At 73.0% G+C, this 57,671-nt stretch carries 50 protein-coding genes and 3 tRNA genes; 15 read left to right on the top strand and 38 right to left on the bottom strand.

The features are described 5' to 3' along the window. Positions 1-568: 568 nt before the first annotated feature. The 15 genes from LG943_RS15825 to LG943_RS15755 all read right to left on the bottom strand — a co-directional run bounded on the left by LG943_RS15825 (position 569) and on the right by LG943_RS15755 (position 15,401). A complete protein-coding gene (locus tag LG943_RS15825; protein ID WP_270073056.1) occupies positions 569-1,657 on the bottom strand; it encodes a UDP-N-acetylmuramate dehydrogenase in 1,089 nt (362 codons plus the stop codon). A 72-nt stretch (positions 1,658-1,729) separates the two neighbouring features. Beyond that, positions 1,730-2,158 carry a MaoC family dehydratase gene (locus LG943_RS15820; RefSeq protein WP_270073055.1) on the bottom strand — a complete coding sequence of 143 codons (429 nt, stop codon included), beginning with the start codon at positions 2,156-2,158 and terminating at the stop codon, positions 1,730-1,732. Then, entirely contained in the window at positions 2,155-2,652 is a 498-nt protein-coding gene (locus LG943_RS15815; protein ID WP_270073054.1) for a MaoC family dehydratase N-terminal domain-containing protein, read from the bottom strand. Before LG943_RS15815 ends, LG943_RS15820 begins: the two co-directional genes overlap by 4 nt. Before the next feature lie 158 nt (positions 2,653-2,810). Next, positions 2,811-2,975, bottom strand: a complete 165-nt coding sequence (gene rpmG / locus LG943_RS15810; protein WP_179767731.1) for a 50S ribosomal protein L33 — start codon at positions 2,973-2,975, stop codon at positions 2,811-2,813. 116 nt (positions 2,976-3,091) lie between these two features. Further along, positions 3,092-3,164, bottom strand: a tRNA-Met gene (locus LG943_RS15805). 114 nt (positions 3,165-3,278) lie between these two features. Beyond that, positions 3,279-3,354, bottom strand: a tRNA-Thr gene (locus LG943_RS15800). 110 nt (positions 3,355-3,464) lie between these two features. After that, a complete protein-coding gene (locus LG943_RS15795; RefSeq protein WP_408648598.1) occupies positions 3,465-5,672 on the bottom strand; it encodes an AAA family ATPase in 2,208 nt (735 codons plus the stop codon). Between the two features lie 90 nt (positions 5,673-5,762). Beyond that, a complete protein-coding gene (locus LG943_RS15790) occupies positions 5,763-10,418 on the bottom strand; it encodes a TIGR02680 family protein (protein ID WP_270073052.1) in 4,656 nt (1,551 codons plus the stop codon). 157 nt (positions 10,419-10,575) lie between these two features. Next, entirely contained in the window at positions 10,576-11,844 is a 1,269-nt protein-coding gene (locus LG943_RS15785) for a DUF2398 family protein (RefSeq protein WP_270073051.1), read from the bottom strand. Positions 11,845-11,925: 81 nt separating this feature from the next. Further along, positions 11,926-12,693 carry a DUF2397 family protein gene (locus tag LG943_RS15780; RefSeq protein WP_270073050.1) on the bottom strand — a complete coding sequence of 256 codons (768 nt, stop codon included), beginning with the start codon at positions 12,691-12,693 and terminating at the stop codon, positions 11,926-11,928. A 341-nt stretch (positions 12,694-13,034) separates the two neighbouring features. Next, the gene (locus LG943_RS15775; protein ID WP_270073049.1) at positions 13,035-13,325 is read right to left on the bottom strand and encodes a hypothetical protein; all 291 of its coding nucleotides are present in this window, start codon (positions 13,323-13,325) and stop codon (positions 13,035-13,037) included. Between the two features lie 8 nt (positions 13,326-13,333). Next, the gene (locus tag LG943_RS15770; RefSeq protein WP_270073048.1) at positions 13,334-13,579 is read right to left on the bottom strand and encodes a hypothetical protein; all 246 of its coding nucleotides are present in this window, start codon (positions 13,577-13,579) and stop codon (positions 13,334-13,336) included. Between the two features lie 17 nt (positions 13,580-13,596). After that, positions 13,597-13,854, bottom strand: a complete 258-nt coding sequence (locus LG943_RS15765; RefSeq protein WP_270073047.1) for a hypothetical protein — start codon at positions 13,852-13,854, stop codon at positions 13,597-13,599. A 100-nt stretch (positions 13,855-13,954) separates the two neighbouring features. Then, positions 13,955-14,200, bottom strand: a complete 246-nt coding sequence (locus tag LG943_RS15760; RefSeq protein ID WP_270073046.1) for a hypothetical protein — start codon at positions 14,198-14,200, stop codon at positions 13,955-13,957. A 1,119-nt stretch (positions 14,201-15,319) separates the two neighbouring features. After that, positions 15,320-15,401: transfer RNA gene (locus LG943_RS15755), tRNA-Tyr, on the bottom strand. Between the two features lie 257 nt (positions 15,402-15,658). Between LG943_RS15755 and LG943_RS15750 the strand changes: the two genes are divergently transcribed. Then, a complete protein-coding gene (locus tag LG943_RS15750; RefSeq protein WP_270073045.1) occupies positions 15,659-16,156 on the top strand; it encodes a YajQ family cyclic di-GMP-binding protein in 498 nt (165 codons plus the stop codon). Between the two features lie 53 nt (positions 16,157-16,209). On the opposite strand, the gene LG943_RS15745 is transcribed toward LG943_RS15750, so the two are convergent. Next, the gene (locus tag LG943_RS15745; RefSeq protein ID WP_270073044.1) at positions 16,210-17,259 is read right to left on the bottom strand and encodes an aldo/keto reductase; all 1,050 of its coding nucleotides are present in this window, start codon (positions 17,257-17,259) and stop codon (positions 16,210-16,212) included. Positions 17,260-17,457: 198 nt separating this feature from the next. Between LG943_RS15745 and LG943_RS15740 the strand changes: the two genes are divergently transcribed. Then, the gene (locus tag LG943_RS15740; RefSeq protein ID WP_270073043.1) at positions 17,458-18,528 is read left to right on the top strand and encodes a LysR family transcriptional regulator; all 1,071 of its coding nucleotides are present in this window, start codon (positions 17,458-17,460) and stop codon (positions 18,526-18,528) included. On the opposite strand, the gene LG943_RS15735 is transcribed toward LG943_RS15740, so the two are convergent. Next, positions 18,525-19,388: a M48 family metalloprotease gene (locus LG943_RS15735; protein WP_270073042.1), complete on the bottom strand. Its 864-nt coding sequence runs from the start codon at positions 19,386-19,388 to the stop codon at positions 18,525-18,527. The two genes, LG943_RS15740 and LG943_RS15735, sit on opposite strands and share 4 nt — an antisense overlap. Before the next feature lie 661 nt (positions 19,389-20,049). Here LG943_RS15735 and LG943_RS15730 point away from each other — a divergent pair. From LG943_RS15730 to LG943_RS15705, 6 genes are all read left to right on the top strand, one after another. Continuing rightward, a complete protein-coding gene (locus LG943_RS15730) occupies positions 20,050-21,900 on the top strand; it encodes a 2-oxoacid:acceptor oxidoreductase subunit alpha (RefSeq protein ID WP_270073041.1) in 1,851 nt (616 codons plus the stop codon). Positions 21,901-21,967: 67 nt separating this feature from the next. Beyond that, complete coding sequence (locus LG943_RS15725) at positions 21,968-22,954, top strand: 2-oxoacid:ferredoxin oxidoreductase subunit beta (protein ID WP_270073097.1); 987 nt, start codon at positions 21,968-21,970, stop codon at positions 22,952-22,954. Positions 22,955-23,258: 304 nt separating this feature from the next. Then, positions 23,259-24,797, top strand: a complete 1,539-nt coding sequence (locus LG943_RS15720) for a fatty acyl-CoA synthetase (protein ID WP_270073040.1) — start codon at positions 23,259-23,261, stop codon at positions 24,795-24,797. A gap of 215 nt (positions 24,798-25,012) precedes the next feature. Beyond that, on the top strand, positions 25,013-25,675 hold the full coding sequence (locus tag LG943_RS15715) for an SDR family oxidoreductase (RefSeq protein WP_270073039.1): 663 nt from the start codon (positions 25,013-25,015) through the stop codon (positions 25,673-25,675). Positions 25,676-25,829: 154 nt separating this feature from the next. Further along, on the top strand, positions 25,830-26,378 hold the full coding sequence (locus LG943_RS15710) for a hypothetical protein (protein ID WP_270073038.1): 549 nt from the start codon (positions 25,830-25,832) through the stop codon (positions 26,376-26,378). A gap of 345 nt (positions 26,379-26,723) precedes the next feature. Then, complete coding sequence (locus LG943_RS15705) at positions 26,724-26,942, top strand: hypothetical protein (protein ID WP_270073037.1); 219 nt, start codon at positions 26,724-26,726, stop codon at positions 26,940-26,942. 85 nt (positions 26,943-27,027) lie between these two features. On the opposite strand, the gene LG943_RS15700 is transcribed toward LG943_RS15705, so the two are convergent. Further along, positions 27,028-27,402 (bottom strand): VOC family protein, encoded by a 375-nt coding sequence (locus LG943_RS15700; protein ID WP_270073036.1) that lies wholly within the window; start codon positions 27,400-27,402, stop codon positions 27,028-27,030. A 92-nt stretch (positions 27,403-27,494) separates the two neighbouring features. Between LG943_RS15700 and LG943_RS15695 the strand changes: the two genes are divergently transcribed. The 4 genes from LG943_RS15695 to LG943_RS15680 all read left to right on the top strand — a co-directional run bounded on the left by LG943_RS15695 (position 27,495) and on the right by LG943_RS15680 (position 31,438). Then, positions 27,495-28,025 carry a pyridoxamine 5'-phosphate oxidase family protein gene (locus LG943_RS15695; protein ID WP_270073035.1) on the top strand — a complete coding sequence of 177 codons (531 nt, stop codon included), beginning with the start codon at positions 27,495-27,497 and terminating at the stop codon, positions 28,023-28,025. A 113-nt stretch (positions 28,026-28,138) separates the two neighbouring features. Then, on the top strand, positions 28,139-28,732 hold the full coding sequence (locus tag LG943_RS15690) for a Uma2 family endonuclease (protein ID WP_333486376.1): 594 nt from the start codon (positions 28,139-28,141) through the stop codon (positions 28,730-28,732). A 16-nt stretch (positions 28,733-28,748) separates the two neighbouring features. Next, on the top strand, positions 28,749-29,324 hold the full coding sequence (locus tag LG943_RS15685) for a Uma2 family endonuclease (protein WP_270073095.1): 576 nt from the start codon (positions 28,749-28,751) through the stop codon (positions 29,322-29,324). A 164-nt stretch (positions 29,325-29,488) separates the two neighbouring features. Then, on the top strand, positions 29,489-31,438 hold the full coding sequence (locus LG943_RS15680; RefSeq protein WP_270073034.1) for a serine hydrolase domain-containing protein: 1,950 nt from the start codon (positions 29,489-29,491) through the stop codon (positions 31,436-31,438). A gap of 69 nt (positions 31,439-31,507) precedes the next feature. On the opposite strand, the gene LG943_RS15675 is transcribed toward LG943_RS15680, so the two are convergent. Continuing rightward, positions 31,508-31,663: a hypothetical protein gene (locus tag LG943_RS15675; RefSeq protein WP_270073033.1), complete on the bottom strand. Its 156-nt coding sequence runs from the start codon at positions 31,661-31,663 to the stop codon at positions 31,508-31,510. A gap of 217 nt (positions 31,664-31,880) precedes the next feature. Between LG943_RS15675 and LG943_RS15670 the strand changes: the two genes are divergently transcribed. Continuing rightward, positions 31,881-32,477 (top strand): Uma2 family endonuclease, encoded by a 597-nt coding sequence (locus LG943_RS15670; RefSeq protein ID WP_270073032.1) that lies wholly within the window; start codon positions 31,881-31,883, stop codon positions 32,475-32,477. Between the two features lie 15 nt (positions 32,478-32,492). Here LG943_RS15670 and msrA read toward each other — a convergent pair whose 3' ends face one another. Then, entirely contained in the window at positions 32,493-33,158 is a 666-nt protein-coding gene (gene msrA / locus LG943_RS15665; protein WP_270073031.1) for a peptide-methionine (S)-S-oxide reductase MsrA, read from the bottom strand. Positions 33,159-33,355: 197 nt separating this feature from the next. On the opposite strand from msrA, the gene rarD reads away from it, so the two are divergent. Continuing rightward, entirely contained in the window at positions 33,356-34,294 is a 939-nt protein-coding gene (rarD, locus tag LG943_RS15660; protein WP_270073030.1) for an EamA family transporter RarD, read from the top strand. A 66-nt stretch (positions 34,295-34,360) separates the two neighbouring features. Here the strand turns inward: rarD and LG943_RS15655 are convergent, their stop codons facing one another. The 18 genes from LG943_RS15655 to LG943_RS15570 all read right to left on the bottom strand — a co-directional run bounded on the left by LG943_RS15655 (position 34,361) and on the right by LG943_RS15570 (position 55,610). Continuing rightward, on the bottom strand, positions 34,361-35,098 hold the full coding sequence (locus LG943_RS15655; protein ID WP_270073029.1) for a PRC-barrel domain-containing protein: 738 nt from the start codon (positions 35,096-35,098) through the stop codon (positions 34,361-34,363). A 241-nt stretch (positions 35,099-35,339) separates the two neighbouring features. Further along, positions 35,340-36,353: a polyprenyl synthetase family protein gene (locus tag LG943_RS15650; protein ID WP_270073028.1), complete on the bottom strand. Its 1,014-nt coding sequence runs from the start codon at positions 36,351-36,353 to the stop codon at positions 35,340-35,342. 135 nt (positions 36,354-36,488) lie between these two features. After that, positions 36,489-38,135: an NADH-quinone oxidoreductase subunit NuoN gene (gene nuoN / locus LG943_RS15645; RefSeq protein WP_270073027.1), complete on the bottom strand. Its 1,647-nt coding sequence runs from the start codon at positions 38,133-38,135 to the stop codon at positions 36,489-36,491. Continuing rightward, entirely contained in the window at positions 38,132-39,694 is a 1,563-nt protein-coding gene (locus LG943_RS15640; RefSeq protein WP_270073026.1) for an NADH-quinone oxidoreductase subunit M, read from the bottom strand. The genes nuoN and LG943_RS15640 overlap by 4 nt, the downstream gene beginning before the upstream one ends. Further along, positions 39,694-41,649, bottom strand: coding sequence for an NADH-quinone oxidoreductase subunit L (gene nuoL / locus LG943_RS15635; RefSeq protein WP_270073025.1), 1,956 nt, complete (start codon positions 41,647-41,649; stop codon positions 39,694-39,696). The genes LG943_RS15640 and nuoL overlap by 1 nt, the downstream gene beginning before the upstream one ends. A gap of 14 nt (positions 41,650-41,663) precedes the next feature. Next, positions 41,664-41,963, bottom strand: coding sequence for an NADH-quinone oxidoreductase subunit NuoK (gene nuoK / locus LG943_RS15630; RefSeq protein ID WP_179767756.1), 300 nt, complete (start codon positions 41,961-41,963; stop codon positions 41,664-41,666). Continuing rightward, on the bottom strand, positions 41,951-42,910 hold the full coding sequence (locus tag LG943_RS15625) for an NADH-quinone oxidoreductase subunit J (RefSeq protein WP_270073024.1): 960 nt from the start codon (positions 42,908-42,910) through the stop codon (positions 41,951-41,953). The genes nuoK and LG943_RS15625 overlap by 13 nt, the downstream gene beginning before the upstream one ends. Beyond that, on the bottom strand, positions 42,910-43,464 hold the full coding sequence (nuoI, locus tag LG943_RS15620) for an NADH-quinone oxidoreductase subunit NuoI (RefSeq protein ID WP_270073023.1): 555 nt from the start codon (positions 43,462-43,464) through the stop codon (positions 42,910-42,912). Before nuoI ends, LG943_RS15625 begins: the two co-directional genes overlap by 1 nt. After that, the gene (nuoH, locus tag LG943_RS15615; RefSeq protein ID WP_270073022.1) at positions 43,457-44,797 is read right to left on the bottom strand and encodes an NADH-quinone oxidoreductase subunit NuoH; all 1,341 of its coding nucleotides are present in this window, start codon (positions 44,795-44,797) and stop codon (positions 43,457-43,459) included. The genes nuoI and nuoH overlap by 8 nt, the downstream gene beginning before the upstream one ends. Further along, a complete protein-coding gene (locus LG943_RS15610) occupies positions 44,797-47,304 on the bottom strand; it encodes an NADH-quinone oxidoreductase subunit G (RefSeq protein WP_270073021.1) in 2,508 nt (835 codons plus the stop codon). The genes nuoH and LG943_RS15610 overlap by 1 nt, the downstream gene beginning before the upstream one ends. Then, complete coding sequence (gene nuoF, locus LG943_RS15605; protein ID WP_270073020.1) at positions 47,301-48,632, bottom strand: NADH-quinone oxidoreductase subunit NuoF; 1,332 nt, start codon at positions 48,630-48,632, stop codon at positions 47,301-47,303. The genes LG943_RS15610 and nuoF overlap by 4 nt, the downstream gene beginning before the upstream one ends. Then, positions 48,629-49,345, bottom strand: a complete 717-nt coding sequence (gene nuoE, locus LG943_RS15600) for an NADH-quinone oxidoreductase subunit NuoE (protein ID WP_270073019.1) — start codon at positions 49,343-49,345, stop codon at positions 48,629-48,631. The genes nuoF and nuoE overlap by 4 nt, the downstream gene beginning before the upstream one ends. Then, positions 49,342-50,640, bottom strand: coding sequence for an NADH-quinone oxidoreductase subunit D (locus LG943_RS15595; protein ID WP_270073018.1), 1,299 nt, complete (start codon positions 50,638-50,640; stop codon positions 49,342-49,344). The genes nuoE and LG943_RS15595 overlap by 4 nt, the downstream gene beginning before the upstream one ends. Next, positions 50,637-51,356 carry an NADH-quinone oxidoreductase subunit C gene (locus LG943_RS15590; RefSeq protein ID WP_270073094.1) on the bottom strand — a complete coding sequence of 240 codons (720 nt, stop codon included), beginning with the start codon at positions 51,354-51,356 and terminating at the stop codon, positions 50,637-50,639. The genes LG943_RS15595 and LG943_RS15590 overlap by 4 nt, the downstream gene beginning before the upstream one ends. Positions 51,357-51,409: 53 nt before the next feature. Beyond that, a complete protein-coding gene (locus tag LG943_RS15585) occupies positions 51,410-51,985 on the bottom strand; it encodes a NuoB/complex I 20 kDa subunit family protein (RefSeq protein ID WP_270073017.1) in 576 nt (191 codons plus the stop codon). 88 nt (positions 51,986-52,073) lie between these two features. Beyond that, positions 52,074-52,433: an NADH-quinone oxidoreductase subunit A gene (locus tag LG943_RS15580; RefSeq protein ID WP_179767766.1), complete on the bottom strand. Its 360-nt coding sequence runs from the start codon at positions 52,431-52,433 to the stop codon at positions 52,074-52,076. A 157-nt stretch (positions 52,434-52,590) separates the two neighbouring features. Further along, entirely contained in the window at positions 52,591-53,901 is a 1,311-nt protein-coding gene (locus LG943_RS15575) for a geranylgeranyl reductase family protein (RefSeq protein ID WP_270073016.1), read from the bottom strand. A 998-nt stretch (positions 53,902-54,899) separates the two neighbouring features. Beyond that, positions 54,900-55,610 carry a demethylmenaquinone methyltransferase gene (locus tag LG943_RS15570; protein ID WP_270073015.1) on the bottom strand — a complete coding sequence of 237 codons (711 nt, stop codon included), beginning with the start codon at positions 55,608-55,610 and terminating at the stop codon, positions 54,900-54,902. Between the two features lie 532 nt (positions 55,611-56,142). On the opposite strand from LG943_RS15570, the gene LG943_RS15565 reads away from it, so the two are divergent. Then, a complete protein-coding gene (locus LG943_RS15565) occupies positions 56,143-57,453 on the top strand; it encodes a delta-60 repeat domain-containing protein (RefSeq protein ID WP_270073014.1) in 1,311 nt (436 codons plus the stop codon). Positions 57,454-57,671: the final 218 nt, after the last annotated feature.

The raw sequence follows: 57,671 nt of genomic DNA, 5'->3' as shown, positions 1-57,671 counted from the left end.
CGTCTGCGTGAAACCAGGCGGATACGGCTCCGGCCCGGACGAATACGACTGCCAGGCCGAAGGTCTCGTCCGCCTCGCCCGGGGGCGTCGGCTCACGCGACCGGGCAGGTGGAGGGCACCGCCAGTGTGTCGACCGCGTGGATCGGGGACTACTCCCCCTCGACGAATTCGATATTAGCAGCGCAATTTCCAGACGCAATTCCTGGGCGATCCGATGTGTTTGCCGACGCGCGGCGAATAACGGAGTTCGGCGCGCCGAAGAAAAAAGGTCGGCATTCTCTGGGGGCGCGGCGCCCGGATTCGGGCGGGTTCGCCGGGCGCGGAGGAGCATCCGGGGCGGCGGTGGGGGCGGGCGCGCGCGGCGGCGCCGCCGGGCGGGCGACCGGACGCGAAACAGGCGGGCGCCGGGCCGGGCGGGGGCAGGTGGTCCCGCAAGCGCGGGAGCGCGGCACCGCCAGGGGACGAGCGCGAGACCCGGGAGCCCGCGCGCACCGGAGCAGGGCGCGGCCAGGCACCGGGCCGACCGCCGGAACCGGCTGCCTCAGTCGGCGCCGGCGCTGAAAGCGGCCTACAGCGACACGCCCACCATGACCGGCTCGTTGACCAGGGTCACCCCGAACGCCTTGGCCACCCCGGCGCGGACCTCGCGGGCCAGGCTGAGCAGGTCGGCGGTGGTGGCGCCGCCGGGGTTGGTGAGGGCCAGGGTGTGCTTGGTGGAGATGCGGGCGGGCGAGCCGTGGCCGCGGGCGAACCCGGCGCGGTCGATTAGCCAGGCCGCCGACAGCTTCACGCGGCCGTCGGGGCCGGGGTGCGCGGGCGGCTGGACGTCGGGGCCGAGCAGGTCGGCGGCGCGCCGGGTGAACTCGGCGTAGTCCTCGGGGTCCAGCACCGGGTTGGTGAAGAACGATCCCGCGCTGCGGGTGTCGGGGTCGTCGGGGTCGAGCACCATGCCCTTGCCCCGCCGCAGCTCCAGCACCGTCGCGCGCGCCTCGGCCAGCGGCACCCGGGCGCCCGCCTCGGTGCCGAGCGCGCGGGCGACCTCGGCGTAGCGGATGGGCCGGCTCAGCGGGGAGCGGGTCAGCTCGAACACGACCTCGCACACCACGTGGCGGTCGGCGCCCTTGAAGACGCTGTCGCGGTAGGCGAACCCGCACTCGGCGTTGGTCAGGGTGCGGCGCTCGCCGGTGCGGCGGTCATAGACCAGCACCTCGGCGATGGTCTGGCTGACCTCCTGGCCGTAGGCGCCCACGTTCTGGATGGGGGTGGCGCCCACCCGGCCGGGGATCCCCGACAGGAACTCCACGCCGCTCAGCCCTTCGGCGACGACCCGCTGGACCAGGGGGTCCCAGTGCACGCCGGCCGCCGCGCGCACGCGCACGCGGTCGCCGCCGGCCTCGGTGAACTCCACGGCCTGGGAGTCGGCGTGCACGACCGTGCCGGGGAAGCCGTCGTCGGAGACCACGAGGTTGCTGCCGCCGCCCAGCACGAGCAGGGGCTCGCCGGCGGACTCGGCCTCGGCGACCGCCGCGACCAGTTCGTCGGTGTCGCGCGCGACGCGCAGCCGCGCGGCCGGACCGCCCAGGCGCAGGGTGGTGTAGTCGGCCAGCGGGACGCCGGTCAGGACGGGCGCGGAGTCGGCGGGACCGGGACGGGACACGGGCAACCTCTGCGGTAGGGGCCGGGCCGGGGCCGCCGGGCGGCTGCTTGCGCCGCGCGGCGGCCCGCGCGGTCAGGCCAGGCGGACGACGGCGGTGGAGCGGGCCAGGACCTTGGCGCCGCCGGAGCGGGCGGTCAGGGCGACGCGCACCAGGTTGCCGTCGAGCTTCTCCTTGACGACGCCGCTGACGGTGATCTCGGCGCCGGTGTCGTCGTCGGGCACCACCACGGGCGCCGAGAAGCGCACCTTGTACTCGACCAGGGCGCCGGGGTCGCCGGCCCAGTCGGTGACCAGGCGACCGGCCTGGGCCATGGTGAACATGCCGTGGGCGATCACGTTGGGCAGGCCCACCGACTTGGCGGTGCGCTCGCTCCAGTGGATCGGGTTGAAGTCGCCGGAGGCGCCGGCGTAGCGGACGAGGTCGACCCGGCGCACCGGGAAGGCGCGCTCGGGGATCTCGGTGCCGACCTCGACGTCGCCGTAGGCGATGGCGGCGGTCATACGGCGCTCCCCTCCTGGGCGGCGGTGCTCGCGGCCGGCGCGGCCGCGGCGGCGCCCCCGCGCACGACCAGCATGTTGACGGCGGTCACCACGTGCTCGCCCTCGACGGTGCGCATCTCGCTTTCGAGGGTGATCAGCTCGTTGCCGCCCAGGGCCGAGACGGAGGCCACGCGGGTGAGGGTCTCGACGACGTCGCCGGCGCGCAGCGGGCGCCGGTAGGCGAAGCTCTGGTCGCCGTGGACCACCATCGAGAAGTCGATCCCGAGTTCGGGGTCGACCACCGCCTGCGACATGCCCTCCATGCCCATGATGACCGGGAAGGTCGGGGGCGCGATGACGTCGGGGTGTCCGTGGGCACGGGCGGCGTCGGCGTCGGTGTAGACCGGGCTGGTGTCGCCGATCGCCTCGGCGAACTCCCGGATCTTGCCCCGGGTCACCTCATAGGGCTGCGGGGACCGGTACTCCCGGCCCACCAGGTCGCGGTTGATCGCCATCGGCTCCCTCTCACCTGCGTTGTCCGGCCGCGTGCCGCGGGCGAGTCACACACTAGTGGCCCAGCGAGCCGGATCGCTCACTGGGCTGGGGACCACGCGCCGGTGCGGCCTCGCGCCCGGGCACCGGACCCGCGGGGCGCCGGGGACGGCGCGGCCTGCTAGCGGGTCTCGCGGTGCTCGCGGTGCTGACGGCAGTTCGGGCAGAACTTCTTCAGCGCCAGGCGGTCGGGGTTGTTCCGCCGGTTCTTGCGCGTGATGTAGTTACGGTGCTTGCACTCCTGGCAGGCCAGGGTGATCTTCGGCCTGACGTCGGTGGTAGCCACGTCGGAGTGCCTTTCTCACGGGAAACAACGGGACACAACTGCACGCCCACGCGCCCGCCCGGGGACCGGGCGGGGGGACGGTGCCCCGAGGACGGGACGACCGAAGGCGTGGGCAGTAGCGGAGGCCGGACTCGAACCGACGACACAACGATTATGAGCCGTTTGCTCTACCAACTGAGCTACTCCGCCGCGGACCGGGTTGGGGCGGCCCTGGAAGCCAGGGTACCGGAACCCGGACAGGCCGGAGAACAAGGTTTCTCCGGTCGTATACCACCTGAGTGGTCCGGAACCTCAATCAAGTGGTGGAGCCCCTTTACGGAATCGAACCGTAGACCTTCTCCTTACCATGGAGACGCTCTGCCGACTGAGCTAAAGGGGCGCGCATCTGCGGTTTCGGCCCCTGGGGGCTTTCCGCCGCTCGCGTTGATGTTGACTATACAGGGCTTCGGGGGTGCTCTGCCAAATCGGATACCGGGCGCCCGCGCCCGCTCATCCGGCGCCCCGCAGCGGGTCCGCCTGCGGCGCCCCCCACGGGCCGGGCGCGCCCGGCGGCGCGGCCGGTCCCCCCGACCCGGCGGCGCCCCCGCCGGTGCGGTCGGTGTCGGCCACCCACACGTTGGACATGGCGTCGCGCTGGATGCGCCGGATGTCGGCGGGCAGCCCGAGCCGGTGCAGGGCGTCGGGCAGCCGGGTGTCGTGGGTGAACACCACGAGCTGGCGGTGGCGCCCCACCTCGGCCAGCACCGCCGACAGCCCCTCGACCGTCTCGGTGTCCATGGCCTGCACCGGGTCGTCCAGCAGCAGGAACCCGAACGGGTTGTCGGGCACCAGCGTGCGCGGCAGGCAGATCGACAGCGCCAGCGCCTGGAACTCGCCCTGGCTGAGCAGGCCGGGCGAGGTGCCCTCGCCCTCCACGCCGTCCACGGCGACGTCCACGGCCACCCGGCGGCGGGCGCCCCGGCCCACCAGGCGCAGCGCCTCCAGGTCGATGCGGCGCTCCTGGCGCAGCCGCTGCCACACGTGCTCGGCCTGGGCCGCCAGCGGGCGCAGCCGCTCGGCGCGGATCTCGCGGGCGATCCCGGTGAACCACTCCAGCGCCTGCTCGGCCGGGCGCAGGGCCTCGCGCGCCGCCGTGGCCGCGCGGGCGTCCGCCACCCAGGCCGCCAGTTGGTCGGCGAGGTCGGACCAGCCGTCGGTGGGGTCGTCCAACTGCTCCCCGGCGGCCTTGCGGGCGGCCACGGCGGTGGCGCGCAGCCGCCGCCCCACGGTCTCGATGTGCTCGGCGAGCTGCGTGAGGTCGGTGATCTCCATGCCGGCCTCCCACTCGGCCCACACCCGGCCCAGCTCGGAGTCGGGCGGCAGCCAGGCCGGCATCGGGGCCATCAGGAATCGGGCCTGGTCGCGGGCGCTGTCGGCGCGCTCGTAGGCGGCGGCCGCGCCCGCCGCCGCCGGCTCCAGGCGGCGGATCTCGGCCTCGGCGCGGCGCACCCAGTCGCCACCCAGGGCGCCGCCGGCCCCGCAGGTGGGGCAGTCGGTCTCGGCGGGGTGGCGGCGGTGGTGCTCCAGCGCCCGGCGCAGCAGGTCGGCCACGCCGCGCGCGCGGTCGCCCTTGGTGCCGGCGGCCATGGCCAGCTCCATGGCGGCGCCGCGCAGCTCGTTGACGACGTCGGTGAGCAGGGCGCGCTCGGGCACCGACAGCCGGCGCAGGCGGCGCAGCACCAGGTGCTGTGCGGGGTCGGCCGGGCCGTCGTCGGCGGCGATCTGGGCCAGCCGGTCCAGGTCGATGGCGGGCGCGGTGAGGAGCTGGGCGGCCAGCGCGGCGCGGCGGTCGGTGGAGGCGCGCAGCCGCTCCAGCAGGTAGCCGTGCTCGCGGCCGGGCCGGTCGCGCCGCTTGGCGTAGCCGTCGCAGGCGCGGGCCAGGCGGCGCTCGGCCTCGGTGAGGTCGGTCAGGCCCAGCAGCGCGGTGAGGGTGTCGTACAGCTCGGCGGCGCGCCCGGTGACGGCGCGGCCGAGTTCGTCGTAGGACAGGAACGGCCGGTAGCGGGACAGCTCGGGGTCCCAGCCCATGCTGCGCAGCGGCACGGCGGCGCCGTCGGGGCCGACCACCTCGCCGCGGGCCGAGCGGACGCTGTCGCCGCCCCAGACCCGGGTGACGCGGGTGGGGCCGCGCTCGCCGGCGAGCTGGAGTTCGACGGTGATCTCGGTGCGCTCGTCGAAGTGCAGGTTGCGCCAGCCGTCGCGCCAGCCGGCGGGCATGGCGTCCCAGCGCAGGTTGCGGCCGGTCAGCGCGGCCTCGGCGGCCTCGGCGAAGCTGGACTTGCCCGAACCGTTGCGGCCGACGATCACGGTGAGGCCGGGGCCCGGGGCGAACTCCAGGGCGGCGGGGCGGCCGATGCCGCGGAAGCCCTGGACCTCGATGCGGCGCAGGAACGCGCGGCGCGCCTGCCCGGGGGGCGGGAGCCGGCGGGGGTCCTCGGCCTGGTCCAGGACCGGCCAGGGGATGTCCTCGCCGCGGGCGCAGGCGTCCACGGCGTCGTCGCCGTGCAGGGCGGCCAGCACCCAGCGCCGGGCGGCGGGGTCCAGGCCGGAGTCGGCGAGGCGGTCGAGGAGGGAGCGTGCGGCCACCGCACTGCTGTCGTACCGGCGCGGGGCAGCCCCGGTGGAGGTCGCAGGCCCTGTCGTCACTGTCGTCACCACACACCCGCTCGATTGTTGGCCTTGCACGTCAGAGTAGGACAAGGTCGGGCGAAAGCAGTAGGTCGGGGCGGGCGGCGCGGGCGGCCCCGGTCACACCCCCACGAGCTTGCGGCGGCTGCCGTCCCAGGTGAAGTGCAGGGTCGCGATCCCGGGCACGGCGGGGTCGCGCAGGCACTCGTAGATGTCCAGGCTCGGCACACTCGGGAAGCACCCCCAGACGCGCTCGGAGGTGAGCACGAAGTCCAGGTCCAGCTCGACCAGCAGGCCGAGCAGGCGGCCGTGGGTGGGCTCGTCCACCTTGGCGAACGCGTCGTCCAGCAGGATCAGGCGGGGCGCGGCGGGCGCGTGGGCGGCCAGGGAGCCGAACTGGGCCGCCGCCGCGGCGAACAGCACCAGGTAGGCCACCACGCGCTGCTCGCCCTGGCTGAGGGCGGTGCGGTGGGTGAGGCGACGCTCGCGGTCGGGGTGGGCGGCGTCGGTGACGTAGACGGTGAACGCGAACCAGGAGCGGTAGTCCAGGGCGGCGCGCAACTGGGCGCCGCCGGTGGCGGTGGGGTCGAGGCGGCGGATGGCCTCGATGCAGCGGCGCAGGGCGTCGCGCAGCCGGGTGGTCTCGACCCGGGTGCGCTGCTCGGCGGGTCTGGCCAGCAGCGGCACCACCGCCCGGACGTCCTCGTCGGCGTCGGGGGCCAACTGCCAGTCCAGGCGCACGCCCAGGCCCTGGGAGGTGGTGACGTCGCCCAGCACGTCGTTCATGGTCGAGATCAGCGCGCGCGCCTCGTCGATCTGGCGGGAGAGGTGGCCGGCCAGCTCGCCGAGCAGGTGGCGCTCGAAGGCGTCCTCCTCGCGCAGCAGGGCGGCCTCCTCGGCGGTGGCCACGGCCTTGTCGAGGCGGTCGGCGTAGGCGGTGATGTCGTGGCTGCCGTCGTCGCCGTGGACGGTGAGCCGCTTGACGCCGGCGGGCTCGGTCAGCTCGGTGCGGGCGCCCACGGCGTCGCTGCCGGCCAGGTGGCGGTGCAGCTCCTCGCGGCGGCGCAGGATGCCGCTGTCGTCCAGCTCGCCCTCGGCGGGCTCGCCCAACTCCTTCTCCAGGGCGGTCAGCAGGGCGTCGAGCGCGGCGACGCGGCGGGCCAGGGCGTCGTGGTCGGCGGCGGGCTCCTCGGGCGGCGCGGCGTCGCCGGCCGGATCGGCGGGGGCCGCCGACGCGGTGTCGGCGGGCGCAGCCGGCGCGGTCTCGGCGGCCAGCGGCGCGGCGGACTCCAGCCCGGCCGCCGCCAGCAGCGCGGTGTCGGGGACGCCGTCGGGCCGGGTGATCATGGCGCGCAGCACGTCGCCGGCCGCCAGCGCCCGGCGCGCCTGCTCGGCGCGCTCCAGCACGGCGGTCTCCAGCCGTGTCTCGGCGGCCACGCGCTCGTCGCGGGCGCGCTGGGCCTCGCGCTCCACCTCGGGCAGCCGCGCGGCGGCCTCGTCCATGCGCTCGCGGACCTGGTCGACGGCGGCGGCGATCTGCTCGGGCGCGGCGGCGCGGGCGCGGTCGGTCAGCTCGATCTCGCGCCGCACGGTGATCATGTCGCTGATGGCGCCGGTGCGGGCGTCCTCGGCGATCACGCGGCCCGAGCGGGCCTCCTCCCAGGCGGCGATGTCGGCCTGGTAGTCCTCCAGCAGCACCGCCAGGGCCGCCAGGTCGCGGTGGCCGTCGGCGAGTTGGGCGCGCAGCCGCTCCAGCGCGGCGCGGGTGGCGCGCAGGTCCTCGACGCCGGTGGGCAGGTCGAGGTCGGCGGCCGGCGCGGCCAGGCGGGCGCGCAGCTCCAGCGCTGTGGCGCGGGCCTCGGCGAGGTCCTCGCGGGCGGCGTTGTAGGCGCGCTGGGTCTGGGCCAGCCAGGTGCGGGCGTTGTCGAGCCCGGCCCAGGCCGCCTGGAGGTCGGCGGAGTCGGGCAGGGCGCGGTCGGTCTCCACGAGGGCGGCGTGCAGGCGCTCGATGTCGCCGCGCCGCTCGCCGGCCTCGGCCAGCAGCGCCTCGGCGATGGCGATCCGGCGCTCGGCGTTGGCGCGCTGGCGGTCGCCCGCCTCGGCGCGGGCCTCCTTGCCGATGTACTCGGCGGCGGTCTTGGTGTGGGAGCCGGCGGCCGCGCCCAGGCGCCAGCGGCCGTCGAGGGCGACGGCGGTGGCCACGGGGGGCGGGCTGTCGCGGCGGTGGCGGGGCTCGGGCTCCTCCTCGCCCGGCGCGGGCAGCAGGCCGATGGAGTCGAGCAGGGCCGAGACCGCGCCGGCGGTGGTGCCCGGCGGCAGCGGCTCGGCCGGCACCAGCGCCTCGCGCAGGCTGCGGCCCTTGACCGGGCGGCCGGGCACCAGCACCACGTCGCGGGTGGCGGGGTCGGTGAGGGCGCCGTCAGCGGAGATCCAGGCGGCCAGCAGGCCGGACGCCTCCAGCGCGGCCTCCAGGTTGGCGCGCTCGGCGGCGTGCAGGCCCGAGGCGAAGTCCACGGCCAGGTGGAAGGGGGCCCCGGCGGAGTCGTCGCGCGCGGCGGTGGCCCACGCGGGACGCTCGGGGGCGGCCTCGCCCGAGGCGGCGTCGCGGCGCTCCGACAGCTCGTCCAGCTCGGCCGACAGCTCCCGCTCCTCGCCCACGGCGGTGTCGCGGCGGGTGCGCAGCTCGCGCAGCAGCGGGTCGACGATGCCGTGGGCGTGGCGGGCCACCCGCTCGCCCACGTCGGCGTCGAGCACCCGCAGGGTGTCCTCCAGGGGCAGTTCGACCAGCGACTCCAGCTCGGCCAGCGAGGCGCCCAGGTCGGTGTCGGCGGCGGTGGCGCGCAGCGCGGTGCTCCACTCGCGCACCCGGCCGGCGTAGCCGGCGCTGGCGGCGCGAACGGCGTCGATGGCGGCCTGCTCGCGCTCGCGGGCGCGCTCCAGGGCGGCCTCGGCGGCCTCGGCCTCGCTCGCCAGCGCCGCCTCGCGCTCGTCGGCGGCGGCGCGCTCGGCGGCGCGCACGATGAGGTCGGCCACCACGGCGGCGCGCTCGGCGGCGGCGGTGTCGGCGGCGGCGTAGCGGTCGTGCAGCTCGGCCAGGCGGTCGCGCAGGTCGCCGACGTCCAGGCCGGGCACGGGCTCGCGCTCGACCGCCTGCTCCAGCCCCTCCAGGTTGACCCGGGTGACGCTCTCGCGGGGGGCCAGGGTGGTGGCCACCGGGTGGGGCACCTGGCCCAGGCCGGCGGGGTCGGCCCCGGCGGCGCGCGCGGTCTCGGCCGCCTGGGCGTGCAGGGCGCGCAGCCCCTCCAGCGCGCGGTCGATGGCGGCGGTGTCGGCGGCCATGCGCCGCTTGGCGTGCTCCTCGTTGGTGATGGCGTAGGCGGCGGCGGCCGAGGCGGCCTCGGCGGCGCGGATGTAGGCGGAGACGGCGGCGTCGCGGGCCTGCTGCTCGAAGTCGGTGGACCCGGCGGCGGTGCCCCCGGCGGCGGTGAGGGTGGCGGCGTCGGAGGCGGCGGTGTCGCGGGTGCGGCGCAGCCGGTCGCGCTCCTCCTGCACGGCGCTCTCGGCGGTGACCAGGCGTTCGAGTTCGTCGGTGAGGCGGTCGACCTCGGCGTCGCGGCGGGCGTGGGCGCGGACCTGCTCGCGGGCGGCGCGGGTCTGGGTGCGCAGCGTGCGGTGCAGGTAGCCCCGGTAGTCGGTGAGGAACCCGGCGACCTGCTCGCGCGCGGTGCGCAGCGCCTCCAGGCGGGCGCGGGCCTGTTCGAGGTCGGTGATGTTGCGCGCCATCTCGTCCAGGACTCCCTGGTCCATGGGCGGCAACGCCTCGGCCAGCACCGACACCAGCTCGCCGGCCTCCAGGCGCTCGCCGATGGTGGGGCGGCGCAGCCGGTAGAGCAGGTGGATGAGGTTGCGGTAGCGCACGGGGTCGTCGATGCCGAACAACTCGCGCATCACCCGGGCGCGGTAGGGCACCGGGCTGTCGTAGCAGTTGTCGGGGCCGACCTCGGTGCGCAGCCGGTCGATGGGCATGGGGCGGCCGTCGGCGATCAGCTTCAGGTCGGCGCCGAGTTCGCGCTCGGTGACGAAGAACACGCTGCGGGCGTCGGCGCCGGGCGAGGCGGTGACGGCCGCGCCCAGGGTGACGCGGGCGGGCTGGGCGGCCTCGGGGGTGTCGGGGTCATCGGCGGCGGCGCCCCGGGTGAACTCCACCCACAGATAGCCCAGGGTGGAGGCGGCGGGGGCGCCCTCGCCCTCGGTGCCGTCGGGGTCCTCGGCCGCGCGGGCGGGCTCGCGGCCCTCCAGCAGCAGCCAGCGCAGGCTGGTGCGGCTGCTGCCGGTGGTGTCGAGGCGGCGGGCGTCGCCGTCGAGCAGGAACGGCAGCAGCATCTCCAGCGCCTTGGACTTGCCGGCGCCGTTGCGGCCGCGCAGCAGCAGCCGGCCCTGGGCGAAGTCGAAGACGTGGTCGTCGTAGTGCCAGACGTTCTGGATGCCGGCGCGGTTGAGGCGGTAGCGGCCGGGGCGGCGGCGCTCGGTGTCGGTCAGGTCCTCGGCCGGCGGCTCGGGCCGGGGGTCGGGCTCGGCCGGTGCGGCGGTGGGCGGCTGCTGGGCGCCGAGCAGGTCGCCGGGACGCAGGGCGTCGGCGATGGAGGCGCGGCGCCGGGCCTCGGCGCGCGCCGCCGCGTCGGCCTCGGCCGCCGGGGCGCCGGGGGCGCCCAGCGGGTCGCCGTCGCCGCCCAGGGGCGGCGGTTCGGCTCGCCCGTTCGCGTTGGCGGCGGTCATCGCCCGTCCTTTCGCTCTGTGCCGTGTGGGGTCGCGCCACCGGGGCGGTCCGGGGCCGCGAAGACCCGGCGCGGCTGGGGACCGCGCGGACCCTGCCATTGTTCCGGATGCCGCGAGTGGTCCTCGTGGGCTCCCCCGCGCGCGGGGGTGTGCGGGGTCACAGGGCGCTTCCGGGGGCGGCCTGCGGCGCGGGGCGGCGGTGGCGCCCGGTGTCGTCGGCGGACGCGCCCGGGGGGCCGTCGGGGGCGGGGGCGGCGGAGGGGCGGCCGCCGTAGCGCGCGGCGGCGGCCAGCAGCCACCACCCCGAGCGGTCGCCGGCGTCGGGGCGGGGGTGGTGCATGAGCCGGGTGTCGCACAGCAGCCGCAGCACGCGGGCGGCCAGGGTGGCGGGGTCGGGCTCGTGGCGCAGCGCGGTGCGCTCGCCCCCGCCGGCGGTCTGGGCGGCGGTGACGCGCGCCAACTCCTCCTCCAGCACGTCGGCGGGTACCTCGACCCGGGTCTGGGGGGCGGCGGGCCGCAACCGGGCCACCAGGCGCTCCACGAGCAGCAGCGCGGCCTGGCCCACCGGCCCGGCGCTGGGGAAGGCCGCGACGGCGTCGGCGCCGGTGTCGCCCGGCATGATCAGGGCCACGCCCTCGGCGCGGATCTCGGCGTCGCAGCCCAGCAGGTCGCCGAGTTCGGCGACGGCCCGCCACTGGTGGGCGGCCAGGCGGCGGCGCTGGCGCTCGGAGAGGTCGGCGCGGTAGACCACGGCGGTCTCGGCGAGCGCGCGGCGCAGGGCCACCTCTCCGGCGTCCTCGCCGGCGGGGTCGGTGGCGTCCATGTCGGCGACGAACGCGGCGGGGTCGTCGGTGGCGTGCGGCGGGTGGGCCACCACGCGGCGCACGACGTCGTGGTGCACGGCCAGGTGGACCTCGTGGGAGGAGTCGGCGGCGTAGGCGGGCAGCCGGCCCTGCTCCTCGCTGAGGGCGCCCCAGTCGGCGAGGCGGCGCAGCGCGGCGGCGAAGGCGCGGCGCTCGCCCATGCGGCGGCGCGGGTCGAGGTCGAGGCCGGCCTCGGCGGCGGCGGCGCTGACGTCGGCGGCCAGGCCGGCGGCGGTGAGGCGGGCGGGCGCCTCGACCAGCACGGCCAGGCTCAGCGCGAGGTAGCTGTAGGTGCGCGGGGAGAAGTAGGCGCCGCTGGGGCGGGTCAGCGGACGGGTGGTGCCGCTCACCAGCCCGGTCTTGACCAGCCGCGCGTGGTCGGCGGCAACCTTCAGCTCATAGCCCAGGACGCGGCGGAAGCGCTGGATGAGCCAGTCGGAGTGGGAGCGGATGACCGCGAAGTCGTCGGGGTGGGTGCGGGCGGTGACTATGGGGTCGGCGAGCAGCCGCCGGGCGGCGGCCTGGCGCTCGCCGATCAGGGCGATGTCGTCCGTTGCCGTCACGGTGGTCGCCACCTCCTTACGTCGCTGGGTCGCCTGGGCGGTCGCGGGCGGTTCCGGCGGTGCGGGGCCGCCGGTGCGCTGTCATGCCTGGCGGGCCAGCGGCAGGCCGGTTCCCGCCGCGGGCGTGGGGCGGCGGTGGGGGTCGTCCGCCTCGGGGTCGAAGGGGTCGTCGGCGGCGGCGAAGGGGGTGACGACCAGCCGCAGGCCGTCGAGCGCGAGGTCGCCGCCGGACCCGCGCAGGGTGAGGGCGGAGTCGGGGTCGTGGCGCACGTGCAGCCGGATGCCAAGTTCGAGGTCGCCGGCCGAGACCGGGCCGCGCGTGGCGTCGCCCGAGCCCAGCGCGGCGGTCAGCAGCTCCATCAGCACGCCCATGGCCGCGCTGGACAGGCGGATGCGGGAGTCGCGGCCGGTGGCCTCGGCCAGCACGCGGTGGACCTCCTGGGCGGCCGAGCGGCGCCAGTGCGCGGAGGACTCGGCGGCGTCGCGCAGCCGGGCGCGCTGCTCGGTGTGGTCGCGCACGGGGTCGGCGGGCAGCGCGCTGGTCAGCCGGGCGGCGGCGATGTCGGCCAGGGGCGCCTGCCACCAGCTCGTGGTGGCGGCCACGGACTCCTCGCCCGCGCCGCCCAGGTGCGTGGCGCCGTGCGCGGCGAAGGCGGCGGTGTAGATGCGGTGCGCGGTGTCGGCGTCGGCGCCCTCGAACCACGCGGCCAGGCGCAGCAGGGCCGCGCGGCCGTGCCGGGGCACGGGGCCGTCGGCCGGCGTGCCGGCCGTCGCGCGCAGCCGCTCCCAGGCGTCGGCGGCACTGCCACCGGCGCCCACCGTCCTCACCCGATCCGCTGAGTCACCCACAACTCAGCAGACTAAAGACCCCCGGCCACCGACGCGGCCCGAACGCCCCCATCGGGGGGGTCGAGCGGCCGGATTTCCCAGCGGTGACCTGCGATTTCCGGTCATTCGTATTTCTTCGGGCGGTGTCGAGGACCCCCGCCGCGGGGCGCCGCGGCGGGCCGCCCGCAGGGGATGGCGGAGGGCGCCCTGGAGGGCGCGCTGGAGGGGGCGCGCGGGTGCCCCGGAGGCCGCCCGGAAGGCGGCGGCGGGAAGCTCCGGCGGAAACGCCGGAGGCCCCCCGGTGCCCGCGCGAGGCGGGGCACCGGGAGGCCCGGGCTGTCATGCGGCGCGGTGCCGCGTGATCAGCGGCCGTCCCCCCGGGGCTCGGGGATCGCGTTGTACGCGTCCTGCGAGCTGAGGTTGGTCAGGGACGGCCCGTTGACGCAGTCCCCCGTGGTCTGCGGGGACAGCACCGGAACGTTGGCGCCGAGAACGGCGGCGTTCACGTTGCACAACTCGATCGGCAGCACCTGAAGGTTCTGGTTGAACTGCTGATCGGCGTCGTGGTCCTCGGCCTGCGCCGGACCGGCCAGGAGCAGGAGGCCCATGGCGGCACCGGCGAGCAGACCGGCGACGGTCACCTTGCGCGGCATCGAGACCCCTAGCGCCCGACGTTGGTGCCGACGGAGCCGTTGGTGCAGTCGCCGGTGGTCTGCGGCGACAGGACCGGCACGTTCAGACCCAGCACGGCGATGTTGGCGTTGCACGCCTGGATCGGGACGAGCTGGAGGTTCTGGTTGTACTGCTGGTCACCGGAGCCGGTCGCCGCGGACGCGGGCGAGGCGGCGAGGACGGCACCCAGGGCCGCACCGGCGATCAGGGTGCTGATTCCGAGCTTGCGCAGCATGTGTGCTCCCTCTCCTCTTACTTCTTGCCGGACTCGACGTTGGCGCCGACCGAGCCGTTGGTGCAGTCGCCCGTGGTCTGCGGCGACAGGATCGGCACGTTGACGCCGATGACGGCGCCGATGTTGGCGTTGCAGACCTGGACGGGAATGCCCTGCAGGTTCTGGTTGTACTGCTGGTCACCCGAGTTGGTGGCGGCGGAGGCGGGCGAGGCGGCCACAACGGCGCCCAGGGCCGCACCGGCGATCAGGGTGCTGATTCCGAGCTTGCGCAGCATCGAGAATTCCTTTCTGCTGGAAAAGTCAGTGAGGTCGATGGACCGCTTGCCGTGCGGGCGCGCCGCGCGGGCGCGATTGTCACGGCGTCGCGGACCGGAGCTACTTGGCGGCGTTGGCGCCGACGGGGCCGTTGATGCAGTCGCCGGTGGTCTGCGGCGACAGGACCGGCACGTTCGCACCCAGCACGGCGATGTTGGTGTTGCACAGCTGGATCGGCACCAACTGGAGGTTCTGGTTGAACTGCTGGTCACCCGAACCGGTGGCGGCCTGGGCAGGGCCGGCCATAAGCACAGCGCCCATCGCGGCACCGGCGATCAGACCCGCGGCGGCAAACTTCTTCAGCACGATTCCCCCGGTAATTCAAACGAGGTTGATTGGAGAAGGCGCGGCAAGGCGCCCGATGTCGTGGTGGACTGGAGCAATCATCGACCCCGCAAAAGGATTTTGTCAACGCCAAAAACCGCGAAAGCAATATGTCCGTTTAGTCCACAGTGAGCAATTGACTCGAAAATGACAGAAAACGCGGAAATTTAATTTCCCCGTTCTTCCCAATCGCTTTGCATGTCCGTTGCGCACCGCTATCTCCGCTGGCGACAGCTTTGCCCTTGGCATTCCGGGCATAGCCCCGCCGCCATCCCCCGACACGCGCCGCGCGGCCCCACCGGCCCACAGGAAGAGGGGGCACCGGCGGAAACCCCGCACGCGCACCCAGACGGCCGCTCACCCGTTCCGGCCATGACGAAACCCGCACCCGCCATCACGCCGAGCGCGCCACAGAAGAAGAAAAAGAAGGGGAAAACCCACCCCAGGATGCTCGCCCCCACCAGGGGCACACCGGCGGGCTCCAACCGGAGGAGAAATCCCAGCCGACCCCACCCCACACCACGGCCAAACGCCGCCGCGCAACCACCCCGACCCTAGCCCACAGCCCTCCAGCCCACAGCGATATCCCCAAACTCGCCCCACCAAAGGGGGAAAACCAATCGCTCCCGCCCATAGGCACCGGGCAGTGGCACCGGGCAGTCCGGTAGAACCGTCGAGCATGGGCGACGAACGTCTTCACGGACTCGGCGGTCGACTCCGCGAACTGCGGACGCCCGGCCCGAAGAGGCGGCGATCACCGGAGAGTCCATACGCCAACTGCTACTGCGGATACGCCGGGACTGTGAGGATCGAGCCGGGCGGAACCTCGCCGCACACCCGCCGCAGGCATCTCCTGACACTCATACCGGCGCCACCGGCAGGAGGCGGGACTGCATGGTCTCTCGCGTCCGCACCCGGCCCAGCGTGCCCAGTACTTCGGGTACTAGGGCGACCTGGGCATACGCCGCCCAATCCGTTGGACGCATGTTGGACGGACGCCGTCGTGGAGGTGCTCAAAGGTGCCTACCGCTGCACAGCGGGGAAAGCGAAAACCCCCGCAGATCGCACATCTGTGCTGGTCGTACGGAGGTTCTCCGTGGGTGGCAGGTGCAGGGTTCGAACCTGCGTAGGCTGAGCCGGCGGTTTTACAGACCGCTCCCTTTGGCCACTCGGGCAACCTGCCTGGAGTGCGGCGACTGTTCGTCGCGGCGCACCAGTGAGGATAGCGGACATGCGGTGCGGACACGAAATCGGTTTCGCGTGGCGGGGTGCGGGGGCGTGGGCGGGCGGCGCGTCGCGCGTGGGTGGGGTGGGCACGGCTAAGCTCGGGGGCTGTCGCGACCAGGGGCCGCCGCCAAGGCGGGCGGGGCGCGCGACAGGCAAGCTCGGGTCGCAAACGGCGCGGCCCGTGGATCCGAACCGCTGAAGGTGTGAGCGCACGTGGCCGCTGAATCCAGTTTCGACGTCGTCTCCAAGCTCGACCGGCAAGAGGTCGACAACGCGCTGAACCAGGCGGCCAAAGAGCTTTCCCAGCGTTTCGACTTCAAGGGGACCGGCGCCGCCATCAACTGGCAGGGCGAGCAGGGCGTGGAGATCCGCGCCAACTCCGAGGAGCGCGTCAAGGCAGCCCTCGACGTCTTCAAGGAGAAGCTGGTCAAGCGCGGCGTCTCGCTGAAGGTCCTCGACTCCGACGAGGAGCCGAAGGTGTCGGGCAAGGAGTACCGGCTGGCCATCTCCCTGAAAGAGGGGATCTCGACCGAGGACGGCAAGAAGATCTCCAAGATCATCCGCGACGAGGGCCCCAAGGGCGTCAAGGCGCAGATCCAGGGCGACGAGCTTCGGGTCAGCTCCAAGAAGAAGGACGACCTCCAGGCGGTCCAGACGCTGCTGAAGGAGAAGGACCTCGACGTCGCCCTCCAGTTCGTGAACTACCGCTAGCCGGGCGGCGAAGGAGGCGGGAGAGGCGGCGCCCCGCCTCTCCCGCCTCCTTTTCAGGTGGTGAACGGCGGGCGGGCCGTGGTGCGGTGGTCGGTGATCTCCTGCCAGCGGGGGCCGTAGACCGACTCCCGCACGACCGGGGCCGCCAGGAAGTCGTGCGGGAAGCCGAGGTCGATGCGGCTGACCTCGTCGAGGCGGCGCACCTGGTCCGGGTCGAGGTCCACCTCCAGGGCGGCGAGGTTGGTGCGCAACTGCTCCGCCGTGCGGGCGCCGATCAGCGGGACCACCGTGCCCGGCCGGGTGCGCAGCCACGTGATCGCCACCTGGGCCGGGCTCCAGCCGCCCTCCTCGGCGACCGCCGCGACCTCGGCGTAGATCTCGGCCGTGCGGTCGTGGCCGCCGCCCCAGTCGAACGTGTCGAGCCGCCCGGCCTCGCCCCGCAGGTACTTGCCGGTGAGCCGCCCCTCGGCCAGTGCGCCGAACGCGACCACGCCCAGGTCGAGCGCGGCGGCCATGGGCAGCAGCTCCCGCTCGGGCGTGCGCTCCAGCAGGTTGAGCCGCAACTGCACCCCGGCGAACGGGGTCCAGCCCCGCAGCCGCGCCAGCGTGTCGGCCTGCGCGATCTCCCACGCCGGCCAGTCCGACACCGCGACGTAGAGCACCTTGCCCGCGCGGACCTGGTCGTCCAGCGCCCGCATGGTCTCCTCCACCGGGGTGAGCACGTCGCGGGCGTGCACGTAGAGGATGTCGACGTGGTCGGTGTCCAGCCGGCGCAGGCTGCCCTCCAGCGAGTTCACCAGGTTCTTGCGGTGGCTGCCCCCGGCGTTGAGGTCGGTGGCCGAGGAGCTGCACGTGTACTTGGTGGCCACCACGAACGCGTCGCGGCGGCCCTTGAGCAGCCGGCCCAGGATCCGTTCGGAGGTGCCGTCGGTGTACTGGTCGGCGGTGTCGACGAAGGTGCCCCCGGCCTCGGCGAAGGTCTCGAACAAGCGGGCGGACTCGGCTTCGGAGGCGCCCCACCCCCAGTCGTCGCCGAACGTCATCGCGCCCAGCGCCAGCTCGGAGACGCGCAGGCCGGTGCGGCCGAACAGGGTGTATCGCATCGCGTGTGTCTCTCCATGGGTGTTTCGCGTGTCGCCGCCCCCGTCGGCGGGAGCGGCTTCTCCACCCGATCGCGAAAAGCCCCTGCGCGTCCAAGACCCGCTCTTATAACCTGCCTGCATCAATAGGTCCGCATTGCCGGGAATAGCGGCGGTACCAGGGGTTCGGCCGCGCGCACCGGGCCGAAGGAGGCTCGCCGCTTGGACGTCGACACCCGGCTGCTGCGCTACTTCACGGCCGTGGCCGAGGACCTCCACTTCACCCGCGCCGCCGAGCGCCTCTACGTCTCCCAGCCCGCGCTGAGCCGGCAGATCCGCCAGCTCGAACGCGACCTGCGCGTCACCCTGTTCGAGCGCTCCACCCGCGGGGTGCGGCTCACGCCCGCCGGCGAGGCGCTGCTGCCGGTGGCCCGGCGGATGATCGAGGACTGGGCCGCGGGCCAGCGCGCGGCGCGCACCGCCCGCGCCGCGGCCCAGCGGGTGCTGCGGCTGGGCTTCGAGGCCACCGGCGCGGCCGACCTGACCACCCGCGCGCGGATGCGCTTCCGCGAGCGCCACCCCGACGCCGCGATCGAGCCGCACCGCTTCAACTGGGGCGGCGAGGTCGCGGCGCTGCACGAGGGCCTCGTGGACGCGGCGTTCATCTGGCTGCCCAACGACCTGTCGGGCCTGACCACCGAGGTGGTCGCCGAGGAGCCGCGCGCGGTGGGCATGCGGGCCGACCACCCGCTGGCGGCCAAGGAGGTGCTCACCATCGAGGACCTGCGCGACGAGCCGCTGCCGTGGGCGCGCAGCGCGCCGCGCGAGTGGGTGGAGTGGTGGGCGGTGGTGCCCCGCCCCGACGGCTCGCGGCCCAGGTGGGGGCCTGCCAACGACAACGCCGAGGAGCTGCTGGAGAACGTGGCGGGCGGATCGGGGGTGTGCATCGTCTCGCGGTCGATCTCGCGGTACTACCGGCGCCCCGACCTGGTGTGGCGGCCGCTGGCGGGCGTGGAGCCGCTGCGGATCGCGCTGGGCTGGACCCTGGAGTGCGCCCACCCGCTGCTGCCGGACTTCGCGGCGGTGGTGCGCGAGCTGCGGGCGCCGGAACTGGCGCACGAGGTGCCGCGCCGCCACGGCCCGCGCCGCGCCGGGAGCGGTTCGGGCTCCGCTCCGGGCGGTCCGCTCGACACTCCGCCCGACACTCCGCCTCCGCCCTCCGGACCGCCCTCCGGTCCGCCCGAGGGGCCTCCCGGTGACCCGGAGGCGGCGCCGGCGGCCGGGATCGACTAGCGGGCGCCCCAGGTGTCGGCGAGGCGCTGGAGGCGGCGGATGCGCTCGGCGATGGGCGGGTGCACGGCGAACAGCCGGTTGACCCCGCGCAGCGGGAACGGGTGGGCGATCATGAGGTGCCCGGCGGTCAGCAGCGGGCGCTCGGCCGGCAGCGGGTGGATGCGCGCGCCGACGTCGATCTTGCGCAGCGCGTTGGCCAGCCCCAGGGGGTCGCCGGTCAGCTCGGCGGCGGCGCGGTCGGCGGAGTACTCGCGCGAGCGCCCCACCCCCACCCGGATCACCCCGGCGGCCAGCGGGCCCAGCACCAGGAACAGCAGCGCGCCCAGCACGCTGGGGACGTCCTCGTCCTCGGAGTCGCCCAGGGGCAGCAGCAGCGCCAGCGCCGTGAGCGAGGTGATGGCCGCGGCCACGGCGGCGGCCACCGAGCACACCACGGTGTCGCGACTGCGGATGTGGGCGAGTTCGTGGGCGATGACCCCGCGCAGCTCGCGCTCGTTGAGCAGGCGCAGCAGCCCGGTGGTGCAGCAGATGGCGGCGCGGCGCGGGCCGCGCCCGGTGGCGAAGGCGTTGGGCGCGGGCGTGGGCGAGAGGTACAGCCGCGGCATGGGCTGGCGCGCCTGGGTGGCGAGGTCGCGGACGATCCGGTACAGCTCGGGCCGCTCGATCTCGCTGACCGGGCGCGCCCGCATGGCCCGCAGCGCCATGGTGTCGCCGAAGAAGTAGACGACCGCGTTCAGCCCGACCACGGCGACGATGCCGATCTGGAGCCCCTGGGCGCCACCGCACACCCAGCTCGCCGCGATGACGAACGCGGACACCCCGACCAGTAGAGCGGCTGCGCGGATCGTGTTGAGCTGCACGACGGCTCACGGCCTCCCTCCGGTCCGCGGCCCCCTCCAGGCCGCTCCTGGGAGGCAAACGCACGGGTGCACGTCAAGCGTTCCCGCATCGACCGGGTGACCAGCCCCTCATCGGTGTTCCGGTTCGGTCACACCCGCCGTCCCGGGCGCCCGCAACCGCGCGCCCGCAGGTGGTGCCGGTTGTCTCCCGTCTCACACGTGTGATATCCCCCACTCGCCTCGGTAGCGGCGACAACGACCACCTATAGTGCGAGAGTGGCCGCTAACCCTTCGACGACCGTCGTACCAGGTGCAGCGCTGACCGGTCGACGGCACGTGGACCTCGTGCGCATCGCACGCGAGCCCTGTTGTCCCTAGACACGGCTCCCCGGCGGCACCACCCGCCGCCGGCCGTCGCGGCGTCCGGCGCTCTGCCGGCGGTCCAACCCGCCGCGCCCCGCCCGGACGACACCGGGATCCCCGTCCGCAGGATCGGCGCCCGCCAGGCGTGCGTGAGCGCGCGACGGCGTTCCTCGGCCGCCGGAGCCAGGCCAGGTCCCCGCTCGAACAAGTCCGTCCGGCCACCCCCGGCCCAGCCGGTGCACGAACGTGGTGGTGAGGACTCTGCCAACCTGAGCCGCCGACCCCATTCGGCGGCGTGCCGAGGAGGTCGGCGATCCCCGTGACCAAGCAGGTCAAGCAACTCGATCGCGTCATCATCCGATTCGCAGGCGACTCCGGCGACGGCATGCAGTTGACCGGCGACCGGTTCACCCAGGAGACCGCGTCGTTCGGCAACGACCTGTCGACCCTGCCCAACTTCCCCGCCGAGATCCGCGCACCGGCCGGCACCCTGCCCGGGGTGTCGAGCTTCCAGCTCCACTTCGCCGACCACGACATCATGACCCCGGGCGACGCGCCCAACGTCCTGGTCGCCATGAACCCCGCCGCGCTCAAAGCCAACGTCGACGACCTGCCGGGCGGCGCCACGGTGATCGTCAACACCGACGAGTTCACCAAGCGCGCGCTGGCCAAGGTCGGCTACGACTCCGACCCGCTGACCGACGGCTCGCTGGCGGAGTTCAAGGTCAGCCCGGTGCCGCTCACCTCCATGACCGTGCAGGCGCTGGCCGACTTCGACATCTCCAAGAAGGACGCCCAGCGCGCCAAGAACATGTTCGCCCTGGGCCTGCTGTCGTGGATGTACAACCGGCCGACCGAGGGCACGCTGGGCTTCCTCAAGTCCAAGTTCGCCGGCAAGCCCGAGATCCTGGCCGCCAACCTGGCGGCGTTCCAGGCCGGCTGGAACTTCGGCGAGACCACCGAGGACTTCGCGGTCTCCTACGAGATCAAGCCGGCCGCGCTGCCCCCGGGCACCTACCGCAACATCACCGGCAACCTCGCGGTGTCCTACGGCCTGATCGCCGGCTCGCGGCTGTCGGGCCTGCCGCTGTTCCTGGGCTCCTACCCGATCACCCCGGCCTCCGACATCCTGCACGAGCTGTCCAAGCACAAGCGCATGGGCGTGCGCACCTTCCAGGCCGAGGACGAGATCGCCGGGGTGGGCGCGGCACTGGGCGCGGCCTTCGGCGGCTCCCTGGGGGTCACCACCACCTCGGGGCCGGGCATGGTGCTCAAGGCCGAGACCCTGGGCCTGGCGGTCATGACCGAGCTGCCGCTGCTGGTCATCGACGTCCAGCGGGCCGGCCCCAGCACGGGCATGCCCACCAAGACCGAGCAGGCCGACCTGCTGATGGCGATGTTCGGGCGCAACGGGGAGTCGCCGGTGCCGGTGCTGGCGCCGCGCTCGCCCTCCGACTGCTTCGACATCGCGATCGAGGCCACCCGGATCGCCACCAAGTACCGCACCCCGGTGATCGTGCTCTCCGACGGCTACCTGGCCAACGGCTCCGAGCCCTGGCGGATCCCCGACGTCTCCGAGCTGCCCGACCTGTCGGTGGAGTTCACCACCGAGCCCAACGGCGACGACGGCGAGTTCCTCCCCTACCGGCGCGACCCCGAGACCCTGGCCCGCCCCTGGGCGGTGCCGGGCACGCCCGGTCTGGAGCACCGCATCGGCGGCATCGAGAAGGGCGACGGCACGGGCAACATCTCCTACAGCCCGGCCAACCACGACCTGATGGTGCGCTCGCGCCAGGCCAAGATCGACGGGATCGCCCGCGACATCCCCGAACTGGAGGTCGACGACCCCACCGGCGACGCCCGGGTGCTGGTCCTGGGCTGGGGCGGCACCTACGGCTCCATCGGCGCGGGGGTGCGGCGGGTGCGCCGCGCCGGCGGCAAGGTCGCCCAGGCGCACCTGCGCCACCTCAACCCGTTCCCGGCCAACCTGGGCGAGGTGCTGGGGTCCTACGACCGGGTGCTCGTGCCCGAGATCAACCTCGGCCAGCTCGCGCTGCTGCTGCGCGGCAGGTTCCTGGTCGACGTCATCAGCTACACCAAGGTCCGCGGCCTGCCCTTCAAGGCCGAAGAGCTGGCAGGCGTGGTGCAGGAGGTCATCGACCGTGTCTGAGAACAACGGCCGCGAGAGCGGGTTCAAGGGCCTGCGGCTGGTCCCGCGCGCCGAGGCGACCTACAAGATGAAGGACTTCAAGTCCGACCAGGAGGTCCGCTGGTGCCCGGGGTGCGGCGACTACGCCATCCTGGCCGCCTTCCAGGGGTTCCTGCCGGAGCTGGGGGTGCCGCGCGAGAACATCGTGATCGTCTCGGGCATCGGCTGCTCCTCGCGGTTCCCCTACTACCTCAGCACCTACGGCATGCACTCGATCCACGGGCGCGCGCCGGCCATCGCGACCGGTCTGGCGGCCAGCCGCCCCGACCTGTCGGTGTGGGTGATCACCGGTGACGGCGACGGCCTGTCGATCGGCGGCAACCACCTCATCCACGCGCTGCGCCGTAACGTCAACATCAACGTGCTGCTGTTCAACAACCGCATCTACGGGTTGACCAAGGGCCAGTACTCGCCCACCTCCGAGGCCGGCAAGATCACCAAGTCCTCGCCGATGGGCTCGCTGGACACCCCGTTCAACCCGGTGTCGCTGGCGCTGGGCGCCGAGGCGGGGTTCGTGGCGCGCACCATCGACTCCGACCGCCAGCACCTGACGAGCGTGCTGCGGGCGGCGGCCGACCACGAGGGCGCCTCGTTCGTGGAGATCTACCAGAACTGCCCGATCTTCAACGACGACGCGTTCGAGCCGCTGAAGGACCCGGCCGAGCGCGACATGCGGCTGCTGCGCATGGAGCACGGCGAGCCGCTGCGCGTGGGCGCCGACCGGGGCGTGGTGATGGGCGACTACGGCGAGCTGAAGGTGGCCGACATCGCCGAGGTGGGCGAGGACGCGCTGGTGCGCCACGACGCCCACCGGGCCGACCCCGGCTACGCCTTCGCCCTGTCGCGCATGGACTACCCGGCGTTCGAGCACGTGCCGATCGGCGTCTTCCGCGACACCTCCCGGCCCACCTACGACGAGCTGATGGCCGAGCAGCTCGGCGGCGCCGAGTCGCGCGGCGGCGCCGAGGAGCTGGCGTCGCTGCTGGCCGGCGGCGACACCTGGACGGTGCGCTGAGGCGCACCCGCGCCCGGTCGGCCCCTTCCCGGGTGGCCGGGCACCGGCGGCGGGCGGTCCGCGCGAGCGGGCCGCCCGCGCCGCGCCCGGCCGGGGTGCCGGGCGCATCGGGGGTGCCGGGCGTGCCGGATGTGCCGGCACCCGTGGGGTGAATGTGATTCATGTTTCTCGTGCGGTGTGAGCAGGGATTGGGCGAACGCCCGCGGATTGCGTCTGGCCTACCGGCGCCTTCGCACCCTAGGTTTGGTGGTGCGCCACGTCACAGCGGCGGGGCGGGTGGCCAACGACGGCGGCGGGAGGCGGCATGGCAGCGGTCGGCGACTCTGCACTGACCACGGCGAGCACGGTCGACGGCGTACTGCGCCGCACGGCGGCGCGCACCCCGCGACGGCACGCGCTGCGCTTCGGCGACCGCGACTGGACCTTCGCCGAACTCGACCGGGGCGTCACCCGGGTGGCCGCCTGGCTGCTGGGCCTGGGCCTGACCCGCGGCGACCGGGTGGCGTGCTTCGGCCACAACTCCGACGCCTACCTGCTGGCGTTTTTGGGCTGCGCCCGGGCGGGGCTGGTGCACGTGCCGATCAACCAGAGCCTGCGCGGGGCGGAGCTGAGCTACCTGCTGGCGCAGTCGGGCAGCATCGTGGTGCTGACCGACCCCAAGCTCGCCGGGCGCGTCGAGGAGATCCGCGCGGAGATCCCCGCGCGCGACGTGCTGGCGCTGCGCGGCGCCGAGGAGTCGGTGCTGGAGGTCGCGCGCGACCCCGACGCGCCCGAGGACCTGATCACCGACGTCGCCGACACCGACCTGGTGCAGCTGCTCTACACCTCGGGCACCACCTCCAAGCCCAAGGGCGCGATGATGACGCACCGCGCGCTGGTGCACGAGTACGCCAGCTGCCTGCACGCGCTCGACATCGGGCAGGGCGACCGCATGCTGCACGCGCTGCCGCTGTACCACTCGGCGCAGATGCACGTGTTCCTCATGCCGGCGCTGGCGGCGGGCGCCTACAGCGAGATCGTGGAGGCACCGGAGCCCGGCGACCTGCTGCGGCGGATCGAGGCGGACGGCATCACGTCGTTCTTCGCGGCGCCGACGGTGTGGGCGGCGCTGGCCAACCACCCCGACTTCGCCACGCGCGACCTGTCGGGGCTGCGCCGGGCCTACTACGGCGCGGCCATCATGCCGGTGCCCGTGCTGGAGCGGATCCGGGCGCGGCACCCGGGGATCGGGTTCTACAACTGCTTCGGGCAGAGCGAGATCGGCCCGCTGGCCACGGTGCTGCGGCCCGAGGAGCACGTCGAGGGGCGCATGGACTCCTGCGGGCGGCCGGTGCTGTTCGTGGAGGCGCGGGTGGTGGACGACCACGGCGTCGAGGTCGCGCCGGGTGAGCGCGGCGAGGTGGTGTACCGGTCGCCGCAGCTGTGCGAGGGGTACTGGGACAAGCCCGAGGAGACCAAGGAGGCGTTCCGCGACGGCTGGTTCCGTTCCGGCGACATCGCGCGGCGCGACGCCGAGGGGTACTTCACGATCGTGGACCGGGTGAAGGACGTCATCAACACCGGCGGCGTGCTGGTGGCGCCCCGGGAGGTGGAGGACGTCGTCTACCAGCACCCGGCGGTGGCCGAGGCGGCGGTGATCGCGGTCCCCGACGAGCGGTGGGGCGAGGCGGTCACGGCCGTGGTGGTGCTGAAGGACGCGGCCACGGAGGAGGAGCTGATCGAGTTCGTCCGCGCCCGCCTGGCGGGATTCAAGACCCCCAAGCGGGTGCACATGGTCGACGAGCTGCCGAAGAACGCGAGCGGGAAGCTGTTGAAGCGGGTCCTCCGCGAGCGGTTCCACTGAGCGCGCGGAGTGGGCGGTGCCGACCGCGCCAGCCGAGCAGCACCGGCCGCGCAGCAAGCGAAGCGGAACCGCGAGCAGACCACCACCGGAGCGGTTCCACTGAGCGCGCGGAGTGGCCGGTGCCGACGTTGTGAACGGCGCTGTTGTGAGCGACGCGAAACAGTCGCATACCGGCAAATCCCGCCAACACCGCCACTACGACATAGCCTGCGGGTATGCGTATTGTCATCGCCGGAGGACACGGCAAGATCGCGCTGCGGCTGGAACGGCTGCTGGCCGCGCGCAACGACACACCCGTCGGCCTGATCCGCAACCCCGACCACGCCGCCGACCTTGAGGCGGCCGGGGCCGAGCCCGTGGTGATCGACCTGGAGAACACCACCGTCACCCAGCTCACCGAGAAGGTGATGGGCGCCGACGCCGTGGTGTTCGCGGCGGGCGCGGGGCCGGGCAGCGGGGCGGAGCGCAAGGCGACCGTCGACCGCGACGCCGCCCGGCTGCTGGCCGACGCCGCCTCCCTGGCGGGGGTGCGCCGCTACATCATGGTCTCGGCGATCGGGGTGGACGACGGCCCGCCGCCCGGCTCCGAGCCGGTGTGGGCGGCCTACGTCGAGGCCAAGCGGGCCGCCGACGACGACCTCCGCGAGCGCAGCCTGGAGATGGACTGGACCATCCTGCGCCCGGGACGGCTGACCGATGATCCGGGAACCGGAGAGGTCTGGCTCGCGCCCAAGGTAGAGCGGGGGGACGTCACACGGGACGACGTCGCCGCGGTCATCGTCGCCCTGCTCGACGAGCCCGCCACCATCGGGCGGGTCCTGGAGTTGGTCGGCGGGACCACACCGGTCGCCGAGGCGGTGCGGGCCGTCGGAGCGTAGTAGCCGTTCACGGGGTCTTCTGGCTAGTAGGCCCCATACAGTGCATCATGGGTGCGAACGGCCCGGCGGGCCAACTCCTCGACGGACGTGGATGGTGGGGCAACGCTCAACGGGCAGGCGAGCGCCGCAGAGAGCAGATAGGTACGGTTGACACATGAGCGTCACGCAGGTCGTGAGGGACAGCACCGTCGTCGAGCACGCGAAGGTCGCGGCGCAGCAGAAGCGCAGGATGTTCATCGTGCAGTTGGACGTCAACGCCTATGACGAGGCGTCGAGCAAGGTCCGGCCCGGCCTGACCCGCATCCTGGAGGGCATCGAGGACGCCGGCTGGCGGCTGGACCAGACCGCGCCCAGCACCGGCGCCGAGGGCGAGGCCGCCCGGCTGTTCATCTTCCGCCCCGACCCCGAGGCGGCCGAGGGCTCGGCGTCGGGCTCCGGCCAGGAGGCCAAGGACCAGTCCGCGCAGGCGCCGGCGCAGCCGACCAACACCGGCGGCCAGCCCCAGCAGGACCCCTACGCCGGCTACCAGTACCAGACCGGCCAGCAGTACAGTCAGGGCTACCAGCAGCAACAGCAGTACCCGGGCTACAGCCAGCAACAGCAGCAGTACCCCGGTTACGGTCAACAGCAGCAGCCCGGTTACGGTCAGCAGCAGCCGGGCTATGGGCAGCAGTACCCCGGCTACGGCCAGCAGGGCTGGTAACCTTCGCCGCTTCCGCCGCGCCCGCCCGAGGGGCGCGCGGCAGGAGCCGCAGCACACCGCGACGGCCCGCGCGCACCGCGCGCGGGCCGTCGGCGTGCGCGCTCCGTGACGGCCGGGCGGGGCGGCGGAGGGGCGCTGGAGGGGCCCTGAGGGCGCCGCGGAGGCCGTGCCATCCGCCCCGATCTGCGTAGAAGCGCCAGGTCTCCGCAGGTCAGCGCCAAAACAAACTCCCGGCTTTCGCCCGTAATAACGTGACGCACCGTGGTGACTACGTTAGGTTACTTGGCGCGGGCGGTCTTGCCGCCCCGGCCCAAGCTTGCCGAGCTTTCTCCGAGAGGATCGACTATGAAGCGCATCGCCACGGTCTCCGGTCTCATCGCCGCCACCGCCCTCGCCCTGGGTGCCATGACCGGCACCGCCGCCGCCGACAACAACGCCGAGGTGCAGAACGTCACCATTCCGATCTGCCTGGACGCCGGCATCCTCCAGGGCAGCGGCGTGTTCGGCGGCGACGGCTGCAACGTTGTGGACATCGAGCACGAGAAGGGCGTTGGCATCGCCTGACCGGCCTGAGCTTCTCCGGCAGGCCCGAGCGGGCGCCCGCTCGGGCCTGCCGCCGTGTGTGTGGTGGGCGGTGAGCAGACCGGGGCTAGGCGGGGGCGTGGCAGACGGCTTCGAGGTTGTTGCCGTCAGGGTCGCGGACGAAGGCGGCGTAGTAGTCCGGGTGGTAATCCGGCCACACCCGCGGGGCGTGCAGGACCTCGGTGCCGGCCGCCGCAGCCGCGGCGTGGAAGGCGTCGACGGCGGCCCGGTCGGGAGCGCCCAACGCCAGATGGACCTCGCGCCCCGCCCCGCCGCCCACGGCGCGGCCCAGCCACAGGACCGGCCGGTCGGCGCCGAACGCGACCACCGCGCCCTCGCCGACCTCCATCAGCCGCCGACCGCCCAGCGGGGCCAGGACGGAGTCGTAGAACGCGGCGCTGGCGGCCACGTCGGCGACCTGGAGCGAGAGGTGATCGATCATGCGCCGAGTGTGGCACGCACCACCGACACTCCCCGGCGCCCCGGCACGCCGACTGACACAGGATGTCAGGTACGGGCGGGAGAATCGCCGCCATGTATGAGTCACCCACCGAACTCGCCGACCTCCAGGGGCTGCTGGACGCCTCGCTGCGCGGCTCCACCGCCCACCTGCGGTCCATCGTCGCCCCCGAGGGCGCCTCGCCCAACACGCTGAGCGCCGACCAACTCGCCCGCGCCCTGACCGGCATGTGCACGCTGGCGATCTCCACGGTCACGGCCAACGGCGAGCCCCGGATCAGCGGGATCGACGGCCACTTCCTGCACGGCCGCTGGATCGTGGGCACCGACCGCGGCGCGGCGAAGGCCCGCCACCTGGCCGCCCGGCCCGCCGTGAGCGTCGCCCACCTGCGCGGCGAGGAACTGGGGGTGTTCACCCACGGCCGCGCGGTCCCGATCGCCCCGCCGGACGCCGACGACCCGCAGTGGCCCGAGGTCCTGGACCACCTCACGCGCCACTACGGGAGCAACCCCATGACCTGGGGCGATGTCGTCTACTACCGCATCGAGCCGCATTGGATGGTCGCCTACTGCGCGGATCCCGACAAGGTGCTGAAGGAGGCGTAGCCCGCCGAAGTGGGGCCGCGGCGGCCGGTGACCGCCCGTGACGAGTTCTCCGATTCCCCCGCGCGGCCGAACGCGCGTGCGAATACTGGTTCGCATGGACTCAAGGAGGCAGTATGGCCATCATGAGCATCGGCCGGTCCGACCCGCGGCCCCTGACCGTCGCCGACCTGGAGCGCATGCCCGACGACGGCCGGCGCTACGAACTGGTCGACGGGCGGCTTGACGTGTCGCCCGCGCCTGTCTCCGTGCACTCCCAGTGCGAGGGGCGGCTCGTCACCTACCTGAACATCGCGGCCCGGGGCCGGTTCGAGGCGTACCCGGGCGCGGGGATCACCCTCAACGCCGAGGGCACCCACCACCGCATCCCCGACGTGGCCGTGGTCCGCGCGGGCCAGGTGGAGCACCCGTACCTGACGACTCCCCCCGTGCTGGCCGTCGAGGTCGTGTCACCGGAGAGCCGGCTGCGCGACCTGCACACCAAGCGGCGGGAGTACGCCGAGTTCGGCATCGACTCCTACTGGATCGTCACCCCCGCGCTCGACAAGCCCGGAATCACCGAACTCCGCCTCAGGGAAGGCGTCTACCGCGAGACCGCCCAGGTCTTCGGCGAGGACGTCCTCGAAACCGACGCCCCCTTCCCCCTGCGCATCGTCCCCCACTGGCTCATCGCCCCGGGCATGTGGATCGACCGCATCGGTGGCGACTGATCCCGTCCGGCCGCCGATGGGTGCCTCCGCCGTGACCGTTGATGACCTGGAGCGCATGCCCGACGACGGCCGGCGCTACGAACTGGTCGACGGGCGGCTTGACGTGTCGCCCGCGCCCAAGCCGGGGCACGCGCGGGTGGAGCACCGCCTGGCGTGCCACCTGGAGTCGGTGTGTCCGCCCGGCTTCAAGGTCTTCCGCGGTGCCGGGATCGACCTCAACGCCCGGCGCACGCACCACCGGATCCCCGACCTGTCGGTCTTCGCCGACCACAAGCTGCCCGCGAGCGGGTATTTCGAGGATCCGCCCGTGCTGGCGGTCGAGGTGGTGTCGCCGGAGAGCCGGTTCCGCGACCACCACACCAAGCTGCGCGAGTACGCCGCCTTCGGCATCGGCTCCTACTGGATCGTGACCCCGGATCCGGTGACCCCCGGCATCACCGAGTTCCGGCTCGACGGCGGCGAGTACCGGGGAGTCGCCGACGCCCTAAACTTCGACGTACTCAGCACCGACGTCCCGTTCCCGGTTCGGGTGGTGCCCCACTGGCTCACGGCCGACGACGCCACCTGGAAGCAGCGCGTCGGTGGCGGGTGAACCCTCGGTCGGTGGCTCGGGGGTGGAGCTGGCTACACCTCCGGGGTGGCGCCCGCCGGTGCGCGGAGACGGGTGGCGGCTCCGCTGATCTGCGGCTTTTTCGTCAATAGCGTTTCCTTCTGAACGGACCACCCCCCGGTCCCCGAGTCAGAGGAGACGGCGCCGTGTCGCCACGCATCCGATCCGCATTCGCCTTCTGCGCGGCGGCGGCCTTCGCCGCCGGGCTGGCCGTGCTGCCCGCCGGCGCCGCCTCGGCCGACGACGCGCCCGGCGCCGAGGCGCACGAGGCCGCCGCGCCCACGGCCGAGAACGTGCGCCGGTTCCTGGACGAGCGCGTCCCCGAGATCCTGGCGGAGCACCAGGTGCCCGGTGCGGCGGTCGCGGTGGTAGCCGACGGCGAGCAGGTCCACGCCGGGGGCTACGGCGAGGCCGACGTCGCCGAGGGCACCCCGGTCGACCCCGAGGGCACGTCGTTCCCGATGGCCTCGGTCAGCAAGTCCTTCACCGCCACGGCGGTGCTCCAGCTGGTGGACGAGGGCAGGCTGGACCTGCACGCCGACGTCAACGAGTACCTGCCCGAGGACGCCCGGGTGCCCGACACCTACCCCGGCGAGCCCATCACCCTCCACCACCTGCTGACCCACACGGCCGGGTTCGAGGACAGCATCGAGGGCATGGCCGCGCCGTCGCGGGAGGGCCTGCTGCCGCTCGCCGACTACGCCAGCCGGTACCAGCCCGCCCGCGTCTACCCGCCCGGCCGGTTCATCGCCTACTCCAACTACGGCACCACCCTGGCCGGCCTGGCCGTGCAGGAGGTGTCGGGCACGCCTTTCAACGACTACCTCGCGCGCAACGTCTTCGAGCCGCTGGGCATGAGCCGAAGCGGGTTCGCCGCCCCCGACGAAGCCGCACAGGCGTTCACCACCCCGACGCTGTACGCGGACTCCCCCGAGACCACCGCCGCGCCGATGTACGTCAACCAGGGGCCGGCGGGCGAGGGCTGGGCCACCGCGGCCGACATGTCCCGCTTCATGCTCGCCCTGCTCAACGGCGGCGAACTGGACGGCGAGCGCGTCCTCTCCGCGGAGTCCACCGAGGCGATGCTGGCCCACCAGGCGGACCTCCACCCCGAGCTGACCGGCGCGGGCTACGGCACCTGGGACCGGTTCTGGAACGGCCCCCGCGTGGTGGGCCACAGCGGCGACCTCGACGGCGCCCACAGCGAGTACGCCCTGGTGCCCGAGCTGGACCTGGGGGTGTACGCGGTCGTCAACGGCGACGGCCTGGCCGAGAACCCGCTGAAGGACGCCCGCGCCCGGATCATCGACGCGGTGCTGACCGAGTTCGCCGGCACCACCGGCGCGCCGGAGCCGGCGGCCGCCGCCGAAGTCGACCTGGACCGCTACGCGGGCACCTACACCACCACCCGCACCAGCACGAGCGAACCCAGCGCCGCCATGGTGGTGATGGACCAGATGTCGGTGTCGGTCACCGGCGACGGCCGCCTGCGGACGGTCAACGCGATCTTCGGCGAGCAGACGTGGACGCCTGTGGGGGACGGCGTCTTCCGGTCGGCTGAGGGCGAGCAGTTGGCGTTCGCCGAGGACGGCGGCGAGGTCATCGGCCTGGGCTTGGACGCAATCCCCTCGCAGGACTACGAGCGCCGCGCCTGGTACGAGGCGCCCACGCCGCACTTCGCCGCCGCCGGGGCCGCCCTGGTCGTCATGCTGACCGTCCTGGCCTGGCCGGTGACCGCCCTGGTCCGCCGCCTGCGCGGCCGCACCCGCCCCACCACGGCCGCCGCGCGGGCCGCGAGCGCCGCCGCCGGGCTCGCGGTGCTGGTGGTGGTCGCGTTCGCCGGCTACCTGGTCTACCTGCTCAGCAGCAACTACGCCTTCACGTGGGCGATGTTCACCGGCTCGCCGATGCTCACCGTGCCGCTGGCGGTGGCGGCCGTCGTGACGGTCCCGGTGCTGGTGGGAGTGGCCGCCGCGTGGATCCGCCGCTGGTGGACGGTCGCGGGCCGGATCCACTTCACCCTGGTCGCCGCGTCCCTCACCGTCTTCCTCAACGTCGCCGCCACCTACGGCCTCGTCTGGACCCCGCCGGTGTAGCCCCACCCCCACCGGAAAGAGCGGGCGCCCGAACCTCGGGCTGCCCGCTCTTCGGTGCGTTGTGCCGCCTCACTCGTAGTCCGCCACCCGGAACGGAACCATTTCGTCGCGTCCGGCGCGGATGTCGCCCTTCACGCGGTCGATCGCGGCGCCGTCGATCAGGTCCTCGCAGTGCTCCACCCGTTCCGGAGCCGCGTCCCCGGGGTCCGAGGGGTGCGTGGTCATCGTTCTCCTTGTCTCCGGCCTGGTACCCATGCCGCCCGGTCTCCGCCTGGGAGGGGCCGGCGCCTCGAGGCTACGCACCGACACGGCGGGGCGCAGCGGTTTCCCACGTGCGGCGGGAAGGCGCCGGGGCGCCCGCTCTTTTCGGTGTGTTCACGGATTCCCGCCCGCACTCGAACACCTGTTGGGATACTGGCTCTCATGCACGTGAGGAGGCAGTATGGCTGTCATGAGCATCGGCAGGACCGACCCGCGTCCGTTGACCGTCGACGACCTGGCGCGCATGCCCGACGACGGGCGCCGCTACGAACTGGTCGACGGGCGGCTTGACGTGTCTCCCGCGCCCGTCTTCCCGCACAGCGTTGTGGACACCCGGCTCACCTGGCACCTGGTGAATCAGGTTCCGAAGGGCTACATGCCGATCTCCGCACCGGGTATCAACCTCAACGCCGACCGCACGCATCACCGGATCCCCGATCTCGCCGTGATCCGACGTCAAGACTGCGAAAGCCCCTATCTCACCCGCCCCCCGGTGCTCGCGATTGAGATCATGTCACCTGAAAGCGTGTTCCGGGACAACCACACCAAGCGCCGGGAGTACGCCGAGTTCGGCATCGAGTCCTACTGGATCATCAATCCCGCGCCCGACAAGACGGGGATCATGGAGTTCCGGTTGCAGGACGGGACCTACCACGAGGTGCAGCAGGTCTTCGGGGAATCGGTTTTCGCGACGACCAGCCCTCTTGAACTGCGGCTCGTCCCGTACTGGCTGACCGCCGACGACGAGTCCTGGACGGAGCGCCTCGGCGGCGAGTAGCGCGCGGCCGGCCGGTCAGGCCGGGGTGCGGGCCACTCCTACGGGGCAGGTGGAGCCGGTGCCGCCGAGGCCGCAGTAGCCGTTGGGGTTCTTGGCGGCCGACAGGTACTGCTGGTGGTAGTCCTCGGCGAAGTAGAACGGGCCGGCGGGGGTGATCTCGGTGGTGATCGTGCCGAGGCCGTCGCGGGTGAGGACCTGCTGGAAGGCGTCGCGCGAGGACTCGGCGGCGGCCCTCTGGGTGTCGGAGTGGTAGAGGATCGCCGACCGGTACTGGGTGCCGAGGTCGTTGCCCTGGCGCATGCCCTGCGTGGGGTCGTGGTTCTCCCAGAACACCTTCAGCAGGTCGGTGTAGGAGATCACCCGGGGGTCGAACACCACGCGCACGGCCTCGGTGTGGCCGGTGCGGCCGGTGCAGACCTCCTCGTAGGTGGGGTTGGCGGTGTAGCCGCCCGCGTAGCCCACGGCGGTGGTCACGATGCCGTTGGCGGCACCCAGTTCCCAGAACACGCGTTCGGCGCCCCAGAAGCAGCCCATGCCGAACTCGGCGATCTCGGTGCCCTCGGGGTAGGGCGGCGCCAGCGGGGTGCCCAGCACCTCGTGGCGGGAGGGCACGGTGATGGGGGTGTCGCGGCCGGGCAGTGCCTGCTCCGGGGTAACCATGGTCATCTGCTTGCCGAACATGTCTTCAGGCTACCCGGCCGGTCCAGGCGAGCCCCGTACGGCCTGACCCCCACACGCCCCCCGCAGCCGCGGGATCCTCCGGCCCCCGTCCGACCCCGATCGGGCCGCCCGTCCTGTGTGCGGCGATCGGGCGGGTTCAGGGCGGTGCCTGCTGATTCACATACTCATGGGATGAATTTTGGCTTACGCTGGCCCGCGTGTCCGATTCCAACCGCGGCGTGCTCTTCGGGGCCAGCGCCTACGTCCTGTGGGGTGTCTCCACCCTCTACTGGCCGCTCGTCTCGGCCGCCGGCGCCACCGAGGTCATCGCCCACCGCATGGTGTGGTCGCTGCTGACCGTCCTGGCCGTCCTGGCGCTCCGCCGGCACTGGCGCTTCCTGCTCGACGTGCTGGGCAACCCGCGCCAGCTCGCGGTGCTCACCCTGGCCGCAGCCTTCATCACGGTCAACTGGGGCCTGTTCATCTACACCGTCAACAGCGGGCAGACCAGCCAGGCCGCCCTCGGCTACTTCATCAACCCGCTGGTCAGCGTGCTGGTGGGCGTGGTGTTCTTCGCCGAGCGGCTGCGCCGGGCGCAGGTGGCGGCCGTGGCGCTGGGCGCGGTGGCGGTGGCCGTGCTCAGCCTCGCCTACGGCGGGGTCCCCTGGCTGTCGCTGGGCATGGCGTTCTCCTTCGCCACCTACGGCGCGCTGAAGAAGACGGTCCGGCTGGACGGCGTGGAGAGCCTGGCGGTCGAGACGCTGCTGCTGTTCCTGCCCGCCGCCGCCTACCTGGGGTTCCTCCAGGCCACCGGCGCGGGCACCTTCACCGGGGTCTCCACCGCGCACACCTGGGCGCTGGTGGGGTCGGGGGTGGTCACGGCGCTGCCGCTGTTGTGCTTCGGCATGGCGGCGCGCCTGGTGCCGCTGAGCATGCTCGGGCTGCTCCAGTTCGTGGTGCCGGTCATGCAGTTCCTGTTCGCCTGGCTGGTGTTCGACGAGGCGATGCCGCTGAGCCGGTGGATCGGGTTCGGGGTGGTGTGGTTGGCCCTGGTGGTGTTCGTGGCGGACATGCTGCGCGCCACCGCCCGGACGCCGCGCGGCACCGAGCCGGGGCGGCGACGCGACCCCGATCCCTCCGCTGACACGACCGCCTGACCGCACGACGACGGGGGGCGGCGGACGCGTGGCGCGTCCGCCGCCCCCCGTCGTGGAGCGGCGTCCCTAGGGCTGGCCGGGGCGGGCGGGTGGGCGGTGGGGCGGGGGCCAGGTGCGGGACCACTCCCCCGCGCGCCCGGAGTCAGGGGTGCTCGGGCGGACCTGCGGGGCCGTGGGGCCGGTCCACCCCGGCCCGGCCGGGCGCGGTCCCGGGTCGGCCGAGGACTCCGCGCGGCGCGGCGCGCCGCCCTGGCGGGCCTGCGGCGCCGCCTGACCGGGCTGCCCCGGCCGACCTGCCCTCCCCTGCTGCTCCTGGCGCGCGCCCGGGCCGCCGGGGCTTTCGGTGCGCTGGCGCGGGGCCTGCCGGGGCGGGGCCTCCGAGCGCTCCAGGTACTCCGGCTGCTCGGGCCGGTCCTCGGGGCGCTGCTCGGCGCGGGCGTGCCGGCCGCGCGGGCGCCCGATCGGCTCGGCCGGGCGCTGCCCCGGGATCTCGGGGGTGAGGCCGTAGTGCTCGTAGACCCGGTCCTCCTGCTCCACCGAGATGTGCTGGTCGATGTCGAAGCTGGGCGCGGACTTGATCTCGCTCTTGGACCACGGCACCTGGAGGGCGTCGTAGACCAGTTCCGCCCCCAGCAGCGGCACCAGGTTCTCCCGCGACCCGAACAGGCCGGTCCGCACGGTGATCCACTTGGCCTCGTCGGTCTGGTCGTCGTAGTAGACCTGGCCGATCTTGCCGACCGCCGCGCCGTCCCTGTCCACGAGCCGGTGCCCGATCAACCGCTGTGTTCCCATCTGCGCCGCCACGGCGACTCACATCCCCCCGTTGTGCCCCAACGTCGACGGCGGAGCGCGCGGCGCACGACACCCCGCGGCGCCGGTCCGCCAGTGAGCGGATTCCCGCAGGTGGGCGGGGTCATGCCGGGTTTGCCCGGCTATGACCGAGTCCGGACCGGCGCGTTACCCGCGCTCCCACCTCCGCCCCTCCAACGGCGGCGGCCCCGCCCCGCGCATCGCGGGACGGGGCCGGAGGCGGCGCGGGCGGGTCTCAGCCCGAGCGCCGCACCACGTAGTCGCACAGCGCCTCGAACGCGTCGCGCGGGGCGCCCTCGGGAAGGCCGGCGAGTTCGGCGCGGGCGCGCTCGGCCCACTCGCGGGTGGTGGCCCGCGCGTCGTCCATGGCCGGGTGCGCGCGCAGCAGCCCCAGGGCCTCCTCGGTCTCTGCGTCGCTGAGCGGGCGGCCCAGCAGGGAGTCCAGCCGGGCGCTGCCGGTGTCGCCGGCCCGGGCGGCGCGGCGGGCGTAGAGCATCGGCAGCGTGAGGACGCCCTCGCGCAGGTCGGTGCCGGGGACCTTGCCCGACTCGCTGGGGTCGCCGGCGACGTCGAGGATGTCGTCGGCGAGCTGGAAGGCCATGCCCAGCGCGTCGCAGGCGCGGGTGATGGTGCCGGTGATCTCGGGTCCGGCGCCGGCGAACGTGGCGCCGAACTCCGCCGAGGACGCGATGAGCGAGGCGGTCTTGTCGGAGATCACCCGCAGGTAGTGCTCCAGCGGGTCGGTGCCCTCGCGCGGCCCCGAGGTCTCCAGGATCTGGCCCTGGACCAGCCGGCCGAAGGTGCGCGCCTGCATCCGCACCGCCTCGGTGCCCAGGTCGGCCAGGATCTCCGAGGCGCGCGCGAACACGTAGTCGCCGGTGAGGATGGCCACGCTGTTGCCCCAGCGCTGGTTGGCGCTGGGCTCGCCGCGCCGCAACTCCGCCTCGTCCATCACGTCGTCGTGGTACAGCGTGGCGACGTGGGTCAGCTCCACCACCGCGGCCGCGCGCGTGAGGTCGGGCACCGTGGGGTCGCCGAAGTGCGACGCCAGGAGCACCAGGGTGGCGCGGAAGCGCTTGCCGCCGGCCGACAGCAGGTGCGAGGCGGCCTCGGTGAGCAGGGGGTCGCTGGCCGCGACGGACTCCCGCAGCAGCTTCTCGACCTGGTCCAGAGCCTCCTGGACCTCCTTGGCGAGGCCAGCGTCGATACTCGGCAGAGCGAGGAAATCGCTCGGGACAGCACCGCTCACCTGGGCTCCACATGTCAACGGGCGCGCGATACCCCCTAATCGGGCATATCGCGCGCTCTCGGGATGAACAAAACCGACTAGCCAAGTTATCTGACCCGGATAGCGGTGCCAAAGCCACCCACCGGGTCGCGGCGGCTACCCTGCGGAGCCCTCGGCCGTGGCCACCAGCGACTCCCCCTGTTCAGTGCCCGGCTGGGGCAGCAGGTGGTCCAGCACCGGAGTCGGGTAGACGCCGAGCAGGAACGTCGCGGCGACGCCGATCGCGATGGCCGAACCGGTGAACAGCCCCGCGCGCACCACCGTGGGGCCGGTCTCGGCCGGGTCGGCGAAGAACATCAGCACGATGATCCGCACGTAGAAGAACGCCGTCACCGCGCTGCTGAGCACGCCCACCACCACGAGCGGGGCCGCGCCCGCCGCCATGGCCGCCTCGAACACCGCGAACTTGCCGATGAACCCGCTGGTCAGCGGGATCCCGGCGAAGGCGAGGAGGAACAGCGCGAGCGCGCCCGCCAGCAGCGGCGAGGTGCGCCCCAGCCCGGCCCACTGCGACAGCTCCCCGGCCTCGGGGCCGTTCTCGTGCGTGCGCACCAGGGTGACCACGGCGAACGCCCCGATGGTGGTGAACCCGTAGGCGGCGAGGTAGAACATGGCCCCGGCCAGGCCCTCGGGGCTGGCGGCCACCACCGCCGTCAGCACGAACCCGGCGTGCACCACCGAGGAGTAGGCCAGCAGCCGCTTGATGTCGCGCTGGGTCACCGCGACCACGGCGGCCAGCACCATGGTCAGGATCGCCACCACCCACAGCATCGGCGCCCAGTCGGCGGCCGAGCCGCCGAAGGGCACGTAGAACACCCGCAGCAGCGCGCCGAAGGCGGCCACCAGGGTGCAGGAGGCCATCAGCGCCGTGATGGGGGTGGGCGCGCCCTGGTAGACGTCGGGCTTCCAGTTGTGGAAGGGCACCGCGCCGACCTTGAACAGCAGGCCCACCGCGATCAGGCCGATGCCGAGCAGCAGCAGCGGCCGGCCTCCGCCGTCGGCGAACAGCGGGCCGCCGCCCTCGCGCACCGCCGCCGCGACCTCGGCGAAGTTCACCGACCCCGCGTAGCCGTAGACCATGGCGATGCCGAACAGGAAGAACGCCGAGGAGAACGCGCCCAGCAGGAAGTACTTGACGGCCGCCTCCTGGGAGAACAGCCGGCGCCGCCGGGCCAGCCCGCACAGCAGGTACAGCGGCAGGCTCATGACCTCCAGCGCGACGAACATGGTGAGGAAGTCGTTGGCCGCCGGGAAGAGCTGCATGCCCAGCAGCGCGAACAGCACCAGCGGGTAGACCTCGGTGTGCTGGGAGCCCGCCATCACGTGCTCGCGCTCCTCCTCGCTGCCGGGCACCGCCGCGGCCTGCGCGGCGAACGCGCTCTCGCCCCGGCGGTTCTCCGCGATCAGCAGCAGGCTGACGAACCCGAGCACCAGCACCGAGCCCTGGAGGAAGACCGAGACCCGGTCCACCGCGACGCTGCCGAAGGCCAGGGTCTCGCCGGGGCCGTCGGCGGGCAGCGCGCCCACGATGAGGATGCTCAGCACGAAGGCGGCGGCCACCGCCGCCAGTGCCAGGCCGAGCTGGACGGCCCGGCGCCGCGCGGCGGGCACGAACGCCTCGACCAGCACGCCGATGACGGCGGCGCCGAACACCACCAGCATCGGCGACAGCAGCCAGTAGTCGATCTGCGGCGGGTTCTCCGTGATGGTCGGCGCCGCCGTCACGAGCAACGGTGTACTCACTCGTGGTCCCCTTCTTCCTGCCCGCTCGCGGTGGTGTCGGCGTCGCCGAGCGCCGGTGCGGGGTCGGTGACATCGACCTGCCGCATGGTCGCCTCGACCGCCGGGTTGATGGCGTCCAGCAGCGGCTGCGGGTACACGCCGAAGATGATCAGCAGTGCGATCAGCGGTGCCACGGCCCAGGTCTCGCGGCGGGAGAGGTCGCGCAGCCGCGCGGACCCCTCGGGCGCCGGGCCGGTCATGGTGCGCTGGTACATCCACAGGATGTAGAGCGCGGCCAGGACCACGCCCACCGAGGCGATGATCGCGGGCACCGGGTGGAACGCGTAGGTGCCGATGAAGACCAGGAACTCGCTGACGAACGGCGAGAGCCCGGGCAGCGCCAGCCCGGCGAGGCCGGCGACCAGGAACACCCCGGCCAGCACCGGCGCGCTCTTCTGCACGCCCCGGTAGTCGCCGATCGCCGAGGACTCCCGGCGGGCGATGAGGAACCCGACGACCAGGAACAGCGCGCCGGTGGCGAACCCGTGGTTGACCATGTACAGCGCCGCGCCCGACTGCCCCTGGGAGGTCATCGCGAAGATGCCCAGGGTGATGAACCCGAAGTGCGACACCGAGGTGTAGGCGATCAGCCGCATCATGTCGCTCTGCGCGATGGCCAGGACGGCGCCGTAGACGATGCTGACCAGGCTGAGCACCACGACCGGCCACACGAACCAGCGCGACGCCTCGGGGAACATCTCCAGGCAGTAGCGCAGCATGCCGTAGGTGCCGACCTTGTCCAGCACGCCCACCAGCAGCACGGCGGTGCCCGGCCGCGACGCCCCGGCCGCCGTGGGCAGCCAGGTGTGCACCGGCCACATCGGCGCCTTGATCGCGAAGGCCACGAAGAAGCCGAGGAACAGCCAGCGCGCCGCGGTGGTGTCGACTCCGGCGAGCGCGCCGCCGGGGCCCACCAGCTCGCTCCACAGGAACGTGCCGCCGTAGACGTAGACCCCGATCACCGCGACCAGCATCAGCAGGCCGCCCAGGAGGCTGTAGAGCAGGAACTTCACCGCGGCCGCGCGGCGCTGGGGGCCGCGCCCGTAGCGCCCGATCATGAAGTAGACCGGGATCAGCATGGCCTCGAAGAACACGTAGAACAGGAAGACGTCGGTGGCCGCGAAGACCCCGATCATCATCGCCTCGAGGACCAGGATGAGCGCGAAGTAGCCCTTGCCGCGGTCGTCGGCGTCGTCGTTCTCGTGCCAGGCCGCGAGCACGACCAGCGGCACCAGCACCGCCGACATCAGGATCAGCACCAGCGCGATGCCGTCGACCCCCACCGCGTAGTTCACCCCGAACCGGGGGATCCACGGGTAGACCTCGGCGAACTGGAGGCGCTCGCCGCCGGTGGGGGCGAACCGCGCGGCCATCACCGCGACCAGCACCAGGACGGCCCCGCTGACGCCCAGGGCCGTCCACTTGGCGGCCAGGACGCGCTCGCGCGGCAGCAGGGCCACCGCGAGGCCGCCCAGGGCGGGCAGCGCGATGGCGAGGGTGAGCCAGGGGATGTCGGTCATCAGATCCTCACAGCCAGCGTTGCGACGACGATGGCGGCGCCGAACAGCATCGTCAGCGCGTAGGTGCGGGCGAACCCGGTCTGCGCGCCGCGCAGCCCGCGCGAGCTGTCGCGCACGCTCGTGCCGATCCCGTTGACCAGGCCGTCGACCACCGACGTGTCGAAGGCCGCCAGCGCACGGGCGACCTGTTGGCCGGGCCGCATCAGCAGCCCCTCGTTGATGGCGTTTCCGTACAGCTCGTTGCGCGCGGCGGCGGTGACCAGGCCCGCGCGCGGCGCGGTGCGCGCCACCTCCCGCCGGCCGTACATGAACCAGGCGGTGGCCACGCCCAAGACCATCAGGCCCAGCGCGGCCAGGCTCGGCCAACTGGTGAGCATGGTGGCCATGCTGAACGCGTGGTGGTGCTCGGGCGCGCCGATGGCGGGCTCCAGGAACGCCGCGAACCGGTAGCCGAACACCAGGGCGGCGCCCAGCGCCACCGAGCCCACCGCCAGCACGATCATCGGCACCGTCATCGACGCCGGCGACTCGTGGGGGTGGGCGTCGTCGGCCCAGCGGCGCTTGCCGAAGAACGTCATGATCATGACGCGGGTCATGTAGAACGCGGTCAGCCCGGCGCCCAGCAGCGCCGCCGCGCCGAAGACCATGCCGGCGGCGCCACCGCTCTCGAAGGCCGCGGCGATGATGCCCTCCTTGGTCCACCACCCCGACAGCAGCGGGAACCCGATGATGGCGAGGTAGCCCAGGCCGAAGGTGGCGAAGGTGACGGGCATGGCGCCGCGCAGGCCGCCGTAGCGGCGCATGTCGACCTCGTCGTTCATGCCGTGCATGACCGAGCCGGCGCCCAGGAACAGCCCGGCCTTGAAGAAGCCGTGGGTGATCAGGTGGGCGATGGCGGCGGCGTAGCCGATGGGCCCCAGCCCGGCGGCCATGGTCATGTAGCCGATCTGGCTCATGGTGGAGCCGGCCAGTGCCTTCTTGATGTCGTCCTTGGCGCACCCGATGATGGCGCCGGCCAGCAGTGTGGCCGCGCCCACGATCGCGACGGTGAGCTGGGCGGCGGGCGCGGCCTCGAACACCGCGCCCGAGCGCACGATCAGGTAGACGCCGGCGGTGACCATGGTGGCCGCGTGGATCAGCGCCGAGACCGGCGTGGGGCCCTCCATGGCGTCCAGCAGCCAGGACTGGAGCGGCAACTGGGCCGACTTGCCGCAGGCGCCCAGGAGCAGCAGCAGGCCGATGGCGGTCATCAGCCCCTGCCCGGCCTCGCCGGCCGCCCCGAACACGTCGTGGAAGGCGACCGTGCCGAACGTGGTGAACATGAGCATGATCGCGATGAGCAGGCCCATGTCGCCGACGCGGTTGACCAGGAACGCCTTCTTGGCGGCGACCGCCGCGGAGTCCTTGTGCTGCCAGAAGCCGATCAGCAGGTAGGACGCCAGGCCCACGCCCTCCCAGCCCAGGAACAGCAGGGCGTAGTTGTCGGCGAGGACCAGGACCAGCATCGCCGCCACGAACAGGTTCAGGTAGGCGAAGAACCGGCGGCGCCGGTCGTCGTGGGCCATGTAGCCCACCGAGTAGATGTGGATCAGCGAGCCGACGCCGGTGATCAGCAGCGCGAAGCTGATGGACAGCGGGTCCAGCAGCAGGCTCACCTCGGCGTCGAACCCGCCGACGGAGAACCAGGTGTAGACCGGGACCGCGTAGCTGCGCTCCTCGGGCGGGGCGCCCAGCATGTGCAGCAGCGCCGCCACGGCCCACCCGAAGCTCGCGAGCGGCAGCGCCACCGCGAGCCAGTGGCCCCAGGAGTTGGTCCGGCGCCCGCCCAGCAGCAGGATCGCGGCGCCCACCAGCGGAAGCGCGATCAGCAGCCAGGAGTTCTCCAGGACCGCCCCGCTGGCCTCGGTGGTGACGGCGTGCGCGTGCTGCTCGGCGGCGAGGGTTAGTTCAGACACAGCCACGTCGCCTTCTAGTGCTTGAGCAGGTTGGCGTCGTCCAGCGACGCCGACCTGCGGGTCCTAAAGATCTGCATGATGATCGCCAGGCCCACCACGACCTCGGCCGCGGCCACGATCATCACGAAGAACGCGATGACCTGGCCCTCGATGTCGCCGAGCATCCGGGCGAAGGCGACGAACGCCAGGTTGCAGGCGTTGAGCATCAGCTCCACGCACATGAACACGATGATGGCGTTGCGCCGTACCAGCACCCCCACGGCGCCGATCGTGAACACGATCGCGGCGAGCACGATGTAGTTCATCGGGTCCATGAGCGCTCGGCCTCCTGTCCGTTGGCGTCGCCGTTGCCGCGTCGGTCGTCGTCGCCGTCCTCCGCGCCGCCGGCGCCGGGCTCCCCGGCGGAGCCGACCGCCTCGGGGTCGCGCTCGCCGGCGGCGTGGCCCTCCTTGGACCAGGCGGAGTCCGAGGCGCCGCCGGGCTGGGGGATGACCCCCGGCCGGATGTCGCGGGGGACCTCCGACTGGAGGGCGGGGTCGCGAGCGGTGAGGACCGGGTTGAGCGACAGCTCCGACACCGAGCCGTCGGGCAGCAGCGCCGGCATGTCGATGGCGTTGTGCCGGGCGTAGGTGCCGGGGCCGGGCAGCGGGGTGGGGTGGTCGCCGCGGACGCGGTCGCGGGCCATCTCCCGCTGGCTGCGGCGCTTCTTGATGCGGGTGACGTGCGCCAGCACCAGGGCGCCCAGCACGGCGGTGATCAGCAGCGCGCCGGTGGCCTCGAAGGCGATGATGTAGCGGTAGATGACCTCGCCGGCGATCCAGGGGACGCTGCCCCCGGCGGCGGCGGTGCCCGCGCCCAGCCCGGCGGGGTCGCCGGCGGTGATGCGGGTCAGGCCCAGCGCGAGCGCGCCCAGGAAGCACGCCGCCACCACGGCGGTGAGCAGGCGCTGCCCGCGCAGGGTCTCCACCAGGGAGTCCGCCGAGCTGACGCCGACCAGCATCAGCACGAACAGGAACAGCATGAGGACCGCGCCGGTGTAGACGACGATCTGCACGACCATCAGGAACGGCGCCTGGTTCATGCCGTAGAACACGGCCAGGCCGAGCATGACCGTGGCCATGAGCACGGCCGAGTGGACCGCCTTGCGGCTGAAGACCACGCCGATGGCGGCGAGGACCACCACGGCGCCGATGACGTAGAAGGCGGTGGTCTCCAGGCCGCCGATGGGGGCCGCCGCGGCGGCCGCGAACGCGCCCCGCATCACCGGTCCGCCTTACCGTCGGCGCCGGTGCCGCCCGGGGCGGACCTGGCGAAGGCGGGGCCCTGGCGGTAGTAGTCCTCCTCGGTCTCGCCCAGGCGCATGGGGTGCGGCGGCGCCTCCATGCCCTCCAGCAGCGGGGCCAGGAGCTGCTCCTTGGTCCAGATCAGGCTCTCGCGCTCGTCGTCGGCGATCTCGTACTCGTTGGTCATGGTGAGCGCCCGGGTGGGGCACGCCTCCACGCACAGGCCGCACAGGATGCACCGCAGGTAGTTGATTTGGTAGACGCGGCCGTAGCGCTCGCCGGGCGAGAACCGGGAGTCCTCGGTGTTGTCGCCGCCCTCCACGTAGATCGCGTCGGCCGGGCAGGCCCAGGCGCACAGCTCGCAGCCGATGCACTTCTCCAGCCCGTCGGGCCAGCGGTTGAGCTGGTGGCGGCCGTGGAAGCGCGGCGCGGTCGGCCGCACCTCCTCGGGGTAGTTGACGGTCGGCACCTTCTTGAACATGGTGTGGAAGGTGACGCCGAACCCCTTGACGGGGTTGAGCCAGTCAAGCACCGGTAACCTCCTCACGCTTGTCGTGGGGGACCCGCGCACCGGAGCGGGGTCCCTCGGCCGGCACGCTGCTGCCGTAGTGGGGTGCGTTCTGCGGTGGCACCGGGAAGCCTCCGTAGGCGGGGTCGTCGCGCATGAGCCGCAGCTCCTCCTGGCGCTCGGCGGCCTCGGCGGCGCGCCGGCGCCGCGCCGAGCGGGCGAAGCCGTAGACGGCCGCGACCACCACCAGCGCGAAGCCCGCGACCACGGCCGCGACCGCGCCGATGGGCGCCCCCTCGTTGAGGAGGATCCGCACCACGGCCACCGCGGTGATCCACACGAGCTGCACCGGGATGAGGATCTTCCAGCCGAGCTGCATGAGCTGGTCGTAGCGGATGCGCGGCAGGGAGCCCCGCACCCAGATGAACAGGAACATCACGGCGAGGAACTTCACCAGCCACCACAGGATGGGCCAGTAGCCCTCGTTGGCGCCCGCCCAGAACGACGTGATGGGCGGGGGCGCGAGCCAGCCGCCGAGGAAGAAGGTCACCGACACCGCGGCGACGGTCACCATGTTCACGTACTCGGCGAGGAAGAACATGGTGAACTTCATCGAGCCGTACTCGGTCATGAACCCGCCGACGATCTCGCCCTCGCCCTCGGCCAGGTCGAACGGCAGCCGGTTGGTCTCGCCGATCATGGTGACCAGGTAGATGAGGAAGGACGGCAGCAGGATCACCGCGAACCACAGCGGCCGCTGCGCCTCCACGATCCCCGAGGTGGTCAGCGTCCCCGAGTACATGAACACCGCCACGAACGACAGGCCCATGGCGATCTCGTAGCTGATGACCTGGGCCGAGGCCCGCAGCCCGCCCAGCAGCGCGTAGGGCGACTGGGAGGCCCAGCCGCCCAGCACGATCCCGTAGACGCCGATGGCGGCGGTGGCCAGCACCACCAGCGCGGCGATCGGCAGGTCGGTGAGCTGGAGCGGGGTCTGGACCCCGAACATGGTGACCTCGGGCCCCACCGGGATCACCGAGAAGGCGATGAACGCCGGGACCGCCGCGATCATCGGCGCGGCGATGTAGACCACCCGGTCCACCCCGCGCGGGATCACGTCCTCCTTCAGCGACAGCTTCACGCCGTCGGCCAGGGACTGGAGCAGGCCCAGCGGGCCGAACCGGTTGGGGCCGTGGCGCTGCTGCATGCGGCCCATGACCTTGCGGTCGGCCATGATCATCATCAGCACGCAGACCATCAGGAAGACGAAGATCACCAGCGCCTTGATGAGGGTGATCCACCAGGGGTCGGTGCCGAACGCGCCGAGCCCGGGCTCGGCGCCTTGGGCGAGGGTCATCACTGGTCGCTCCCAGCACTCGTCGCGGTCGGCCGGGCTTCGACCTCGAAGCCCGCGCCCCGGTCGGCCTCCAGGCGCACCACCGCGCCGGCGTCGGCGCCCAGGTCGCGGCGGACGTCGCAGTCGCGGGCGTTGGCCGGCAGCCACACCACGCGGTCGGGCATGGGCACCACCAGCGCCGGTACGCTCACCGCGCCCAGCGGGCCGGTGACGCGCAGCCGCCCGCCGTCGGCCAGGCCGATCTCGGCGGCGGTGGCGGCCGAGACCCGCGCCACGGCCGGGCGCGCGGTGCCGGCCAGGTAGGGCTCGCCGTCCTGCATGGGTCCGCGGCCCAGCAACTGGCGCCAGGTGGACAGCAGCGCCTCGCCGCGGCCCGGCTCGGGCAGCGGCGCGGGGCGGCTCAGCGGGTCGGGGACCCGCTCGCCGGTCCAGGCGCCCAGGGACTCCAGCTCGGCGCGCGCGGCGGCGTCGTCGGGCAGGCCCAGGTGGACGTCCATCTCGTCGGCGAGCGCGGCCAGCACCCGCAGGTCCGACAGCAGGCCCGGCTTCTTCAGCGCGGTGCCGAAGGGGCGCGGGCGGCCCTCCCAGTCGAGGAACGTGCCGCTCTTCTCGGCGACGGCGGCCACCGGCAGCACCACGTCGGCGCGGTCGGTGATGTCGCCGGCGCGCATCTCGACGCTGACCACGAACGGCACCCGCGCCAGGGCGGCGCGGGCCAGTTCGGGGTCGGGCAGGTCGGCCAGCTCGACGCCGGCGATCAGCAGCGCCTCCAGTTCGCCCTCGGCCGCCGCCGCGAGGATCTCGGCGGTGCCCCGCCCCTCGCGCTCGGGCAGCGCGGCCACGCCCCAGGCGCGGGCGACCTCGGCGCGGGCGGTGGCGTCGGAGACCGGCCGCCCGCCGGGCAGCAGGTTGGGCAGCGCGCCCGCCTCGATCGCGCCGCGCTCCCCGGCCCGGCGCGGGATCCAGGCCAGGCGGGCGCCGGTGCGGTCGGCCAGGCGGGCCACCGACGACAGCGCGCCGGGCACCTGGGCCAGCCGCTCGCCGGCGAGGATGAGGGCGCCGCGCTCGCGCAGCGCCTCGACGGCTTCGGGCGCCAGGTCGCTGACGGCGTCCAGCACCCGGGACTCGTCGCCGGGCGCGGCGGGGATCAGCGTGCCGCCGGTCTTGTCCAGGCCGCGCGCGGCGTGGGAGGCCACCGAGAAGACCCGCAGCCGGTTCTTGCGGTGCGCCTTGCGCAGCCGCAGGAACACCACCGGCGACTCGTCCTCGGGGTCGAACCCGGCCAGCAGCACCGCCGGGGCGGCGTCGATGTCGGCGTAGGTGACGCCCAGGCCGGTGCCGGCGACCCGGGCGGCCAGGAAGTCGGCCTCCTCGTCGGAGTGCGGGCGGGCGCGCATGTCGACGCTGTTGGTGCGCAGCGCCAGCCGGGCGAACTTGGCGTAGGCGTAGGAGTCCTCAAGGGTGAGGCGCCCGCCGGTGATCACCCCGACCCGGCCGCCGCGGTCGCGGGCGCGGGCCAGGCCGGCGGCGGCGGTGGACACCGCCTCGGGCCAGGAGGCGACCTCCAGCGCGCGGGTCTCCTCGTCGCGCACCAGCGGGCGGGTAATGCGGTCGGGCTGGGTGGCGTACTTGAACGCCCACCGGCCCTTGTCGCAGTTCCACTCCTCGTTGACCTCGGGGTCGTCGCCGGCCAGCCGCCGCATGACCGTGCCGCGCCGGTGGTCGGTGCGCTGGGCGCAGCCCGAGGCGCAGTGCTCGCACACACTGGGCGTGCTGACCAGGTCGAAGGGGCGGGAGCGGAACCGGTAGGCGGCGCCGGTGAGGGCGCCCACCGGGCAGATCTGCACGGTGTTGCCGGAGAAGTAGGACTGGAACGGCTCGCCCTCGGCGATCCCGACCTGCTCGGAGGCGCCGCGCTCCAGCAGTTCGATGAAGGGGTCGCCGGCGATCTGGGCGGAGAACCGGGTGCAGCGGGCGCACTGGATGCAGCGCTCGCGGTCCAGCAGGACCTGGGTCGACAGCGGCACCGGCTTGGGGAAGGTGCGCTTGACGTCGACGAACCGGGTCTCGCCCTGCCCGTTGGACATCGCCTGGTTCTGGAGGGGGCACTCGCCGCCCTTGTCGCAGACCGGGCAGTCCAGCGGGTGGTTGATCAGCAGGAACTCCATGATCCCGCGCTGGGCCTTCTCGGCCACCGCCGAGGTGAGCTGGGTCTTGACGACCATGCCCTCCATGACGGTGATCGTGCAGGACGCCTGCGGCTTGGGCATGGGGCGGCCGTTGCCGGCGTCGGGGATCTCGACCAGGCACTGGCGGCAGGCGCCCACCGGGTCCAGCAGCGGGTGGTCGCAGAAGCGCGGGATCTGGATGCCCAGCAGCTCGGCGGCCCGGATGACCAGGGTGCCCTTGGGGACCTGGATCTGGAAGCCGTCGATGGTGACGGTGACGAGGTCCTCGGGCGGGACGGCCGGTGCGCCGCCCGCGGTGCTGTTGGTCGTGACGGTCACCGCTCCTCCTCTCCTGCCTGGGCGCCGGCGGGGGCGCGGTCGGCCCACACCGTCGACTTGCGGTGGTCGAACGGGCACCCGCCCTGGGCGACGTGGTCGATGTACTCCTGGCGGAAGTGCTTGATGGAGGACATGACCGGGCTGGCGGCGCCGTCGCCGAGCGCGCAGAAGGAGCGGCCCAGCAGGTTGTCGCAGATGTCCAGCAGCTTGTCGAGGTCGGCCTCGGTGCCCTGCCCGTGCTCCAGCCGGTCCAGGACCTGCACCATCCAGTAGTTGCCCTCGCGGCAGGGTGTGCACTTGCCGCAGGACTCGTGGGCGTAGAACTCGATCCAGCGGCCCACGGCCCGCACCACGCAGGTGGTCTCGTCGAAGATCTGGAGCGCCCGGGTGCCCAGCATGGACCCGGCGGCGCCCACGGACTCGAAGTCCAGCGGGGTGTCGAGGTGCTCCTCGGTGAAGATCGGGGTGGAGGACCCGCCCGGCGTCCAGAACTTCAGCCGGTGGCCGGCGCGGATCCCGCCGGCCATGTCGAGGAGTTCGCGCAGGGTGATGCCCAGCGGCGCCTCGTACTGGCCGGGCCGGGTGACGTGGCCCGACAGCGAGAAGAACCCGAAGCCGGCGGACTTCTCGGTGCCCATGGCGGTGAACCACTCGGCGCCGTTGGCGACGATCGCGGGGACGCTGGCGATGGACTCCACGTTGTTGACCACCGTGGGCGAGGCGTAGAGCCCGGCCACGGCGGGGAACGGCGGCTTGAGCCGGGGCTGGCCCCGGTAGCCCTCCAGGGAGTCCAGCAGCGCGGTCTCCTCGCCGCAGATGTAGGCGCCGGCGCCGGCGTGCACGACCACGTCGAGGTCGAACCCGCTGCCGAGGATGTCGGTGCCGATCAGGCCGGCGGCGCGCGCCTCCTCGACCGCGTGCCGCAGCCGGCGGATGACGTGCAGCACCTCGCCGCGCACGTAGATGAACGCCTGGGAGCTGCGGATGGCGTAGGCCGAGATGATCACGCCCTCGACCAGGACGTGCGGGTTGGCCAGCAGCAGCGGGACGTCCTTGCAGGTGCCCGGCTCGGACTCGTCGGCGTTGACCACCAGGTAGCGCGGGTTGGGGTTGTCCTTGGGCAGGAAGCCCCACTTCATCCCGGTGGGGAACCCGGCGCCGCCGCGGCCGCGCAGGCCCGACGCCTTGACCAGGTCGACCAGGGTGTCGGGGGCCATGCCCAGGGCGGTGCGCAGCGCCTGGTAGCCGCCGGTGGCCCGGTAGCCCTCCAGGGTGAAGGAGTCGGCGCGGTCCCAGTTGGCCGACAGCACGGGGGTCAGGGTGGTCACTTCGCGCTCCCTTCGTCGCCGTCGCCCTCGGCGGGGGCGGTGCGGGTGGCGGCGGGGTCGGGCGCGGCCCAGCCGCGCTCGCGGGCCAGCCGCAGGCCCTCCAGGGAGGGGCCGCCGGCCTGCACGCCCTCGGTGCCGCGGCCGTCGCCGAACCCGGCGAGGATCCGGCTGGCCTCCTTCCAGGTGCACAGCCGGTCGGGGCCGCGGGTGGGCCGGACGTCCTTGCCCAGCCGCAGGTCGTCGACCAGTCGGCGGGCGGACTCGGGGGTCTGGTTGTCGAAGAACTCCCAGTTGACCATCACGACCGGCGCGAAGTCGCAGGCGGCGTTGCACTCGATGTGCTCCACCGAGACGCGGCCGTCCTCGGTGGCCTCGTCGTTGCCCACGCCCAGGTGCTCCTTGAGGGCGGCGAAGATCTCGTCGCCGCCCATCACCGCGCACAGCGTGTTGGTGCACACCCCGACGTGGTAGTCGCCGGTGGGCCGGCGCTTGTACATGGTGTAGAAGGTCGCCACGGCGGTGACCTCGGCGGTCGTCAGCCCGAGCTGGTCGGCGCAGAACCGGATCCCGGCGGCGCTGACGTAGCCCTCCTCGGCCTGCACCAGGTGCAGCAGCGGCAGCAGCGCCGAGCGCTGGCGCGGGTAGCGGCCGATGATCTCCTTGGCGTCGACCTCCAGGCGCGCGCGGACGTCTTCGGGGAACGTGGTGCTCACCTGTCCACCCCTCCCATCACGGGGTCGATACTGGCGACCGCGGCGATCACGTCGGCCACGGTGCCGCCCTCGCACATGGCGGCCACCGACTGGAGGTGGGTGAACGAGGGGTCGCGGAAGTGCACGCGGTAGGGGCGGGTGCCGCCGTCGCTGACCACGTGGCTGCCGAGTTCGCCCTTGGCGCTCTCGACCGCGGCGTAGGCCTGGCCGGCGGGGACCCGGAAGCCCTCGGTGACCAGCTTGAAGTGGTGGATCAGGGCCTCCATGGACCCGCCCATGATGTGGGCGATGTGCTCGGGGGAGTTGCCCAGGCCGTCGGCGCCCAGCTCCAGCTTGGCGGGCCAGCCGATCTTGGCGTCGTCGATCATGACCGGGCCGGGGCGCAGCCGGTCCAGGCACTGCTCGATGATGCGCAGGCTCTGCTCGATCTCGGCCAGGCGCACCCGGTAGCGGGCGTAGACGTCGCCGGCCTCGGCCACGGGGATGTCGAACTCGTAGTTCTCGTAGCCGCAGTAGGGCTTGGCCTTGCGCAGGTCCCAGGCCAGGCCGGAGGCGCGCAGCAGCGGGCCGGTCACGCCCAGCGCCATGCAGCCGGCCAGGTCGAGGTGGGCGACGTCGCGGGTGCGGGCCAGGTACAGCGGGTTGGCGTCGAGCATCTTGCGCATGATGGTGACGCGCTTGGGCATCTCCTTGAGGAGTTCGCGGATCTTGCCCTCGGCCTCGGGCGGCAGGTCCTGGGCCACACCGCCGGGGCGGATGTAGGCGTGGTTCATCCGCAGGCCGGTGACCAGCTCGAAGATGTCCAGCACCAGCTCGCGCTCACGGAACCCGTTGGTCATGATCGTGGTGGCGCCCAGCTCCATGCCGAAGGTCGCCATGGCCACGAAGTGCGACGACATCCGGTTCAGTTCCATCATGAGCACCCGGATGACGTTGGCCCGCTCGGGGATGCGGTCGGTGATCCCCAGCAGCTTCTCCACCGACAGGCAGTACGCCGTCTCGTTGAAGATCGGCGTGAGGTAGTCCATGCGGGTCACGAACGTGGTGCCCTGCGTCCACGTCCGGTACTCCATGTTCTTCTCGATGCCGGTGTGCAGGTAGCCGATGCCGACGCGGGCCTCGGTGCAGGTCTCGCCGTCGAGGGTGAGGATGAGCCGCAGCACGCCGTGGGTGGAGGGGTGCTGGGGGCCCATGTTGACCACCAGGCGCTCGGCGCTGCTGGCCTGCGCGGCGGCGATGACCTCGTCCCAGTCGCCGCCGGAGGCGTCGATGTAGTCCTCGGTGACGTTCGTCATTGGTAAGACCTCCGCTCGTCGGGCGGCGGGATGGTGGCGCCCCGGTACTCCACCGGGATGCCGCCCAGCGGGTAGTCCTTGCGCTGGGGGTGGCCGTGCCAGTCGTCGGGCATCTCGATGCGGGTCAGGGCGGGGTGGCCGTCGAAGACGATGCCGAAGAAGTCCCACGCCTCGCGCTCGTGCCAGTCGTTGGTGGGGTAGACCGCCACGATCGAGGGGATGTGGGGGTCGGCGTCGGGGCAGGACGTCTCGACGCGGATCTCGGTGTTGTGCGTGATGGAGCGCATCAGGTAGACGGCGTGCAGCTCGCGGCCGGTGTCGTGCGGGTAGTGCACGCCGGTCACGCCCAGGCACAGCTCGAACCGCAGGTCGGGGTCGTCGCGCAGGCGGCGGGCGACCTCGACCAGGTGCTCGCGGCGCACGTGGAAGGTGATCTCGCCGCGGTCGACCACCACGCGCTCCACGGCCTGGCCGTAGGCGACCGGCGACTTGCCCAGCGCCCGCTCCAGCGCGTCGGCGACCGCGTCGAAGGACGAGGTGCGCGGGTCGTCGGGGTGGGTGTAGGGCCGCTCGGAGGCCAGCGGCGGCTGGCGGCGCACCAGCAGCCGGCCGTAGCCGGAGGTGTCGCCGGTGGTCTTGGCGCCGAACATGCCCGAGCGGTCGATGTCGGCGTTGAGCCGTTCGCGGCCGGCGCGCGCGGGCAGGTTCTCGTCCACGCGCTCCTCGCCCTCCTCGCCGGGAGCGGGGGCCGACCCGTTGCCGTTGAGGCTCACCGGCCCACCCCCTCGCTGTGCTCGGTGGCGGCGTAGACCGGGTAGGGGAGCTGGCGGCGCAGCTTGCGCTCCTCCTCTTCCTCGATCTCGCGCCTGCGGTGCGCGCCGAGCTTGGTGTTCTGCACCTTGTCGTGCAGCTTGAGGACCGCGTCGAACAGCATCTCCGGGCGCGGCGGGCAGCCGGGCAGGTACATGTCGACCGGCACGATGTGGTCGACGCCCTGCACGATGGCGTAGTTGTTGAACATGCCGCCGCTGGAGGCGCAGACGCCCATGGCGATGACCCACTTGGGCTCGGGCATCTGGTCGTAGATCTGGCGCAGGACGGGGGCCATCTTCTGGCTCACCCGGCCCGCGACGATCATCAGGTCGGCCTGGCGCGGCGTGGCGCCGAACTTCTCCATGCCGTACCTGGCGATGTCGTAGTGCGGTCCGCCCGCCGACATCATCTCGATGGCGCAGCACGCCAGGCCGAACGTGGCCGGCCACATGGAACTCTTGCGCACCAGGCCGGCGATCTGCTCGACGGTCGTCAGCAGGATTCCGCTGGGCAGCTTCTCCTCGATCCCCATCCGGCGAACCCCCTTTCCTGCGGTTGCTGGGTTTGCGGTTTCCGGGTTGCTCGGGCGCCCGGGGCGCCGGCGGCGTCGGTGGTGGCGCTCACTCCCACTCCAGGCCGCCGCGGCGCCACTCGTAGGCGTAGGCGATCGACACGTTCACCAGGAACAGGACCATCGCGATCAGGCCGAAGACCCCGAGTTCGTCGAAGTGGACCGCCCAGGGGTAGAGGAAGATGATCTCGATGTCGAAGACGATGAAGAGCATCGCCGTGAGGTAGTACTTGATCGTGAACCGGCCGCCGCCCGCGGGCTGCGGGGTGGGTTCGATGCCGCACTCGTATGCCTGGAGCTTGGCGCGGTTGTAGCGCTTGGGTCCGGCGATGGAGCCCACGACCATCGAGACGACGACGAACGCGGCGCCGATCGCGGCGAGGACGAAGATCGGTGCGTACAGCTCCATGGCTAGCCGTTCCCCTCAAGAATCGGCGCGGCGGTCGGGCGCCGCGGCCTGGCGTGCGGGCGGGGCGGGCGGGTCCCGCTTGTGATTGCGTTCACGTACCGGTGCGACCGGTTGTGCGGTGGCTGCGTCGCGTGCATGCGAACCCTCCGGAGCGCGGCTAGGCCGCGGGCGCGATCCTGCTCAGCCCGTTGATGACGCGGTCCATGGCGTCGCCGCGGGTGGGCTCGGTCAGGTTGGCCAGCATCTTCAGCGTGAACCGCATGAGGGTGCGCTGGGGCAGGCCGTACTTGGTGGCGTACTTCATGAACTCCGGCTGGCCGAGCATCTTCACGAAGTAGCGGCCCAGCGTGTAGTAGCCGCCGTAGGTCTCGGAGAGGATCCGCGGGTAGCGCAGCAGGGTCCGCTCGCGGGTCTGCTGGGTGGGCCGGGCGTGGGCCTGCACGATGACGTCGGCGGCGATGTGGCCGGCCTCCATGGCGTAGGCGATGCCCTCGCCGTTGAAGGGGTTGATCATGCCTCCGGCGTCGCCGACCAGCAGCAGGCCGCGGGTGTAGTGCGGCGTGCGGTTGAAGCCCATGGGGAGGGCGGCGCCGCGGATGGGCCCCTGCTGGTTGTCCTGGGTGAAGCCCCACTCGGCAGGCATGCTGTCGGTCCAGCGGCGCAGCAGGGCGCGGTAGTCGACCTCGCGGAAGGACGCCGTGGAGTTGAGGATGCCCAGGCCGATGTTGCTGGTGCCGTCGCCGACGCCGAAGACCCAGCCGTAGCCGGGCAGCAGGACGTCGCGGCCGTCGCTGCGGTCCCACAGCTCCAGCCAGGACTCCAGGTAGTCGTCGTCGTGGCGGGGGCTGGTGAAGTAGGTGCGCACGGCGACGCCCATCGGGCGGTCGTCGCGCTTGCGGATGCCCATGGCGACCGACAGCCGGGAGGAGTTGCCGTCGGCGGCGACGACCAGGGGGGCGCGGTAGGTGACCGGCTCGCCGTCGGGGTCCTTGGCGTTGACGCCGACGATGCGGTTGCTGCGGGGGTCGACGACCGGGCCGGTGACGTTGGTGCGCTGGAGCAGGCGGGCGCCGGCGGAGACGGCGCGCTCGGCCAGGATCTGGTCGAAGTCGTGGCGGGTGCGGACCAGGCCGAAGTCGGGGAACTCGCCGAGTTCGGGCCAGGGCAGCTCGATGCGGACGCCGCCGCCGATGATGCGCAGGCCGTGGTTGCGGATCCACGCCTTGTCGTCGAGGGAGACGCCCATGGCGGTGAGCTGCTTGACCGCGCGGGGGGTGAGGCCGTCGCCGCAGACCTTCTCGCGGGGGAAGGCGGTCTTCTCCAGGAGGAGGACGTCCAGTCCGGCCTGCGCCAGGTAGTAGGCGACGGTGGACCCGGAGGGTCCGGCGCCGACGACGATGACGTCGGCGGACTCACCGGCGGTGCGGCGGCCCGGGACAGACTGGAGGGCGGGTGCTGTCTCGCTCACGAGTTGGTCCTTGACGTGCGGTGCGCGGCGTGGCGCTCGGGGGTGCGCCCGGTGTCGGCGCTTGTGCGGGCGGACTGCGGTGCTGCGGGGTGCTCCGGTGGTGGGCGGGTGGCTGTTCGGTGGCTGATGTGCTGTTATCTGCGACTCGTACGCTTGTGAAGTCCTTCACAAGGATGCTCGGTTCGCAGTCTAGACCTTTCCGGTTCGCGGAGCGACCCCCAGGGGTGCATTCATCGCCTTGAGGCGTTTTCGGCGACAAACGGGACGCCGAGTCAATTTGTTGGTAAAGTTAGGCAAACCTAAATTGATTTGCCGGTTCCTTGCCTGATTTATGGGTTATCGCGACAAATGAGAGTATTCCGCGATGCGGGATCCTGGACGCGTCGGTCGGCGGGCCGGAAACGCGGGGGCGGCGGCGCGGAGCAGCGGGGTGGAACGACCCGGGGCGCGTGGGAGCGGCGAGGATCGCAGCGACGCCGCAGGTCAGGGAGTGCCGATCCGTCGGCGCGGGCGATCGAGGGAGCACGGCCGACCGTCTCCGCCGGAAGCGGGGAGGCGGAGACCGGGGTCGGGAAGGCGGCCCGCCGATCGCCGGAAGGCCGCGCGCAGGCGAGGAGGGGACCGGGCGGGGAGGGAACGGAAGCCGGCTGGACGGCGCGCACCAGGGGTGGCGGAAGAGGCGCGGAAAAGGCGCGGAGGAGCGCGCGATAACAATCCGGAACGGAATCCTGAATTTCCACCAGGAAAATGGGAATTGCAGGTGGCGGGGTTTCGGTCCACCCGAAGCCAAGGTTCCGGACAGACCACTACCGTCCCGAGCACACCGCGCCATGTGGTAGGGCCGAGGAGATCCGCGCGCGGAAGGCTGGAAGGCACGAAGGCACGCCAAACACCCGTGCGCCGGAGCGAAGCGGGCGGCGGCACGGTCAGCAGGAATCAGCAGAGAGCGGAGGAGAGCGATCGGGTCGGGACGTCAGCCCCTCAGGCCGTCCCGGTCGCTACTGGGCGCGGAAACCCCGGTGGAGGGCGACGACACCGAAGGTGAGGTTGCGCCAGGCGACGCGCTTCCAGCCCGCCTCCTGCATGTGGGCGGCCAGCGCCGGCTGGTCGGGCCAGTCAATGATCGACTCCGACAGGTACTCGTAGGCCGCCGAGTCGGAGGTGATCAGCCGGGCCACGCGCGGCAGCGCGCCCATGAGGTAGGTGGAGTAGACCTTGTCGAGCGCGCCGAAGGGGATGTGGCTGAACTCGCAGATCACCACGCGGCCGCCGACCTTGGTGACGCGGTGCAGCTCGCGCAGCGCCTGGTCGACGTCGTGGACGTTGCGCAGGCCGAAGGAGATGGTGACGGCGTCGAAGGTCTCGTCGTTGAAGGGCAGCGCCAGGGCGTCGCCGGCCACGAAGGTGACCCCGCGCCGGGAGGCCCCGCCCCGCCGCTCGGCGCCCACGCGCAGCATGCCCTGGGAGAAGTCGCACGCGATGACCCGCGCGCCCTTGCCCGTGAAGGACTCCGAGGAGGTGCCCGTACCGGCGGCGAGATCGAGGACCAGTTCCCCGCTGTACGCCTCGACCGCCCGCACGGTGGCACGCCGCCACAGCCGGTCCTGTCCCAAGGAGAGGACGTCGTTGGCGAGGTCGTAGCGGTCGGCGATGGAGTCGAACATGGTCGCGACGTCAGCAGGCCGCTTGTCAAGCTCAGCGCGGGTCATGCGTCCACTTTAGGCCCGCCCGCCCCAAAGCCGGACACGGCATGACGGTCCGCCGCTCCCCAGTTCCAAAACTCCCCATCCACGCATGCGCGGGGAGCACCGCAGGCGGTTGAGGCACTTGTGCGCAACCACGGGACCATCCCCGCATGCGCGGGGAGCACGACATCTCCAAGAGGTTCGCGCTGGAGCTGGAGGGACCATCCCCGCATGCGCGGGGAGCACCCTGAAGCACCTGCGGTGTTGCCCCGCCCATGGCGGGTTTTCGTTTACTTCTATCCCGCTCGGTCCGGCTACGGAAGAGGGTGGGCCGGTTCGGCTCCCACTCGGTTGACCGTATCTGCGACACGCCCGTGCCCACATCGGCTTTTCGGTAACTCAGAACCCCCTAAAACGTTACTCTGTGTGATCGCAAGATCGCGCTCCCCGGCCGCCCGGCTCAACGGCGGCGCGGTGGTTCGTGCCCGTGCCTCCTGCGGCCGGGTGCTCGGTGGCGCGCCTTGACACCGGCTCTACGTCGACCTGGAGGCAGCCCGTGGCCACCGTCCGTACCGACCATTCACCCCGTCCGCGCCTTCCGTTCGCGCTGGCGGCCGCGCTGAGCGGCCTCGCCCTCGCCTCGGCCTCGGCCGTCGCGGTGGCGCCGCCCGCCTACGCGGGTGCCCGGCACAGCGGGGTGGTCAGCGAGAATCCGGTCAACTGGACCCCGCACGTGCTCGACGGCTCGGTCACCACCATCGCCGAGGCGGGCGGCCTCATCGTCGCCGCCGGCGACTTCACCGAGGTGTCCGACCCCGAAGGCAGCACCACCCTGGACCGCGACCGCATCTTCGCCTTCGAGCCGGGCACCGGCGAGATCAGCTCCGACTTCCGGCCCGACGTCAACGGCACGATCACGAGCGTGGTCCCCGGCCCCGGCGACACCGTGTTCATCGGCGGCCGGTTCGACCGCGTGAGCGGTGAGTTGCACCGGGGCATCGCGCTGGTGTCGACCGCCGACGGCGAGCCGGTGGACGGCTTCTCCGCCGGGATCGAGAACGGGTCGGTGTACCGCCTGGCCGTGAACGGCGGGCAGCTCTACGCGGGCGGCTCGTTCACCTCCGTCGACGGCACCGAGCGCACCGGTGTCGCGCGGTTCGACGCCGACACCGGCAAGCTCGACAAGGCGCTGGACATCACCATCGCCGAGTCCCGGCGCGGCGACCTGCGGGTGGAGGAGCTGGCCGTCAGCCCGGACGGCGACCGGCTGGTCATCGCGGGCAACTTCACCAAGGTCGAGGGCAAGCGTCGCTACCAGATCGCCATGATCGACACCGGCTCCAACCCGGCGCGGCTGAGCAACTGGTCCACGGAGGAGTACAGCAAGCCTTGCGACTTCGAGCACATGCACACCTACCTGCGCCAGATCGACTTCGCGCCGGACGGGTCCTACTTCGCGGTGGCCACGGCGGGCGGCCCCGACAAGAAGGACGGCCTGTGCAAGACCGTGGCCCGCTGGGAGACCAGCGGCCCGGCGGGTGCCCGGCCGACGTGGGTGAACCACACGGGCGGTGACGCGGTGTACTCGGTGGCGGTCACCGGCGCGGCGGTGTACGTGGGCGGCCACCAGCGGTGGATGGACAACCCCCACGGCGACCACCACCCCGGTCCCGGTTCCGTCGCACGCGAGGGCATCGGGGCGATCGACCCGCGCACCGGCAAGGCCCTGCCCTGGAACCCCGGCCGCGAGCGGGGCCACGGGGCCGAGGCGCTGCTGGCGACCGCCGACGGCCTGTACGTCGGCAGCGACACCACCCGCCTGGGCGGCGAGTACAAGGGCCGGATCGGCATGTTCCCGCTGGAGTGACCCGGGTCAGGGTCCGGGCGGCGCCCCGGCGGGGGGGGGGCGACCCCCGGGGGGGCCCGCCCGGGGGGGGGGGGGGGGGGCCCGGGCCGGGGGGGGGGGGGGGGGGGGGGGGGACCCGCTTGTGATTGCGTTCACGTACCGGTGCGACCGGTTGTGCGGTGGCTGCGTCGCGTGCATGCGAACCCTCCGGAGCGCGGCTAGGCCGCGGGCGCGATCCT

The sequence above is a fragment of the Streptomonospora mangrovi genome (assembly GCF_027604915.1).
GTDB lineage: Bacteria > Actinomycetota > Actinomycetes > Streptosporangiales > Streptosporangiaceae > Streptomonospora > Streptomonospora mangrovi.
This window is presented reverse-complemented; position numbering and strand designations above follow the sequence as displayed.

Excerpts from the sequence above, each read along its gene's own strand:
- LG943_RS15820 (WP_270073055.1), bottom strand. The coding sequence starts at position 2,158 with ATGACCGCCGCCATCGCCTACGGCGACGTCGAGGTCGGCACCGAGATC.
- LG943_RS15815 (WP_270073054.1), bottom strand. The coding sequence starts at position 2,652 with ATGGCGATCAACCGCGACCTGGTGGGCCGGGAGTACCGGTCCCCGCAG.
- LG943_RS15790 (WP_270073052.1), bottom strand. The coding sequence starts at position 10,418 with ATGACCGCCGCCAACGCGAACGGGCGAGCCGAACCGCCGCCCCTGGGC.
- LG943_RS15775 (WP_270073049.1), bottom strand. The coding sequence starts at position 13,325 with ATGCCGCGCAAGGTGACCGTCGCCGGTCTGCTCGCCGGTGCCGCCATG.
- LG943_RS15770 (WP_270073048.1), bottom strand. The coding sequence starts at position 13,579 with ATGCTGCGCAAGCTCGGAATCAGCACCCTGATCGCCGGTGCGGCCCTG.
- LG943_RS15765 (WP_270073047.1), bottom strand. The coding sequence starts at position 13,854 with ATGCTGCGCAAGCTCGGAATCAGCACCCTGATCGCCGGTGCGGCCCTG.
- LG943_RS15745 (WP_270073044.1), bottom strand. The coding sequence starts at position 17,259 with ATGCGATACACCCTGTTCGGCCGCACCGGCCTGCGCGTCTCCGAGCTG.
- LG943_RS15725 (WP_270073097.1), top strand. The coding sequence starts at position 21,968 with ATGAAGGACTTCAAGTCCGACCAGGAGGTCCGCTGGTGCCCGGGGTGC.
- LG943_RS15720 (WP_270073040.1), top strand. The coding sequence starts at position 23,259 with ATGGCAGCGGTCGGCGACTCTGCACTGACCACGGCGAGCACGGTCGAC.
- LG943_RS15715 (WP_270073039.1), top strand. The coding sequence starts at position 25,013 with ATGCGTATTGTCATCGCCGGAGGACACGGCAAGATCGCGCTGCGGCTG.
- LG943_RS15710 (WP_270073038.1), top strand. The coding sequence starts at position 25,830 with ATGAGCGTCACGCAGGTCGTGAGGGACAGCACCGTCGTCGAGCACGCG.
- LG943_RS15705 (WP_270073037.1), top strand. The coding sequence starts at position 26,724 with ATGAAGCGCATCGCCACGGTCTCCGGTCTCATCGCCGCCACCGCCCTC.
- LG943_RS15700 (WP_270073036.1), bottom strand. The coding sequence starts at position 27,402 with ATGATCGATCACCTCTCGCTCCAGGTCGCCGACGTGGCCGCCAGCGCC.
- LG943_RS15695 (WP_270073035.1), top strand. The coding sequence starts at position 27,495 with ATGTATGAGTCACCCACCGAACTCGCCGACCTCCAGGGGCTGCTGGAC.
- LG943_RS15690 (WP_333486376.1), top strand. The coding sequence starts at position 28,139 with ATGGCCATCATGAGCATCGGCCGGTCCGACCCGCGGCCCCTGACCGTC.
- LG943_RS15685 (WP_270073095.1), top strand. The coding sequence starts at position 28,749 with ATGGGTGCCTCCGCCGTGACCGTTGATGACCTGGAGCGCATGCCCGAC.
- LG943_RS15675 (WP_270073033.1), bottom strand. The coding sequence starts at position 31,663 with ATGACCACGCACCCCTCGGACCCCGGGGACGCGGCTCCGGAACGGGTG.
- LG943_RS15670 (WP_270073032.1), top strand. The coding sequence starts at position 31,881 with ATGGCTGTCATGAGCATCGGCAGGACCGACCCGCGTCCGTTGACCGTC.
- msrA (WP_270073031.1), bottom strand. The coding sequence starts at position 33,158 with ATGTTCGGCAAGCAGATGACCATGGTTACCCCGGAGCAGGCACTGCCC.
- LG943_RS15640 (WP_270073026.1), bottom strand. The coding sequence starts at position 39,694 with ATGACCGACATCCCCTGGCTCACCCTCGCCATCGCGCTGCCCGCCCTG.
- nuoK (WP_179767756.1), bottom strand. The coding sequence starts at position 41,963 with ATGGACCCGATGAACTACATCGTGCTCGCCGCGATCGTGTTCACGATC.
- LG943_RS15625 (WP_270073024.1), bottom strand. The coding sequence starts at position 42,910 with ATGCGGGGCGCGTTCGCGGCCGCCGCGGCGGCCCCCATCGGCGGCCTG.
- nuoH (WP_270073022.1), bottom strand. The coding sequence starts at position 44,797 with ATGACCCTCGCCCAAGGCGCCGAGCCCGGGCTCGGCGCGTTCGGCACC.
- LG943_RS15595 (WP_270073018.1), bottom strand. The coding sequence starts at position 50,640 with ATGACGAACGTCACCGAGGACTACATCGACGCCTCCGGCGGCGACTGG.
- LG943_RS15585 (WP_270073017.1), bottom strand. The coding sequence starts at position 51,985 with ATGGGGATCGAGGAGAAGCTGCCCAGCGGAATCCTGCTGACGACCGTC.
- LG943_RS15580 (WP_179767766.1), bottom strand. The coding sequence starts at position 52,433 with ATGGAGCTGTACGCACCGATCTTCGTCCTCGCCGCGATCGGCGCCGCG.
- LG943_RS15570 (WP_270073015.1), bottom strand. The coding sequence starts at position 55,610 with ATGACCCGCGCTGAGCTTGACAAGCGGCCTGCTGACGTCGCGACCATG.